60 protein-coding genes (1 of these 60 cut by a window edge) are annotated in these 56,671 nt (G+C 44.9%); 35 read left to right on the plus strand and 25 right to left on the minus strand.

The window, feature by feature from the left end; genetic code table 11:
* Nucleotides 1–40 precede the first annotated feature (40 nt).
* Nucleotides 41–970 carry a hypothetical protein gene (locus tag RH89_RS00940; RefSeq protein WP_139063205.1) on the minus strand — a complete coding sequence of 310 codons (930 nt, stop codon included), beginning with the start codon at nt 968–970 and terminating at the stop codon, nt 41–43.
* 411 nt (nt 971–1,381) lie between these two features.
* On the opposite strand from RH89_RS00940, the gene RH89_RS00945 reads away from it, so the two are divergent.
* Both RH89_RS00945 and RH89_RS00950 read left to right on the plus strand, forming a co-directional pair.
* Complete coding sequence (locus RH89_RS00945) at nt 1,382–1,996, plus strand: LysE family translocator (RefSeq protein ID WP_004397976.1); 615 nt, start codon at nt 1,382–1,384, stop codon at nt 1,994–1,996.
* A 406-nt stretch (nt 1,997–2,402) separates the two neighbouring features.
* Complete coding sequence (locus RH89_RS00950) at nt 2,403–2,942, plus strand: GNAT family N-acetyltransferase (protein WP_022561699.1); 540 nt, start codon at nt 2,403–2,405, stop codon at nt 2,940–2,942.
* A 24-nt stretch (nt 2,943–2,966) separates the two neighbouring features.
* On the opposite strand, the gene RH89_RS00955 is transcribed toward RH89_RS00950, so the two are convergent.
* Genes RH89_RS00955 through xdhA form a run of 5 tightly spaced genes read right to left on the minus strand, consistent with a single transcriptional unit; the run spans nt 2,967 to nt 9,518 of the window.
* Complete coding sequence (locus RH89_RS00955; RefSeq protein ID WP_038144558.1) at nt 2,967–3,461, minus strand: GNAT family N-acetyltransferase; 495 nt, start codon at nt 3,459–3,461, stop codon at nt 2,967–2,969.
* A gap of 13 nt (nt 3,462–3,474) precedes the next feature.
* Nucleotides 3,475–4,782, minus strand: coding sequence for a guanine deaminase (gene guaD / locus RH89_RS00960; RefSeq protein WP_004397979.1), 1,308 nt, complete (start codon nt 4,780–4,782; stop codon nt 3,475–3,477).
* A gap of 28 nt (nt 4,783–4,810) precedes the next feature.
* On the minus strand, nt 4,811–5,656 hold the full coding sequence (gene xdhC, locus RH89_RS00965; RefSeq protein ID WP_004397980.1) for a xanthine dehydrogenase accessory protein XdhC: 846 nt from the start codon (nt 5,654–5,656) through the stop codon (nt 4,811–4,813).
* 21 nt (nt 5,657–5,677) lie between these two features.
* Nucleotides 5,678–8,077 (minus strand): xanthine dehydrogenase molybdopterin binding subunit, encoded by a 2,400-nt coding sequence (xdhB, locus tag RH89_RS00970; protein WP_004397982.1) that lies wholly within the window; start codon nt 8,075–8,077, stop codon nt 5,678–5,680.
* Nucleotides 8,070–9,518, minus strand: coding sequence for a xanthine dehydrogenase small subunit (gene xdhA, locus RH89_RS00975; RefSeq protein WP_004397984.1), 1,449 nt, complete (start codon nt 9,516–9,518; stop codon nt 8,070–8,072). Before xdhA ends, xdhB begins: the two co-directional genes overlap by 8 nt.
* A gap of 351 nt (nt 9,519–9,869) precedes the next feature.
* Here xdhA and RH89_RS00980 point away from each other — a divergent pair, with 351 nt between their 5' ends.
* Together RH89_RS00980 and RH89_RS28550 are read left to right on the plus strand one after the other, a co-directional pair.
* On the plus strand, nt 9,870–10,412 hold the full coding sequence (locus RH89_RS00980; RefSeq protein ID WP_004397986.1) for an outer membrane beta-barrel protein: 543 nt from the start codon (nt 9,870–9,872) through the stop codon (nt 10,410–10,412).
* Between the two features lie 966 nt (nt 10,413–11,378).
* Nucleotides 11,379–12,572 (plus strand): M12 family metallopeptidase, encoded by a 1,194-nt coding sequence (locus tag RH89_RS28550; protein WP_004397990.1) that lies wholly within the window; start codon nt 11,379–11,381, stop codon nt 12,570–12,572.
* A gap of 93 nt (nt 12,573–12,665) precedes the next feature.
* Here RH89_RS28550 and RH89_RS00990 read toward each other — a convergent pair whose 3' ends face one another.
* Both RH89_RS00990 and RH89_RS00995 read right to left on the minus strand, forming a co-directional pair.
* Entirely contained in the window at nt 12,666–13,049 is a 384-nt protein-coding gene (locus tag RH89_RS00990; protein WP_004397992.1) for a hypothetical protein, read from the minus strand.
* Nucleotides 13,050–13,229: 180 nt separating this feature from the next.
* Nucleotides 13,230–14,309, minus strand: coding sequence for an ester cyclase (locus RH89_RS00995; RefSeq protein ID WP_050811491.1), 1,080 nt, complete (start codon nt 14,307–14,309; stop codon nt 13,230–13,232).
* 87 nt (nt 14,310–14,396) lie between these two features.
* Between RH89_RS00995 and RH89_RS01000 the strand changes: the two genes are divergently transcribed.
* From RH89_RS01000 to RH89_RS01070, 14 genes are all read left to right on the plus strand, one after another.
* A complete protein-coding gene (locus tag RH89_RS01000) occupies nt 14,397–15,305 on the plus strand; it encodes a LysR family transcriptional regulator (protein WP_004397995.1) in 909 nt (302 codons plus the stop codon).
* A gap of 143 nt (nt 15,306–15,448) precedes the next feature.
* A complete protein-coding gene (locus RH89_RS30285) occupies nt 15,449–16,015 on the plus strand; it encodes a hypothetical protein (protein ID WP_004397996.1) in 567 nt (188 codons plus the stop codon).
* Between the two features lie 14 nt (nt 16,016–16,029).
* Nucleotides 16,030–16,308 carry a TfoX/Sxy family DNA transformation protein gene (locus RH89_RS01010; RefSeq protein ID WP_004397998.1) on the plus strand — a complete coding sequence of 93 codons (279 nt, stop codon included), beginning with the start codon at nt 16,030–16,032 and terminating at the stop codon, nt 16,306–16,308.
* A gap of 144 nt (nt 16,309–16,452) precedes the next feature.
* Nucleotides 16,453–17,145 (plus strand): penicillin-insensitive murein endopeptidase, encoded by a 693-nt coding sequence (locus RH89_RS01015; RefSeq protein ID WP_004398009.1) that lies wholly within the window; start codon nt 16,453–16,455, stop codon nt 17,143–17,145.
* A 391-nt stretch (nt 17,146–17,536) separates the two neighbouring features.
* Nucleotides 17,537–17,884 carry a hypothetical protein gene (locus tag RH89_RS01020; protein ID WP_004398010.1) on the plus strand — a complete coding sequence of 116 codons (348 nt, stop codon included), beginning with the start codon at nt 17,537–17,539 and terminating at the stop codon, nt 17,882–17,884.
* Between the two features lie 452 nt (nt 17,885–18,336).
* Nucleotides 18,337–19,467: an efflux RND transporter periplasmic adaptor subunit gene (locus tag RH89_RS01025; RefSeq protein ID WP_004398012.1), complete on the plus strand. Its 1,131-nt coding sequence runs from the start codon at nt 18,337–18,339 to the stop codon at nt 19,465–19,467.
* Nucleotides 19,457–20,719 carry a TolC family protein gene (locus RH89_RS01030; protein WP_004398014.1) on the plus strand — a complete coding sequence of 421 codons (1,263 nt, stop codon included), beginning with the start codon at nt 19,457–19,459 and terminating at the stop codon, nt 20,717–20,719. The genes RH89_RS01025 and RH89_RS01030 overlap by 11 nt, the downstream gene beginning before the upstream one ends.
* Nucleotides 20,716–21,936 (plus strand): ABC transporter permease, encoded by a 1,221-nt coding sequence (locus RH89_RS01035; protein ID WP_004398015.1) that lies wholly within the window; start codon nt 20,716–20,718, stop codon nt 21,934–21,936. Before RH89_RS01030 ends, RH89_RS01035 begins: the two co-directional genes overlap by 4 nt.
* A 2-nt stretch (nt 21,937–21,938) precedes the next feature.
* The gene (locus RH89_RS01040; protein WP_004398017.1) at nt 21,939–23,222 is read left to right on the plus strand and encodes an ABC transporter permease; all 1,284 of its coding nucleotides are present in this window, start codon (nt 21,939–21,941) and stop codon (nt 23,220–23,222) included.
* Nucleotides 23,223–23,244: 22 nt separating this feature from the next.
* The gene (locus tag RH89_RS01045; protein WP_399457497.1) at nt 23,245–23,958 is read left to right on the plus strand and encodes an ABC transporter ATP-binding protein; all 714 of its coding nucleotides are present in this window, start codon (nt 23,245–23,247) and stop codon (nt 23,956–23,958) included.
* 210 nt (nt 23,959–24,168) lie between these two features.
* The gene (locus RH89_RS01050) at nt 24,169–25,101 is read left to right on the plus strand and encodes a hypothetical protein (protein ID WP_004398021.1); all 933 of its coding nucleotides are present in this window, start codon (nt 24,169–24,171) and stop codon (nt 25,099–25,101) included.
* 616 nt (nt 25,102–25,717) lie between these two features.
* The gene (locus RH89_RS01060; protein ID WP_004398024.1) at nt 25,718–25,993 is read left to right on the plus strand and encodes a hypothetical protein; all 276 of its coding nucleotides are present in this window, start codon (nt 25,718–25,720) and stop codon (nt 25,991–25,993) included.
* Nucleotides 25,994–26,180: 187 nt separating this feature from the next.
* Nucleotides 26,181–26,549, plus strand: a complete 369-nt coding sequence (locus tag RH89_RS01065; RefSeq protein ID WP_004398026.1) for a hypothetical protein — start codon at nt 26,181–26,183, stop codon at nt 26,547–26,549.
* A 311-nt stretch (nt 26,550–26,860) separates the two neighbouring features.
* Complete coding sequence (locus RH89_RS01070; protein ID WP_004398028.1) at nt 26,861–27,370, plus strand: hypothetical protein; 510 nt, start codon at nt 26,861–26,863, stop codon at nt 27,368–27,370.
* Nucleotides 27,371–27,444: 74 nt separating this feature from the next.
* Here the strand turns inward: RH89_RS01070 and RH89_RS01075 are convergent, their stop codons facing one another.
* The 3 genes from RH89_RS01075 to RH89_RS01085 form a co-directional block, all read right to left on the minus strand.
* The gene (locus RH89_RS01075) at nt 27,445–27,900 is read right to left on the minus strand and encodes an ABA4-like family protein (protein ID WP_004398035.1); all 456 of its coding nucleotides are present in this window, start codon (nt 27,898–27,900) and stop codon (nt 27,445–27,447) included.
* A complete protein-coding gene (locus RH89_RS01080) occupies nt 27,897–28,373 on the minus strand; it encodes a hypothetical protein (protein WP_004398036.1) in 477 nt (158 codons plus the stop codon). Before RH89_RS01080 ends, RH89_RS01075 begins: the two co-directional genes overlap by 4 nt.
* A 188-nt stretch (nt 28,374–28,561) precedes the next feature.
* The gene (locus tag RH89_RS01085) at nt 28,562–29,944 is read right to left on the minus strand and encodes an aminotransferase-like domain-containing protein (RefSeq protein ID WP_080563942.1); all 1,383 of its coding nucleotides are present in this window, start codon (nt 29,942–29,944) and stop codon (nt 28,562–28,564) included.
* A gap of 93 nt (nt 29,945–30,037) precedes the next feature.
* On the opposite strand from RH89_RS01085, the gene RH89_RS01090 reads away from it, so the two are divergent.
* A complete protein-coding gene (locus RH89_RS01090; protein WP_004398038.1) occupies nt 30,038–30,928 on the plus strand; it encodes an EamA family transporter in 891 nt (296 codons plus the stop codon).
* Nucleotides 30,929–31,027: 99 nt separating this feature from the next.
* Here the strand turns inward: RH89_RS01090 and RH89_RS01095 are convergent, their stop codons facing one another.
* Nucleotides 31,028–31,897: a patatin-like phospholipase family protein gene (locus RH89_RS01095; protein ID WP_004398039.1), complete on the minus strand. Its 870-nt coding sequence runs from the start codon at nt 31,895–31,897 to the stop codon at nt 31,028–31,030.
* Between the two features lie 531 nt (nt 31,898–32,428).
* On the opposite strand from RH89_RS01095, the gene RH89_RS01100 reads away from it, so the two are divergent.
* Together RH89_RS01100 and RH89_RS01105 are read left to right on the plus strand one after the other, a co-directional pair.
* Entirely contained in the window at nt 32,429–32,752 is a 324-nt protein-coding gene (locus RH89_RS01100) for a hypothetical protein (protein WP_004398040.1), read from the plus strand.
* Nucleotides 32,753–32,921: 169 nt separating this feature from the next.
* Nucleotides 32,922–33,824 (plus strand): LysR family transcriptional regulator, encoded by a 903-nt coding sequence (locus tag RH89_RS01105; RefSeq protein WP_004398046.1) that lies wholly within the window; start codon nt 32,922–32,924, stop codon nt 33,822–33,824.
* A gap of 122 nt (nt 33,825–33,946) precedes the next feature.
* On the opposite strand, the gene RH89_RS01110 is transcribed toward RH89_RS01105, so the two are convergent.
* The 4 genes from RH89_RS01110 to RH89_RS01125 form a co-directional block, all read right to left on the minus strand.
* Entirely contained in the window at nt 33,947–34,438 is a 492-nt protein-coding gene (locus RH89_RS01110) for a VOC family protein (protein ID WP_004398048.1), read from the minus strand.
* A gap of 491 nt (nt 34,439–34,929) precedes the next feature.
* Nucleotides 34,930–35,940, minus strand: coding sequence for an endonuclease/exonuclease/phosphatase family protein (locus RH89_RS01115; protein WP_004398050.1), 1,011 nt, complete (start codon nt 35,938–35,940; stop codon nt 34,930–34,932).
* A gap of 283 nt (nt 35,941–36,223) precedes the next feature.
* Nucleotides 36,224–36,919, minus strand: a complete 696-nt coding sequence (locus RH89_RS01120; protein WP_004398052.1) for a VC0807 family protein — start codon at nt 36,917–36,919, stop codon at nt 36,224–36,226.
* A 166-nt stretch (nt 36,920–37,085) separates the two neighbouring features.
* Nucleotides 37,086–37,568 (minus strand): hypothetical protein, encoded by a 483-nt coding sequence (locus RH89_RS01125; RefSeq protein WP_004398053.1) that lies wholly within the window; start codon nt 37,566–37,568, stop codon nt 37,086–37,088.
* Between the two features lie 234 nt (nt 37,569–37,802).
* Between RH89_RS01125 and RH89_RS01130 the strand changes: the two genes are divergently transcribed.
* Both RH89_RS01130 and RH89_RS01135 read left to right on the plus strand, forming a co-directional pair.
* Nucleotides 37,803–38,150, plus strand: a complete 348-nt coding sequence (locus RH89_RS01130; RefSeq protein ID WP_004398054.1) for a hypothetical protein — start codon at nt 37,803–37,805, stop codon at nt 38,148–38,150.
* Between the two features lie 354 nt (nt 38,151–38,504).
* Complete coding sequence (locus RH89_RS01135; RefSeq protein ID WP_004398055.1) at nt 38,505–39,389, plus strand: ecotin; 885 nt, start codon at nt 38,505–38,507, stop codon at nt 39,387–39,389.
* Here RH89_RS01135 and RH89_RS01140 read toward each other — a convergent pair whose 3' ends face one another.
* Nucleotides 39,390–40,124, minus strand: coding sequence for a GntR family transcriptional regulator (locus RH89_RS01140; protein ID WP_004398056.1), 735 nt, complete (start codon nt 40,122–40,124; stop codon nt 39,390–39,392).
* Between the two features lie 104 nt (nt 40,125–40,228).
* Nucleotides 40,229–41,827, minus strand: a complete 1,599-nt coding sequence (gene aceB / locus RH89_RS01145; RefSeq protein WP_004398057.1) for a malate synthase A — start codon at nt 41,825–41,827, stop codon at nt 40,229–40,231.
* A 189-nt stretch (nt 41,828–42,016) separates the two neighbouring features.
* Between aceB and RH89_RS01150 the strand changes: the two genes are divergently transcribed.
* Nucleotides 42,017–42,640, plus strand: coding sequence for a TetR/AcrR family transcriptional regulator (locus RH89_RS01150; protein WP_004398058.1), 624 nt, complete (start codon nt 42,017–42,019; stop codon nt 42,638–42,640).
* Here RH89_RS01150 and uraH read toward each other — a convergent pair.
* Complete coding sequence (gene uraH / locus RH89_RS01155; RefSeq protein ID WP_004398059.1) at nt 42,620–42,973, minus strand: hydroxyisourate hydrolase; 354 nt, start codon at nt 42,971–42,973, stop codon at nt 42,620–42,622. The two genes, RH89_RS01150 and uraH, sit on opposite strands and share 21 nt — an antisense overlap.
* A 249-nt stretch (nt 42,974–43,222) precedes the next feature.
* Here uraH and puuE point away from each other — a divergent pair, with 249 nt between their 5' ends.
* From puuE to RH89_RS01185, 6 genes are all read left to right on the plus strand, one after another.
* The gene (gene puuE, locus RH89_RS01160) at nt 43,223–44,149 is read left to right on the plus strand and encodes an allantoinase PuuE (protein WP_004398060.1); all 927 of its coding nucleotides are present in this window, start codon (nt 43,223–43,225) and stop codon (nt 44,147–44,149) included.
* 8 nt (nt 44,150–44,157) lie between these two features.
* Entirely contained in the window at nt 44,158–44,673 is a 516-nt protein-coding gene (uraD, locus tag RH89_RS01165; protein ID WP_004398061.1) for a 2-oxo-4-hydroxy-4-carboxy-5-ureidoimidazoline decarboxylase, read from the plus strand.
* A gap of 48 nt (nt 44,674–44,721) precedes the next feature.
* Nucleotides 44,722–45,762: an allantoicase gene (gene alc, locus RH89_RS01170; RefSeq protein ID WP_004398063.1), complete on the plus strand. Its 1,041-nt coding sequence runs from the start codon at nt 44,722–44,724 to the stop codon at nt 45,760–45,762.
* Entirely contained in the window at nt 45,759–46,283 is a 525-nt protein-coding gene (locus RH89_RS01175) for an ureidoglycolate lyase (protein ID WP_004398064.1), read from the plus strand. The genes alc and RH89_RS01175 overlap by 4 nt, the downstream gene beginning before the upstream one ends.
* Before the next feature lie 71 nt (nt 46,284–46,354).
* Nucleotides 46,355–47,584, plus strand: coding sequence for a urate hydroxylase PuuD (locus tag RH89_RS01180; protein ID WP_004398066.1), 1,230 nt, complete (start codon nt 46,355–46,357; stop codon nt 47,582–47,584).
* A gap of 127 nt (nt 47,585–47,711) precedes the next feature.
* A complete protein-coding gene (locus tag RH89_RS01185; protein ID WP_004398068.1) occupies nt 47,712–48,167 on the plus strand; it encodes a dCMP deaminase family protein in 456 nt (151 codons plus the stop codon).
* A gap of 64 nt (nt 48,168–48,231) precedes the next feature.
* Here RH89_RS01185 and RH89_RS01190 read toward each other — a convergent pair whose 3' ends face one another.
* Together RH89_RS01190 and RH89_RS01195 are read right to left on the minus strand one after the other, a co-directional pair.
* Entirely contained in the window at nt 48,232–49,539 is a 1,308-nt protein-coding gene (locus RH89_RS01190) for a YjiH family protein (protein WP_004398070.1), read from the minus strand.
* A gap of 298 nt (nt 49,540–49,837) precedes the next feature.
* Entirely contained in the window at nt 49,838–50,428 is a 591-nt protein-coding gene (locus RH89_RS01195) for a TetR/AcrR family transcriptional regulator (RefSeq protein ID WP_004398072.1), read from the minus strand.
* A 126-nt stretch (nt 50,429–50,554) separates the two neighbouring features.
* Between RH89_RS01195 and RH89_RS01200 the strand changes: the two genes are divergently transcribed.
* Entirely contained in the window at nt 50,555–51,598 is a 1,044-nt protein-coding gene (locus tag RH89_RS01200; protein ID WP_004398074.1) for an alkene reductase, read from the plus strand.
* Nucleotides 51,599–51,734: 136 nt separating this feature from the next.
* Nucleotides 51,735–52,313 (plus strand): DUF6151 family protein, encoded by a 579-nt coding sequence (locus tag RH89_RS01205; RefSeq protein ID WP_004398076.1) that lies wholly within the window; start codon nt 51,735–51,737, stop codon nt 52,311–52,313.
* 24 nt (nt 52,314–52,337) lie between these two features.
* Here RH89_RS01205 and RH89_RS01210 read toward each other — a convergent pair whose 3' ends face one another.
* Both RH89_RS01210 and RH89_RS01215 read right to left on the minus strand, forming a co-directional pair.
* The gene (locus tag RH89_RS01210) at nt 52,338–52,760 is read right to left on the minus strand and encodes a Crp/Fnr family transcriptional regulator (protein WP_004398078.1); all 423 of its coding nucleotides are present in this window, start codon (nt 52,758–52,760) and stop codon (nt 52,338–52,340) included.
* A 130-nt stretch (nt 52,761–52,890) separates the two neighbouring features.
* Nucleotides 52,891–53,502, minus strand: coding sequence for a TetR/AcrR family transcriptional regulator (locus RH89_RS01215; RefSeq protein WP_004398080.1), 612 nt, complete (start codon nt 53,500–53,502; stop codon nt 52,891–52,893).
* A gap of 108 nt (nt 53,503–53,610) precedes the next feature.
* Between RH89_RS01215 and RH89_RS01220 the strand changes: the two genes are divergently transcribed.
* Both RH89_RS01220 and RH89_RS01225 read left to right on the plus strand, forming a co-directional pair.
* Nucleotides 53,611–54,708: an MBL fold metallo-hydrolase gene (locus RH89_RS01220; RefSeq protein WP_004398081.1), complete on the plus strand. Its 1,098-nt coding sequence runs from the start codon at nt 53,611–53,613 to the stop codon at nt 54,706–54,708.
* Between the two features lie 80 nt (nt 54,709–54,788).
* Complete coding sequence (locus RH89_RS01225) at nt 54,789–55,037, plus strand: hypothetical protein (RefSeq protein WP_004398082.1); 249 nt, start codon at nt 54,789–54,791, stop codon at nt 55,035–55,037.
* 6 nt (nt 55,038–55,043) lie between these two features.
* Here the strand turns inward: RH89_RS01225 and RH89_RS01230 are convergent, their stop codons facing one another.
* A complete protein-coding gene (locus RH89_RS01230; protein WP_038124871.1) occupies nt 55,044–55,352 on the minus strand; it encodes a DUF1289 domain-containing protein in 309 nt (102 codons plus the stop codon).
* A 255-nt stretch (nt 55,353–55,607) separates the two neighbouring features.
* On the opposite strand from RH89_RS01230, the gene RH89_RS01235 reads away from it, so the two are divergent.
* Nucleotides 55,608–56,561: a GGDEF domain-containing protein gene (locus tag RH89_RS01235; RefSeq protein ID WP_004398084.1), complete on the plus strand. Its 954-nt coding sequence runs from the start codon at nt 55,608–55,610 to the stop codon at nt 56,559–56,561.
* A 79-nt stretch (nt 56,562–56,640) separates the two neighbouring features.
* On the opposite strand, the gene RH89_RS01240 is transcribed toward RH89_RS01235, so the two are convergent.
* A protein-coding gene (locus RH89_RS01240; RefSeq protein WP_004398085.1) for a lipase secretion chaperone crosses the window boundary here: on the minus strand, nt 56,641–56,671 show its final stretch. It continues 830 nt past the right edge of the window; the window shows 31 of its 861 coding nt (coding positions 831–861); the start codon falls outside the window, past its right edge; it ends in the stop codon at nt 56,641–56,643.

Genomic DNA, 56,671 nt, shown 5'->3' on the forward strand with positions numbered 1-56,671 from the left:
AGTGAGGATTAAAGTAATGAGAACGCAAAATTTATTCATTTTATTCTCCATCACCAGCTTTCGGTTGGTCTTCAAGTGACTGAATTAATTCGTCTACCTTGGTTTCCCATTCTTGCTCTGCTCTCAGGAAAGATATTTGAGAACGGAGTATGCGTTGAATTTCCTCTTGATACGGCTTCTCATCCAGGCGTGTCTGGTTGTGCGCTTGCGTCATTTTTTGCGACAGTTCGGACATTGTCGATATCAAAGGTTTCTCTGAGGTGTACATTGCGAGCAAAAGCCTTTCTTCCGGATCGAAGTGCTTCCAACCCTCCGGACCAAGAATCAGAAAACCATGGTTGCGTGAGAATCCTGGCGGGCAATCGCTCCTTGAGTATGTAGTTTGAGCAACCTCTTTGGCATGTTGTTGCTTTGTTTTCTCGGTGATAAATTCTGCAAATACGGAGTTTGCGGAAATTACCCCGGATTTTGGTAGTAAGTTATCTTGCTGGGCTGAGGTTTTCTCTTTGATGTTTTTAATATCAGCTTTAGATAAAGAAATAGGGGGGATCACTTTGGTATGACCGTAAAGAAACTTGAATATTTCTTCTTTGGCGCTCTCAAGCTGATTTCTCTGGTTTCGATAACTGGTGATTAGCTCGATGTCTCTGTCTTTTTCGGCTTTTTTTTCTTCGGCTGCTAACTTTTCTTCAATTTTTTCAATCGCGAGCGTAATGTCGGATAACTTGGATTGTTGTTCCGATGAAGTGCTGATACTCGCTTTATTGCCTGAGGATACTAAGTCGAATTTGTTTGTGTTTTTGTTGAAGGTGACGGTACTGGAAAAAGGGTCGATTTGACTTGCGAGTAATGTACCCGCTTCAAACTTCACATTGCTCCATGCACTTGCTTTACCGGTCAGAGTAAAGCGGTACAAGGTATCACTAAGCATGTATTGGTTACTGTTTAGCCCGTCCTTATTCGAAAGCATTTTAGGCTTCGGTGGCTCACAAGTATTGATGACCCTGAAAAAATAGTTGGTTTTAAACCTAACCCAATCTTCCTTTTTATTGGGTAAATTTCCTTGATGCCATTTCACATTAGATGACATACAACCCGTTAAAATGAACGTACTGAGGAAAATAAAAAAACCGATTTTGTTGATCATTCACGCCTCCTTGCGTTTATACCCAATTAAACCGATTGAATAGTATAAAAGCTGCGTTATATAAAATTGTGATATGCATCCAATAAACTATATGAATGTAAATTCTATGTTAATTTTTATTTTTCTCAATAAGTTGACGGTCCAGCCATTTTGGATGCTAAGAAAACTTGCATGTGGGTGGTGCTAAATGAGAAAGTGTCGGGCTCTTGCGGTTAGAAAGAAAAGGAAGTACCGATGACGTTCAGCGTTTGGCTATCTTTGTTTGCCATTTGTTTACTTGGAGCAATGTCTCCGGGTCCAAGCTTAGTGATGGTTTCTAAGCATACTCTGGCTGGTGGGCGAGTGAATGGGTTAGCAGCGGCGTGGGCGCATGCGATTGGCATTGGTATTTATGCACTAATTACCATTGTTGGTTTAGCCGTGGTATTGCAGCAGTCACCGATCTTATTTAAAACCATTAGTTATGCTGGTGCCGCATACTTGGCTTACTTAGGGTTCAATGCACTAAGATCCAAAGGTGGTGTCGCTGCGCGCCTGGAAGCGGGAGAAAAGGTATCAATTCTTGCTTCAGCCCGAGAGGGTTTTCTGATTTCCATTCTTAGCCCCAAAATAGCTCTGTTCTTCATTGCGTTATTCAGCCAGTTTGTGGCATTGGGTAACGATCTCTTTAATCAGTTTGTGATTGTCGCGACGCCTCTTATTGTCGATGGTGTGTGGTATACGCTGATTACGTTGTTGCTTTCCATGCCCTTGGTTATCGACAAAATTCGTCAGAGAGCCCTGCTGATTGACCGTATTTCAGGCGTTATTCTTATCGCGCTTGCACTGCGTGTTGTGTGGGTCGTTTGACCCACACGCAACAATTTCCTTCCCTGTCAGGTCTTATCTTTTAAGCGTTACCGATTCTTGATTTAGAACCACTAGATCTTTAAATCAGCGTCTTGTCTGAGCGCCAGTTGATTCTCTCGGAGCCAAGCATTTTGGGGTTACTTGGGTATAAATCGAATATATATGACTATAGGTTTATATATGATTTGGGATGATGGACTGGATATATATATTTTTGCTTACTATTTTTGTAGTCATATCGCTCAAAAATAGTGAGAAATGTGGTTAGTTTTGCTTTACTGTATTAAAACTATAACAGTTAAGGGCAGTAAGCCCGTAAAACTGAACAACAAGATGAGGTGAATTGGGCGTCAGTCCAAATGGAAATCACCCGAAAATGGAAGAATTTACACTCAAGGAGGGAAGAGTGGAACTAAGACAAGCCGAGTATCAGGATTACGAACGCATCGCCCAGCTTCACGCGAAAAGCTGGCAGCAAAATTACCGAGGATTGGTAACCGACGCCTATCTCGATCAGTACGCAGAAGATGACAGAATTGTTGTCTGGCAAACCAGACTGACCAACCCTTCATTTAATCAAAATGTGCTTATTCTCGAAAACGAAGGTGAGCTTTGCGGTTTCATCTGTGTTTATGGCAATCATAATTTTGAATATGGCACCATCATAGACAACCTTCACATCGATTCTGCTTATCAAGGGCACGGTTTAGGCACTAAGCTGATGCTGGAAGCCGCCAAATGGGCAGAGAAGTACTTTCCAGATTCTGGTGTTTATTTGGAAGTTCTTGACCAGAACGTTGCGGCTAAACATTTCTACTTGGCATTGGGAGCCACACAGTCTCACCTGAGTGACTGGAAAGCACCGTGTGGGTCGAAAGTTAAAGAAGCCGTATTTACCTGGACATCGCCTTCTATTCTGCTGCGAAAAGCAGAAACGTTTGTCTAGGTCAACAGACCCTAACTTTTAAGTTCAAAAGTCATATCGATAAAACTCGGTGTCACCCTTGCCGTCAGAGGTTTTGGTGAAACCGAGTTTCAGCAGCAGCGAAGCTGAAGCAACATTCGACGTTTCAACTCCGCCTACTATTGATTTTGTTTCGGTGTAATCTGCACACCACCGAAGCAGTCCGTTCAGCATTTCTTTCGCAAATCCTTTCCCCTGAAAAGACTCTCCAAGCAAATATCCCAGATGCAGATTTTCTTTGTCTTCCTGATACAAAAATACAAAGCCCATCAGTTTACTGCTTTCTGTAGGCGTCACAGAAAGAACCTGACCTTCCGAGAGTGCATTAGTTAGCCAGTTCTTTGCGGATTCTGAGTTTTCAATTCCCTGAAAATGAGGAGGAAGGGCATGAGTGACTGCTGGAGTAAGAATGCCAGGGATCTGCTGTAGAAAGTCGGGCTTACTGGCATCCGTAAGTTCAACTTTATTAATCTGAAGCCGATCTGTCTGAAATAGCTGCATGTTTTTCACGGTATTACTCCGAGGGGTAAGTACGATTTCCCATAATATACGTTTCAGAGACTGTCCTGTCGTCGCCAAGACTCATCAAAACGAACAATTTCTCTTCCAGCGTTTTGGCTTGGTTCATTCGGAATTTCATTAGTTGAGTTGCATGAAGATCCAGCACCACAAAATCCGCCTCTTTACCCACGGCAAGGTTTCCGATTTTGTTATCCAGATGCAGAGCTTTTGCTCCGCCTAATGTGGCTAAATACAGGGACTTTAATGGGTGAAGCTTTTCCTGTTGTAGCTGCATGATTTTGTACGCTTCACTCATGGTTTGCAAAATGGAGAAGCTGGTGCCTGCACCTACATCCGTCCCCATGCCAACCCGAATACCAAATTCTTCCATTTTGTTAAGCCTAAACAGCCCGGAACCTAGAAAAAGGTTGGAGGTCGGGCAGAATGCAATCGCTGATTCTGTCTCTGCCAGACGGTGGCATTCACAATCTGACAGATGAATGCCATGCGCAAATACAGAACGTTTATGCAGCAAACCGTAGTGATCGTATACATCCAGATAGCTTTTGCGTTCCGGGAACAACGCCATTACCCAGTCGATTTCTTTCTGGTTTTCAGAAAGGTGCGTATGCATGTAAACGTCTGGGTATTCTTCTAAAAGCTTACCTACGGTGGCCAGTTGATCGTTGGTGCTGGTAGGCGCAAACCTTGGTGTGACGGCGTAATGCAAGCGAGAGCGTTTATGCCATTTTTCTATTAGCGCTTTCGAATCGGTGTAGCCAGATTCAGGCGTATCGGTTAATGATTCTGGCGCATTTCTGTCCATCAGCACTTTGCCCGCTATCATTCTTAAATTCCGTTTCTCGGCTTCTTCGAAAAAAACATCTACCGATGCTTTATGAACAGTGCCAAACACAAGCGCGGTTGTAGTGCCGTTACTCGCCAGTTCATCCAGAAACAAGGTTGCCACCTGTCGAGCGTATTCAGGGTCTTTAAATCGAAGTTCCTCAGGAAAGGTGTAGTTTTCGAGCCAGTCAAGTAATTGCTCGCCGTAAGACGCGATCATTCCAGTTTGCGGATAATGGATGTGCGTATCGATAAAACCTGATGTGATGAGCTTGTTCTCAAATTCAGTAACTTCTATGGTTTCGGGTAGTGTTGATAACAGGTGTTCTGCTTCGCCAATCTGGGTCACTAACCCGTCCTCAACAACCACGATACCGTCTTCAAAATATTGGTAAGAGTGTTCTAACCCTACTTCCTGTGGGTCAGCCACACTGTGTAGCACCGCGCTTCGAAAAGCGTGTGTTTTTGTTGTCATTTTGCTTCCTTTTGTTGCCTTACGTCCGTTAGGCTTGTTTTTGTTGTATTTTATGGGACAAGTTGTTTGATGAAGGTTGAGCCTTACCGCGAATTCTGGCTTCTTCTGCCTGATAGTGAGCAATCAGTTCACCAGCGACCGATACGGCAATCTCTGCAGGAAGTTTTCCCGGAACATCGCTGAGCCCAATGGGGCTGGTCATTGTTTCGAGCTGACTGTCCTTATAGCCTCGCTGTTTCAGCCTCATGTCGAACTTCTTACGTTTGGTTGCCGAACCAATGACCCCGAAGTAGCAACTGTCCTCTCTATCAAGAATAGCTCTTGTCAGGTCAAAATCGAGTTGGTGGTTGTGAGTCATCACCAGAAAGTAGCTGTTTTCATGGGCAAAGTTGACTTCGCCAACAGGGTCGTCACTGACCAGAACCTCGACATTGGCTGGTGTGTCGCTAGGAAACTCGTGTTCACGTTGATCAATCCATGTGATCTCAAAATCCAGAGTGGCGACAACGTGAATGAGTGCCTTGGCGACGTGCCCGGCACCAAAAAGATACAGGTGCCTTTTTTGAGTGCCGATGGGTTCAAAGCAAAGCGTTGCCATGCCACCACAGCATTGACCCAAACGCGCCCCAAGATTGAACGTTTCAACGTTGACGTCGGTTGCTTTGTCTTCGAGCATTTGCCTGGCCATTTGGGTAGCAAGATGCTCAAGGTGACCGCCCCCGATCGTAGCGAATAACCTGTCTTCAGTTATCAGCATTTTGGTGCCGACTCCGCGGGGAACTGATCCGCGTTCATCAAGCACCGTAACCATCACGCAGGCTTGATTCGCTTTCTCAAGTTTTGCCAGTTCCTGAATCCAGTTGTCGTTGTACATAACTTTCCCTCGCGGATCCGATTATTTCTCTAATGCTGTCTCAGGTTTTGTTTCTGGTGTTGGCTGTGGCATTCGTACCTTTTCAATCGCCATCAAGACACGTTCTGGCGTAGCTGGCGTATCCAAATGAGGTCGGGCATCTCCCACGGCAACGGAACTGATTGCATTTTTCAGTGCGCTCCAGACAGACATGGCAAGCATAAATGGCGGCTCGCCCACTGCTTTAGAGTGAAACACCGTGTCTTCCGGGTTTTGTCGGTTTTGCAGTAGGTGCGTTCTGAAATCAATGGGCATATCGGCAACCGCTGGTATCTTGTAGCTTGCAGGGCCACTGGTGGTCAGCCTACCTTGTTCGTTCCATACTAGTTCCTCGGTGGTAAGCCACCCAGCACCCTGAACAAATGCGCCTTCAACCTGACCAATGTCGATGGCTGGGTTCAGAGATGCGCCTACGTCATGCAATAGATCCGCTCGCAGAATTTTGTACTCTCCCGTAAGCGTATCTACGATCACTTCCGAGCAGGATGCCCCGTAAGCAAAGTAGTAAAACGGTCTGCCCTGAGCTTTCTCATGGTCATAGTAGATTTTGGGGGTGCGATAAAATCCAGTGCTGGAAAGAGAAATTTGGTTGAAGTATGCCAGTTGGATGAACTCATCGAACTCAATGAGATTCTCGCCAGCCTGAATCACACCATTTTTAAACTTCACCTTTTCAGGCGCTACTTTGAAGTGTTCCGCCGCAAAATTTACTAGCCGTACTTTGATGTTTCGGGCAGCATTCTGCGCCGCTTTACCATTCAGGTCCGTCCCTGATGATGCTGCCGTCGGAGAAGTATTGGGCACTTTTTCAGTGTTGGTTGCAGTGATTTGAATACGGCTGATATCGACCTGAAATTCTTCGGCAACAATCTGTGCCACTTTAGTATTCAGCCCTTGCCCCATCTCTGTGCCGCCGTGGTTAAGGTGGATACTGCCATCGGTATAAATGTGAATCAGAGCGCCAGCCTGATTGAGGAACGAAGCAGTAAACGAAATACCAAACTTCACCGGGGTAATGGCCAGCCCTTTTTTCAATATTGGGCTTTGCTGGTTAAAGGTGTCGATTTCTTCCCGGCGTTTATGGTATTCACAGCTTTCCACCAACTGCTCGGTGATTTCAGGCATGAAGTCGCTGTCTTCCACTGTCTGAAAGTAGTGGGTAACATTTCTTTCGTCTTTTCCGTAGTAGTTTGCGCATCTCACATCAAGCGCGTCTTTTTTCAGATAGCTCGCTATCTCATCCATGATGTGCTCAATGGTCATCATGCCTTGAGGACCACCAAACCCACGAAATGCTGTGTTCGATGCCGTATTGGTTTTACAGCGATAACCGGTCACCGTCGCATCCCCAAGGTAATAAGCGTTGTCGGAATGAAACATTGCCCGATCAACAATAGAGCTGGAAAGATCCGGCGAATATCCGCAGTTACCTGCGACATCTATCTCTATACCTGCGATGACCCCAGCGTCATCAAACCCAACCTTGTATCGGTTAAAAAATGGGTGGCGTTTGCCCGTCATCATCATGTCGTCGGATCTGGACATTCGCATTTTGGTCGGGCGACCCGTTAACTTGGCGATAACCGACGCCATGCAAGCCTGATAGGAAGACTGAGTTTCTTTTCCGCCGAAACCACCTCCCATTCTTCGTACGTCGATCAGGACTTTATGCATAGGTACACCAAGTACGCTGGCAACGAGCTTTTGAATTTCGGTTGGGTTTTGGGTGGAGGAGTGGACAATCATGCCATCATCTTCGGTGGGCATGACCGTGGCGATTTGAGTTTCAAGATAAAAGTGCTCTTGCCCACCAACGTGTAAGCTGCCTTCTAATACATGTTTGGCATTGGCGAGGGCGGCTTTGGAGTCCCCCCGTTTCTGTTGGTGAGTATCGGTAACAAACAGGCGTTTTTCGAGTGCTTCTTCCACATCTAGTACAGCCGGCAACACCTCATATTCTATCTCTGCAGCTTGTGCTGCTTGCCTTGCGACGTCAATGTTTTCCGCTGCAACGGCAATAACTGGTTGTCCGACGTATTCGACTTTGCCATCTGCGAGCAGAGGATCCCCGGGGAAGATTGCACCTATGTCCAAATTACCGGGTACGTCTTCACTGCTTATCGCAATCGCAACACCTTCGAATTCATAGCAGGGGGAAAGGTCGATACTCATAATGTTTGCGTGGGCATGTGGGCTGAGCAGGGCGTACACGTGAAGCTGATTTGGGAATTCCAGCTTGTCGTCGATATAAATCGCTTCGCCAGTAACCTGTTTTGACGCGCTGTCGTGTTTAACACTTTTACCTACGCCAGTTTTTAGATCCTGTTTGAACAGAGCCACCATCTCTTCGTGGCTCATGGCTGATTTCGGCGCACTAGACATAAGACGTTACCCTGGTTTCGATTTGGTTGTGTGGATGAGTGGACTCAACATAAAAACGTCGCAGCAGGTTCGCGGCTGCTAAGGCGCGATATTCTCTGGTTGCACGGAAATCGCTCAAAGGCTCGAAGTCATCCACGAGCTTCTTCATCGCATCAAGAATGCTATTTTCATTCCAGTCCTGACCAATCAACGCGTTTTCACAGTGCTTTGCACGCTTAGGAATCTCCGCCATTCCGCCAAAAGCAATACACGCTCGGGTCACTTTTCCATTCTGAATCGTCAGGTTGAACGCGCCACAAACGGCAGAAATGTCGTCATCCAGTCGTTTAGAAAGCTTATAAGCCTTAAAGGTATGTTCAGGTTGCAGCAGAGGGATGTGAATCGATTCAATAAATTCACCGGGCTTTTGCGCCGTGACCTTGTACCGAATGAAGTAGTCTTCCAGAAGCAGAGTTCGGGTTTCATTGCCACATCTTAGGGCGATTTTTGCACCTAATGCGATCAGCAATGGAGGAGAATCGCCAATCGGGGAGGCGTTCGCAATGTTGCCACCGAGTGTCCCCTGATTTCGTATCTGAAGCGAAGCAAAGCGGTGAAGCAGTTCACCAAAGTCTGGGAAGTGTTGAGAAAGAGCTTGATACGCGTTGCTGAGTGTCACATTCGCACCAATCACAAGGCTATCATCCACAAGCTTGCACTCTTTCATATTGGCAACAGAAGCTACGTTGATGAGTGTTTGAATGGGTTTGTGAAATTGCGTGACTTCAAGTGCGAGATCGGTACCGCCCGCGACAAGTCTGGCATCTGGATTAGCCACAAGTAGCGACGCCAGTTCATCCTTTGAAGTAGGCAGATAAGATTGAAAACTTCCAAAGGTAAGCTCACCTTTCTGAGCTGATAGCTGGTTAAGCTGCGCAATGGTTTTTTCTTCTAATGCAGAAAACTGATCTCTCAGGTTTTGATTGCTATTGAGTGAAAGCGCCGCATCAACAATCGGCCGGTAACCAGTGCAGCGGCAAAGGTTGCCCGACAACGCTTCCATGACATCGTGTTTTGTCACTGTTGATTTGTTTTTCAGTAAGGCAAACATCGACATAATGAAGCCGGGGGTGCAAAAGCCGCATTGTGAGCCGTGGAACTCCACCATGGCTTGCTGAACCGGATGAAGGCAGCCGCTGGGGTCTTTAAGATCTTCTACGGTGATTAACTGTTTGCCATGAAGTGATGAAACAAACGTCAGACAAGAGTTCACTGATTGATAAACTAATCTCCCATCAACGACTTCCCCAAGTACCACAGTACACGCACCGCAGTCCCCAGAGCCACAACCTTCTTTTGTTCCCGTTTTCCTTAACTGGGTTCTCAGGTATTGCAAAACGGTGGTATTGGGAGACAGATCTTCAATGTGTTGTACAGATTGGTTTAACAAAAACGATATCACGAGTCCTCCTGCGTGATAAAAAACTGACCCATTGGTCAAGTTTTGAATAATCTGACCAAAAGGTCAACATTTTGTTAACAAATGAAGAGTTCGTCTTAAAGATTGGATAAGTGGGTCACTTGGGTATAAATAACTATAAATATTACTGAGTGATTGCCGTTAAAGAATAGCTGGTTGAATATCGTCCACTGTATTAGAGCGTTTTCGTGTTGGTGTAATCCTGATTTCATGGCTCTTACCAAAAACAGATGATAAGCAAGTTTCACCGGCTAGATTATGCGTCTTGACATTAGTTGATTGAATATCCCTAGTTTCAGACGGTTACGGTTCGCCTATCTAGGATTAATAGATATGAAAAACATCACTTTCTTGCTTGCCACACTTTTATCTACTTCCACCCTTGCAGCTAACCACCATTTGGGCATCAAACTTGGTGGAGCAGCCATTAATAATGATGACTCAGGCGATGTTGGGGTTGCAGCCCAATTCGAATATGCCTATCAATTTCATCCCAATTTTTCTGCTGAAATTGGTTATGCAACCGCCTCGGGAGTGACCAACGCCATTGTGACCGGTGCACTTGCCGACAACACAGAAACGTTTGAGTATGATGCGACCTTTGCTGGTTTGAAGGCTAACATTGCTCCGGTGGGCTTTTTCAATTTTTATGCGATGGGCGGTGTCAGCCATTCCGATCTGCAACGCACACTTAAGCCTAAGTCTGGTGGAGCAGAAACGGTTGAACACCACAAAGGAGTAAATCCATATTTTGGAGGTGGAGCAGAGCTCATCATGCTGGATACTTTTAGCCTCAGCTTGGACTATCGTCGCTTTATGTTTGAGAACAGCTATTACGCAGACACCATCTTAGCCGGGCTTAACTTCCGGTTTTAAAATCAGCCCCTCTCGACGAAAGAATAGAGAACTGGCTTTCAGACAGTACGCCGATTTGAGTATCTAGTGATTCCAAATCAAGCAATCGGTAACACAGTATGAAAGCCAGTTAAACTCGCTGTTGAGAGATCTCCTGGGTTATATCTTGAAAACTTGAGTAATCATGTAAGCGTGTGGCTTACTGATGCTTACAGTAGAGGTGTCTGTTTCTGTGTTAGGGTCTGCCGTATTTTTTAGGAGAAGACCATGAAATCTGACAGTAATAAAAAGCCTCTTTTTAACCCGAACTATTACACCGTTATCGAGAGTAATAAAGTAAGGTGGATGTTCTTAATCGCATTTATAATTGCATTGTTCGTGATTAAACTTAATTTTTAGTTATTAACGAGGGTAAAATAGTCGGGCTTACATGGATTAAATGAAACCCTAATACCAAAGTTAATATTTTATTCACAATGTAAGTTTGTCCTGCTTGTTATTTCTGTTATGATATAACATATCTTTAGTTTTTATTTAAATAAACTATTTCACCCTGTCTGTTGTTATGGATTTGTCATTTTTTAAAATTCGTTCTTCTAATGATTGGTTTTAACTTGCTGTAAAATATAGATATTAATTTCTATGTTATCTCAGTGTTTGGTTATGTCATTAAATAATCATTGCTCAATATTAAGATTTGTCATTCAAAGCGATTTTATCTCTGTGACTTCTAGTCAATGATGAGTAAGTAAGAAAGTAAAATTAAATATATCCTCATTTCGTTAATTGAAATTCTCAATGTCTCTATTAATAATATTGACACCACTTCATTTTAATTTGATAGATAGTGTGTTGGGTTTTAAAACTTATATAACTTAGAGAAATATATCTTCTCTAAGTTTTTACCGTACTTAAAACTTAATTATAGGCTTATTTCTATAAGCCTAAATGCTGTGAAGTGGGTTCAAAAAATATATGGAGATAATAATGAAACTAAATGTAGTTATACCCGTATCTGTATTAACCTTGACTCCAATAATCGCTGTTGGTGCCAGTGAATCAGATGTAAATGCAACTGTGCCGATCCTGGATACACAGCAAACCCATATTATTGGGACGAATGATGTTGTGTCTTACGATGTAAAATCACTAGAAGGCGGTGAAGCGGCGGTTTTCCAGGGCGATATTGTGCTGGGTAATGCCAAAGATGTTCAGAACTTGGGTGTTCAACCGATGCGCTTTGCTAACGAAGGTGAAGTGACGGGGTATGCGTCGTGGAGTGGTCACGCTAAGTGGCCAAATGGCGTTGTTCCATACACAATTGCAAGCAACATCCCTGCTCACGATGTCGCCTCAATTAAAGAGGGGATGCGCTGGATAGAGAACGTATCGAACGTCCGCTTTGTTGAAAGAAGCAATCAGACTGGTTACGTACGCATCATTCGGGATCGAGGCTGTTATTCGTCGGTGGGTTACACTGGTCGAGCGCAAAACCTGTCAATTGGTCAGGGTTGTGGTACGCCGGGTATCGTGGCTCACGAATTCCTGCATGCGTTAGGTTTCTGGCATGAACAGTCCCGTGCAGACCGTGACCAGTACGTAAACATCCACTGGAACAATATTGAACAGGGCAAAGAGCACAACTTCCGCAAGAAAGGAGCGGTGACGACGTCTATCGGTCCTTACGATGTTCGCTCCATCATGCATTACTCTTACCGATCTTTCAGTATTAACGGTCAGCCGACCATCACTTCTAAAGATACCTCTGTGCCGAACAATCAGCTAGGTCAGCGCCAGCGTTTGACTGAGCATGATATTGCGGCACTTCAGGAAACTTATGGTGGTGGTGGCACCACTCCACCAAATCCAGGTGGTCCGGAGCCGATTAATGAAACCCTTACCAATGTAGGAGTAGAACGTGGGGCATGGCATCATCACGTTCAGGAGATCGGTAGTGGATATAAGAAGCTGACGATCACCACATCGGGCGGTTCTGGCGACGTAGATTTGTACGTTCGAAAAGGTTCTCAGCCTACACTTTCACAGCATGACTGCCGACCTTGGCGCAATGGTAATGCTGAGAGCTGTGTGATTGATAACCCGGGCGCGGGTAAGTGGCATATTGGTATAAATGGCTACCGTGCGAGTTCTGGTGTCACTGTTACCATCAAAGCTGAGTAATTCCGCTTAGTTCAAAACAACATTCCTTCATGCAAACAAAAGCCAGCCTGTTGAATAGGCTGGCTTTTTATTGTTGTTATAGCCGCGAGTAATTTAAATTTTTGATACGTCGTAGCCAGATTCTCTTAACAAATCACGTTCTTGTTTGATCAATTGAGCGCGATCTTCAATCAGTTCATGTAGCGCCTGAGAAGGTTTCGCCGCGAAGGATTTAAAATCTTCAAACGATTCTGCGGCTTCCACCTCTTTAAACATGGCACTTACTGCATTGCGCGCTTCACATGGGTCGGAGTCAGTTTTAAAGTAATCGACGCTATTCACAGCGTGTTTCATTTCTGCCAGAAGCTCTGCCGGGCTGTTGTCCAAAGCAATCAGCATGTAGTTGTTCAGCACGCGTTTAGCAAACAACAATTCTTTCAGTGGGATATCACGCCCGCTCACAATTAGGGACTGGCTGAGAATCGTATTTGAACTCATGGTTTTTCCTTAAACGAAAACAAAGGTTGGGCTAAGTAAAAGAAGTTAAGATTGCATAACTTTCTGCATAATTTCAATATTTATCTAATTCGTATCAGTGAAGTACAAAAGTGAGCGTGAAATACAGAGTGGCAGGTTGAGAGCGTCCTTGCTCTCAGGGTAGATATTGAATGGTGGTTCTTAACCTTTGTAAGGGTACGCAAAGATGTCGTTATTGTTTCTGCGGTTTGGCTGACCCCAGGCATTAAGCGCGACAACAGGTTTACCATCCGCATCTAACACCAGTTCACCTGCAGCATCTAATTCGTAGAACGACTTAACGTCCTGGGCAATATTCCACTGCTCTACGATTTTTCCTGAATTGTTAAAGCGGAAGATATCGATGTGACCCGTTCCAAACTCATTGTCTGAGCCCACTTCGAGATGTTTAGAATGGACCAGGACCATATCGCCCATAGCGATGGCTTTCGCCGGAGTTCGAACGAAACGCTTATTCTGTCGAGCCGATTCTTCCAGGCTATTTATGTGATCAAATTTACTGACTTGTGCGTCGGCTGTGTAGGCTATGAAATTGTCTGCCAGCAGGTATTCCAATTTAACGCTATCTTCTAAGTTATTGTATGTATTCACAAAGTACAACGCACGTTTGCGGTTGTGCTCTCTGTTTTGATTAGAGTCCATATTTACTTCAGGACCGGTAAAGTCCAGGTTCGGGCTCATGGTTTGATAGTGATCCCAGTGTTCGACCAGTTTGCCATTTTCAGTTCGCCAAATGTCGATGTACACATCCGTCGACACTTCGCCATTTTCACCCGTGGTTGCCCATGAAGAATGAATCGCTACGTAATCGTCCTCGGCTATTGTTCTAAGAACCTTGATTTCAGTTGTGTCTCTAATACCTTGAAGGTATTCGGTTAACTCGTTAAAAAGAGGTTCTGCACCATCTGGATAATCAGGAGAGTGCTGAATGTAAACGTCTCTGTCGATGTAGTTGTAATAAGTATCGTATTTGTGCTCGATCAGTGTTTCCTGGTAGAAGCCTTCCGCTGCAAACATAGATGCCATTGTTTCTGCAGAATAACGATATCGATTCTGATAGGACTGACCAGGGAAGCGAATTGGCTGATGCGCTTGAGACTGTTGAGAATACGACGCGACGCGTTGTTCGCCGGGGAAGTAAATTCTTTCGCCCTGTTGAGCAATGGCAGTACCAGACAGCGCTGCCATAATTAGGCTTGATAGTATGAGTTTCTTAGACATTTTTCTGTTCCTTATTATCATCTTGGGAGAAAACTCATCCTATTGAGTGTCTGAATGCCAAACAATATGACCATATGAATAGGTAATATGCACAAAACCGATTTCTTAGCGATAGATGGAAAACTGCTGACCCAGTTTCTTGCCATCTACGACTTCCAGTCAGTATCGCGGGCTGCTCAGCATCTGAACATCAACCAATCTTCTGCCAGCCATGCTTTGGAAAGGCTCAGAAAAATCCTTGATGATCCCTTATTTGTAAGAAGTGGAAGAGGGCTTATTCCCACAGAAAGGGCTGATACAGTCGCGCTTGATGCACGGGTTGTGCTCGCCAAACTTGAAGCCATGACGATGGACATGACTTACGATCCGTCAATGGACAAAGGTGAGTTCACCATCATGGCGAATGACTATGAAATTGAACACATTATCAAACCGGTATTCCCTATTTTTCAAAAGCAAGCGCCGGAGTTGACGATTCGTATCGTGCACGCTATTTCAGGGTTGGATATTCCAACGGCGTTAAGAGAAGGTGTCGCGGATCTCGCCATTAACCCGGATATCGATATTGATGCCACAGACATTCGTCAAAAACGCTTAATCTCGGATCACGATGTGGTGTATTACGACCCCGATTTTCGAAGCGCTCCTCAGTCTTTAGATGAATACTGCCAAGCCCGACACGGGATCATCGTATTAGGAGACATCAAGAAAACAGAGGCAGACAGCCAAATCATCGCTAAAGGCAAGCAAAGAAAGATCGCCGTAAAAACTGGGTCGTTTAATGTATTAGCGAGCTTGATTCGTGGTACCGATATCATTACCACCATGCCTTCTAATCTTGCCGATTCCATTTTCAAAGGGTTGGCACACTGCCCCGCACCAGTGGATCTGACACCGTATTCGATTGTACAGCTGTGGCACCAGCAAAATAGCCATTCTGCACGTCATAAGTGGGTACGTGAAACCATCCAATCGCCCTTTAGTACTGCAAAGTAGGAAGAAACCAAATCGAAATACATTCTTTACACTTCAACTTCGTTAGGTGGGTCTAATGACCGTAATTGCATATTATGGCAGCCTTGAAGCGTCAAATTCAGGGGTAAGAAAACGCCCGACTTAAAATAACGAAGGAATGTAAAATGAAAAATGCTATTTTTGGACTTTCTGTCCTTATGCTTGCTGGCTGTGCCAGTCAACCGCAGTCAACTGATACAGCAACAACGGATCTGAATTCTTCTCAGTGTGTCGGCAGTGTTGATTTACCTGAAAGACTCGCTCCATATTTCGAAGTTGTAGAAGATGAAGCCTTGCTAAGCAGCGCGTTGGGTGCCCCTGAAGAAGGGAAACTGTGTCAGGGTAAGGTGTACCAAAGCAAAGCTGGAACTCAGGTGACTTTGTATCGCGCCTGGAATAGTACCAACCCATACAGCCAGTTTGGTCAGTGGTGGGCATACGACTTGCCTGCGGGAAAGGTCGCCAAATACCGAGAAGACTATGAGATCTGTTACCAGTGGTCTCCTTTGGACAAATTAGTCACGTGTGAGTTAAAGGCAGGCACCAAAGTGGTTATTGGAACAGGGCAGAGTGCAAAATGCTCAGAATACCTCACCTACGAAGTATCTGAATCGCAGCAAGTGTATATTGAAAACAGTCAGGACGCGGTTGCCAATTGTGCCGTGAAAGATGGAATTCTGGTTTGGGAATAGTTAGGAAATAGAGTATGAGTAAAGGCGAGAAGCGTTTGAGGGATTTGAAAGGATTTGGTCCTAAAAGTGAGGAAATTCTGGCAACGGTAGGTATCCACTCCGTTGATGATTTCATGCTCGCCGATTCTTATGAACTTTATGCAAAGCTGAAAGCAAAAGTTAAAGGTACGGGGCTGAATTCCATCTACGCCATAATCGGAGCCAAGGAAAATATCGACTGGCGAGAAGTCGCTAAACAGCGCAAAACCGAAGTCTTAATGCGTTTAGACGAGATGGGGCTCGCGCCAAAGTAAAAAAATGCTTAAAAATAGCGCCACTTGTGGCGCTATTTCTCTCTGCATCGAAAATTCCGCAAGTATACTGAAACTTCACTTCAGCCTGACACCCAGCCACAGATAGCATTGTCCAATACCTTAGTGGTTTAAAAAGGGATTCAAATGCGCCGATCGACCGGACTATCCAAACTGTTTTTATCTCTCTCGATTCTTTCTCTTCCCGTAATCGGTGCTCAAAAAAGTGTTTGTTTTGGAACCACCTCAAATGGGTCTTTAGAGGGAGGGGTAAAACTTCCACTCTATGGAGAAAACTTCGAAACTTACAGTTATACCGCAAGCGTAGCAGGGCGAACCTACGTACATTCTGAAGTGAAAGCCATTAATCTTTCTGCTTACAAGAATCTGGAGCAATCGCACCCAGACAAGGTATTCAAATACGCTGAAACAGGCTTTGAAGAAGGTGGAAAATTCAGCCCACACAAAACACACCGCAATGGCTTGTCGGTTGACTTTATGACACCCATGATCAACGAAGATGGGGAGTCCGTACACTTGCCGACGCACCCCTTTAATAAGCTAGGTTACGACATTGAGTTAGACAAAAAAGGTCGATACGACGGATTGGAAATCGACTACACCGCTTTAGCGGCACATTTGGTTGAACTCCATAAAGAATCGAAAAAACGCGGGCATGACCTATGGCGAGTTATTTTCGATCCCAAACTGCAAGCTGGGTTGTTCAAAACCACCTATGGCACTTACATTAAGGACAACATCCGGCTTTCTAAAAGACGTTCTTGGGTTCGACACGATGAACACTATCACGTTGATTTTATTGTCCCGTGCAAAAAGTAATGTGCTGTTCCCTTGTGGTTAGTACAAAGATATAGCCAAAGATAATTAAATGGGGTGTTGTGCTATTAACGTTTGTGACGGTTTGTGACTTATTACTGTAAACACTTCACTATCTGTGTTTTTTGCTTTATATCTTCTTCTTTAATATTTATATCAAATAAATTTGGTGTTTATTATTATCTGATAATTTTTACCATTACCTGATCTTATACATTACTTGATCTTTGTTCATGTTCTTATTTTTAAGACAAAAGGTAATGTTTAAATTCAGAGTCTTTTGTGTTTTATGTCTTAGATGATGAATATTCCCGTAAAATAACCGCAGTTGTCAAAAGTGGAACAGTATCGGGATTAGACGATTTTCTCATCTTTAAACTCAGGAATTTTAACTATGCTAAAAACGGTTGTTGCTTTTACTCTTTCTATTTTCTCGATATCCAGTTATGCAGCGTCGTGGACAAATGGTGATCAAACCGTTAAAGATATTGTTTGGGCACCTGACCAGCATGGATTTTACGTTGAAAACGCACAATTTCACGACCCTGACCGCTGCCGATGGTCTTCAAAAGAGAGCATGTACTTGTTTTCCTCCAACTTTGAAGTAACACAACCTCACACCGTCGAGCGCCTTTTCGCAATGATTTTAGACTCACAGTCCACAGGAAAATCACTTTCAGTGTTAGTGGATGGTTGCGTGGGACAACACCCTAAAATTATTGGATTGAAGCTTAACAAGTAGATACTGTTTAAATTTCATTCCAGAAAATAGGGGGGGGGCATACCTATGCTCTCCCAATTGAATTTTTCACAGTGTGTAGATATATACAAATATAACACTTTTTAACTGAGATAAATTAAGTGTCGATTTCGGATTTTTAAGTCTAAATTTCTCAAGTTAAAATTGTTGAATTTATTTAGTTTGCATTTTAGAACATAGCCTTAAATTTAAAGAGATTCGTCTTTAAAAACACTTTATTGGTGGTTTTTAACTCTATTTTATTGAAATCTCCTTTGTAGAAAACAAAGGGTAATAATTAAATGTTGAATTATAAATCGAATTTTTATGATTTTTATTCATATGATTCGCTATCTCCTCATTCCTTGAGGATTTATTTTTCGTTTGGGAACTTAATCATTCGATTTTAGGTCGGATGAGCATCTTAATTTGTTAATTTTCGGAAGTCATAAACAGTGAAGTATTGGATCGTATCCATCAGTGTGATTGCCCTTTTAGGGTACGGGGCACACGCCTATCTAAATTCAAATCAAGATACACAAACTCTGCCTATTCTCACCGTAGAAACGGGGACCATTGAGAAAAATGCCGTGGCGGTAGGGAGCATCGTTCCCGCGCATTCTGTCTCAATCAAGTCTCAGATCAACGGCATTGTGGGGGAGTTGTATGTTCAGGTGGGAGACAAGGTCTCTGAGGGGCAACCACTGCTCAAAGTCAGACCTAACCCGACGCCTCAGGCACTGACCGATGCCTCAACAACGCTGATGCAGGCAGAAGCAGAAATGGAATCCGCCAGGCAAAAGCACGCCAACTTAAAGAGTTTGGTTGAGCAGAAGGTGATCCCTTCAAACTACGACGAATATGTGAACGCAAAATCGAATTTGAAGTCCGTCGAAGCGAAAGTACTTCAGGCCAGACAGAATCTGGCATTGATCCGCAGCGGAGAAGCGTCGGTAGGCAGTTCGCAACTAACCTCCATTATTTATTCACCCATTGATGGCACGGTTCTGAACAAAAAAGTGGAAGTGGGCGCGCCTATTATCTCTACCGAAGCCAGTCAGGCGGCAACGGAGATGATGTCCATTGCAGACTTACAGCAGATGGTATTCAAAGGGAGTGTAAGCGAACATGATGCCGCAATATTGCTTCCGGGTATGCCTGTCACACTGACCGTTGCTCCGTTTCCAGATACTGCCATTAAGGGGGTGCTCTCAAAGGTGGCAATACAGTCGGAGAAGCTGAATGCTCACTCAGAAAGTAAATCCAATGGTTTTGATAACGGGTTTGAAGTGGAAGTCGGTGAGCTGACCATCCCCGACACCATAAAGCTTCGGTCTGGCTTTTCTTCTACAGCCACAATCACGCTAAAAAAAGCAGAGAACGTGCTGGTGGTACCGGAGCGAGCATTGCAGTTCGAAGGCGAGACGCCTCATGTGCTGATAGCGGATGCATCTGAGCTGGGGTATCGAACTCAGGTTGTGGAACTGGGTATGTCCGATGGCATTGTGGTTGAAGTGCTAAGCGGAGTCAGTGAAGCCGATGAGATCATCGACGCAAGCATAATGGGAGCCCCGCATGGTGAGTAGAAAACTGTGGCTATTGAGCTGCATTGCGGTATTTGGCCAGGCGCATGCCCTTTCGATTGGAGAAGCTTGGCAGGCGGCGAAAGCCAACAACCCTGAACTTGAACAAGCTGCTCTTAATATTGAAAAGCAGGAAAATGCCCTCGACTTAAACCGCAGTGAAAGATTGCCTTCATTGAGTGCGTCGGCAAATGCGAACTGGAGTAAAAACGGGTCAACCAGCAATTCCTTAGGCGCGACGCTCGACTGGACTATCTGGGACAGCAGTCTTTGGACCCAGTTAGACAGCGCTGAAGCAAGCGTTGTGGTCTCGAAGCTTGAGTTGTCGAAAACCCGAAATGAACTCGCTAAAAAACTGATTCTGGCTTATCTCGATGTCGCCAGTGCGCAGGGCGATTTGCAACTCGCCGAAAACAAACGGCAGGAAACACGTAAACAGCGAACCATTGCAGAGCAGCGATTCAAAGCCGGAAAAGTCAAATCCATCGATGTAGAGCAAATGCTGGCTAATGAAGTGGCAGATCAGAGCCATATTCTGAATAGTCAGTCAAAGCTTGCTCAGGCACAACTGGAGCTGCATGCCCTGATACTTCGCGACGTTGACACGGTGGACCAGATCCGGAATGACCCGTTGACTGAGCCTAAAAAACAGGTGGAATCTGAGTCTGACTGGATCAAGCTTGCAAAAGACAACAGCCCGGAGCTGCTAGTTGCGGCTCAGACGATTCAGGTACGGGAGTTTGAGAAAGAGACGGCGAAAAGTGGCTACTACCCCAAACTGACCGGTAACCTCGGTTACAATCAGCACGGAACAGACTTATCCGACAATGACGTCACTGCTGGTTTGAGCTTAAGTATTCCGATTGATCTCAATGGCACCATTCAGAACAAAGTGGACACCGCATCGCTCAACATCCGTGAAGCTCAGTTAGCCATGCAAATGGTGGAAATCAACATTCGCAAAATGGTGCAGCGCGCGTATTCTCAGGTCGATATTAACTGGCAACAGGTAATGGCTACTCAGGCGCTGATTGATTCCCGTGAAAAGGTGCTGAAAACACAGCAGACCTTGTACAGCGCAGGAATGATTGACGCGTCACAACTTATTGACGCGCACAACGACCTTTACACTGCCAGACACCAGTTAAAGAATAATCTGTATGAGTACTGGCGACAGAGGGTCGAGCTGCTTGCCGTTGCGGGGCAACTGGACGACGGTACCATGACCCTGATCTCTCAAGCGCTAGAATCATGAGTGCGTTGTTGACTCAGACCTGGCAGACTCTGAGCGCCCACAAAATCAAAAGCCTGTTAGCCATTCTTGCCATCGCCTGGGGCGTTATCGCGGTAGTGGTGCTGATTGCGTTGGGGGAAGGGTTTTACCGACAGCAAAGCCAGATGTTTTCACAGCTGGCGGATGAGACTCAGACTGTTTTTCCCGGCAGAACCAGTAAGTCGTGGAATGGATTGCCTTCTGGTCGCGACATGCACTTTCAGGAAAGCGCCCTTAAGCAACTGTCAAAAGCGGCTTATGTGGAGCGGTTGGCAGTGGTGTACGACCAGTGGGAAGCGAGCGTCTCCAATATGCAGGGGCACCAGCTAACTCACATGCTGGCTGGCGTGGATGAGGCTTATTTTCCCTTGTCCTACCTGAAGCTTCAGCCGGGCTCTCGTAATTTCTCTCCTTTGGATCAGGCGCACCACCGCCGGGTCGCCATTATTGGAGAGACCGTTGCCATGATGGGCGGTGTTGGACTGGGCGAATTTGTCAAAGTGTCGGGCATTCCGTTTAAAGTTGTGGGGATTTTAAGCCGCGAAGACGCTACCCAGTCTTTTGGTGCTCAACGCATGGTGATGATCCCGCGCTCAACGTATCTGGATATTTGGTCCGGAAGTCCCTGCCGTGTGTTGGTTAAGCCTATCCCCCAAATCAGTGCAGGTCAGCTTCGTCAGCAACTGCTGAATTTCTTCTCTCATAGCATGAAGTTTGATCCGTCGGACCATGACGCACTTCACATGCCGGATTACAGCGACAACGTTGCCACAATCAAAGGCATTCTGCGCGCCATTCAGGCTTTTCTGGGCATCAGTGGTGCGATGACTCTGGCTGTCGGGGCATTGGGCGTCGCCAACATCATGTTCTTATCCGTGACAGAGCGCACCAGAGAAATTGGCGTGCGATTAGCCATTGGAGCCACTCAGAGCGCCATTCTGATCCAATTTCTGTTTGAAGGTCTGATACTGGTGCTCACTGGTGCGCTGGTCGGTCTGCTGTTTTCGTTTGGGGCAGTCAACTTATTAGAAGTGAATCATAGCCTGTTACCTGAGTGGATTGGCATTCCTGTCATCACACCAGACTCAGTGGCGCTGTCGTCTGGCGTGGTTATAGGGATGGCTTTGCTGGCTGCGTATTTCCCAGCAAGAAAAGCGTCGAGTCTGACGCCTGTTATTGCGCTGAGTTCGAGGGGGTAGACATGCAGTTACCGATGAGACAAATCTTTCAGGAAATGGCGGCTCAAAAGTTGCGGCTCGGACTGACCATACTCGCGGTGGCGTGGGCGACACTCTGTATTGGTGTCATGCTGTCGGTAGGAGAAGGTATCCGGCAAGGCGTGATCAGCACAGCAGAGCGTGGAAACGGTCAGCTGATTTATGTGACCGGAGGAATAGCCACCGTTAGCAATAGCCAGTTCTTTCAGGGGAAGGCATTGAAGCTGGGAGAAGATGATGCGGATGTCATTGCGGCACTGCCCAGTGTTGAGCGAGCTCTGCCCACAAGCAATTGGCAGGACAAACTGAAAACGGATACGCAAATGAGCTGGACCGAGCCTTTCGCGGTAAGGCCGGAGTACGCCAGCCTTGCGGGGCTTGAGGTGCTGCCGGGTAGTCGTTGGCTTAACCCCAGAGATGAAAACGAACAGCGCAATGTGATTGTATTGGGTTACCTGACGGCGGTTGAGTTGTTTAATGAGTATGAGGAAATGAACTGGTTTGCCTCGGTGGAACTCAACACCGATCCTGTGGGCAAGACCGTTAAGGTTGGGACACGCACTTTCACGGTGGTCGGGGTACTGGCGAAAAACAGCGCCAACGTTGAGCGGGGCGATTCGATCAATTACGCCGCCTTTGTTCCCTTGAACACCTGGAAGCGCTTTCACCCCAATGAGCCTGTTCAGGCTATCAATGTGCAACCGAAAAAATCAGCAGACAGGGTTCAGCTTGCCAGTGTGATTCGGCAGGTACTGGTTCGCAAGCATGGCGCGTCTTTACTGGATGAGCAAGTGGTTCAGGTGGACGACATGTATCTGAACCAGAAGACCATGCGCCAGTTTTTAATCGGTTTGCAAAGCTTTCTGGGGTTGGTGGGGCTGATAACCCTGCTCGTGGCGGGAATAGGTATCGCCAACATCATGTACGCCATGGTCAAAGGGTCGACCCGTGACATTGGCGTTCGAATGGCGGTGGGCGCAACCCCGTTGGCAATCCGAATGCACTACCTGACTCAGTCCATCATGACCATGTTGATGGGCGGCGTGCTTGGGCTGCTACTGACCTTCGGTGTGGTGACGCTATTTCATGTGCTGGATCTGGAAGGCAATGCGTTATACGAAAGCTTGGGCAAACCCGTACCGGAACTGTCGATTGTTGTCGTGACCGTTGTCGTGACCGCTTTGATGGTGATTGGTGTACTGGCAGCTTGGTTACCAGCTAACCGCGCTGCCAGCGTATCGCCGTTGGAGGCATTACACAGTGAATAATAACGAGAATTTTGAGAACAAGATGTCTGATTCCCCCTTGGTAACACTGAACCGTATCTGTAAATATTATGCCAGCGGAGAAGAGACCGAAGTCAGAGCGCTGGATGGCGTGGATCTTCGCATAGAAAAAGGCGAGTACCTGTCTATTCTGGGTCCCTCTGGCTCAGGAAAATCCACTCTGATGAACGTGCTAGGGTGTTTAGACACGCCGACAAGCGGAGAATATCAGCTGGGCGCAGATGACGTGTCTTCCCTATCGCCCAATGCGCTGGCAGCCATTCGCAACCAGAAAATTGGTTTTGTCTTTCAGAGCTTTAATTTGCTTGAATACGCGACGGCGTTAGATAACGTCGCGCTGCCTTTAGTGTACTCGGGGATCAGCGCCAAAGAGCGAAAGAAAAAAGCAACACACCTACTGGAGCAAGTCGGACTAGGTGAGCGTTTACATCATAAGCCGAACCAGCTTTCGGGCGGACAGAAACAGCGGGTCGCCATTGCACGGGCACTGGTCAACGACCCTCAGATCTTACTTGCAGATGAACCGACGGGGGCTCTGGATTCCAACTCCGGAGCGGAAATCGAGAAGCTGTTTAAACAACTGCATTCGCAAGGGCGCACCATTGTGGTGGTGACCCACGATCAGGCACTGGCTCATAGAACAGAAAGGATCATTACAATAAAAGACGGACAGGTGATTTCAGATCGTGCTCCCGAAAGCAGTAAAGAGCTTGCTTAAAGGGGTAAAAGGAGAGAGCGCTGAATGACATCGACAACTGCTTGATCCTGCTCTGTTATTTCCCACCCAAAATCACAGAGTTGTTTCAGGCGTTAATATCAAGCTTTAGTCCGAGATCGCATAAGTATAATTTTCTTATTTTTGTGAGTTATTCTAGTGAGTTAGTTGTGATAGTTTCTTCTGTTCAGTTTTATAGATAGGTTAGGGACAATGCTTAAAACGAACATTCTGCTTTTTGTATCGCTGGTCATGTTGCCATTTTTCTCATGGGCGACAAAGGATCTGGTTCAGATTCCAGGTACGTCCGTGAGTATGCCGAAACCTGACGGATTTGAACTTTCAGATACCTTTGCAGGTTATCTGAATGCCAAAAACAGTTCTAGCGTAGTCGTTATGGAACTGCCTTTAGAAGCGTTTGATCAGTTATCTGCTCTTTTTGGTAACCTGGAAACCGTGCAGCAGAGCTTTGCCAAGCAAGGGGTTAAGGTGAATGACGTCACTTTGCTGGAAATGGACGGATACAAAGCGCCTGTCGTGATTGGTGAACAGGCGGTATCTGGTGTAAGTGTTGATAAGTACATTGCACTTTTCAAAGGGCAGAAAACGGTGATGGTGACTTACAACCTAATGGATACCAAAACGTTCAATCACGAAGAAGTGATGGCTTCAATCAAGAGTATTGAAATTGGCAAGGCTGCTTCATTGTCCGATAAATTGGCTTTGCTATCTTTTACGTTCCAGCCAGAAAAGCCTTTCAATGTTGCTGATGTGATGGGTAATTCCACCGTATCTCTCACTACATTTGAAGGTATTGATAAATCAGGTGAAAAGCCTGTGCTGATGATTGGAAGCTCCATGTCCAAAACCCGTTTCCCAGAGCCCGCCAAACACGCCACTGCGCTGATTAAGTCACTCGTTGGGTTTGAAAATCTAACAATCACATCCGAAAGCAAAGTTAAGTTTGCAGAGAGTGAAGGCTACAAGATAGTCGCGAAAGCAGAAGGTAAAACGGCGATTCAATTTGTCGGTTACACCAAAACGGGCACTTACATACGTTTGGTTTCTGTCGGCAACTCTGAGGAAATGTCCAAAGTAGAAGAACAAGTTAATGCTATTGCAAAGTCAGTAGCGCCGAAATCATAATTGGGAACAAACACCGAACCAGAGTTGGCTTGGTGCAATTAGCCAAAAATATTTAGAACACAGGTTTTTGAATGTTCGTATTCAAAGCGTGTGTTCTTTTGTTGTTACTACACAATTTAAGTTATGTCTTCAAAAAACAAATCTAACACTCTCTATTTATTTGTTATCTCTAATGTAATGGCAATTTTAGGAACAGTGATTTACCTGTTCATGATTTGGTTAGGTCTGAATGACAAGACCAGTACGTTATCCAGCTATGAAGTCTCTATATATGGGGTTCTTCTAATGGAAGCCACTCCCTCCATCATTATATCTACGCTAATACTACTTATTTTAAGAAATAAGGCTTCGGAGACTCCTGCCAAGATACGAAAATTAATAGGTTACGACATGACTCTTCGAGTGGTGACCTTTCTGATTTCTTACGCGTACTTCAATCTTAAAGGCGCTTATGACCCAAGCCCGTTCTTCAATATTTTCCTTTCCTGGATTTATTATGCGTTTTGGGCTCAATACTTTACGAGCTCGAAGAAAGTCTTTGCAATCTATGGAGCGAACTCACCCAAAACTCTGCCACATTAGTGTTTAAGGCGTTTATCAGAGCGAGAAGCAAATTATGTTTTACCACCAGTGGGAGTCTGAAAACCTTGTCTATTCAAAGTTTAAAGACGACGAAGTGCTTTTAGCAAAGTCTCTGTTTGATAAGAATGCCTGTTGCCAGAATGTAGACCCTACATTCCAAGTTTGGCCTGAATCGGAATACTTGGCACTTATTCAGAAAAGTGCCGCGACAAAAACAGCAAAGGACGTTGAAGCTTTCTACCTTCTACCTTCTACCTTCTACCTTCTACCTTCTACCTATGAAAAATATCCACCAAAAGTGGAGAGGTGATTGGCTATATCCAGTTTTGATCCAGAGCTTAACGAATTGATTGTGTTATGTATGATGTCCTCTACCGAATGGTCATTTGATCACATACTCTGGCTTTTACATGTTTTTTTAGATATGCGCTTAGTTTTGTATTCTAGTGTTAATCAAGCTGTTCTTTAAACTTGAAACGACTAAGGAGAATATAAACATGAGTGGAGTAATCACTTTTTGGGAAGGTAATGGTGCGACGCAAGATCAGGTTGGTAATGCACTAGAAGCAGATAAGCACTACAGCATCGATTGCAAAGACGGAGATCAGGGCTTTGACAACGACGAAGCGAGATCGGTCAAGCTAGTCAATATCAAGAGTCCAGTGACAATAACGGTTTACGACTCACCAGACAAAAGTAAGGATGATGATTGGACAAGGATTGAGGTGACAGAAGCGTTTGAGGGTGAGGTTGTTGTTTCTACGTTCGAAACAAATTCAAGCCCTCACCCAGCAGTAGAAGTCTCTTACTATTCAGATAACGGCTTAGACGGTAAGGTCTCTTACATAGAAGTAGAACCAGCTTAAGTTAGGTGTGATTTGGCATCTTTTTGAAAGCTTCGACATAAAAAAAGCCAGTCGCAATATAGAGTGCGGCTGGCTATACAATTGTGAACAAATTCATTCACTAACAACGTCAGTTGGCTAGGTGACCCTCGGCTTAAAAGGGTCAAGTACTACAATACAATTCGCGTGCCAGTTTTAAACCCTTGAAAATAGGGGTTGGCAAACGTTTGATATTTGTTTTGTTGCATATTTGCAATTTTAAATCGCAGTTTTTCGCAAATTGCATTAAGCAAGTGTGGTTTTATCAGGCGTTGTTTTGGTTAGGGAGGACAATGAGAATCAAAAAAGCAATCACAATAGTGCTGGGATTTGCACTTACAACCAGTCTTTTTAGTGCGAAAGCACTTTCTGGAAAAACAATCACCACAGACGCCGTCCAAGCGAGTCATGTTCAGCAGATCTTGTCTGGTGAAGTGGTATCCGGTAATTCTGTAGACATTATTTACGCAGACGTATCAAAAGTGGCTATACCTGAAGGGAATCAGCTTCAATACAGCCCTTGGGATGAATTGTACAAATGCACCAAAGATGGCAGCTTAAAAAGCGAGTCGATCATCATTCCAGTTGAAAACAGCGCACACGTCTTACAAGCCTGCGATGCGCTGGGTTTTGAGCTCGACCTTGAACTGGCAGTTGTTAATGCCGACGTACTGAACGAAGAAGTATCGGATATAGATAAATCCACCCGTCAGGTGATTCTGGTGCCTACTCCGTCTGCTAATGACACCTACTTATATTGGAATGGAAGCAAGTTTAAACTGTATGTTCCAATGCCATTCTAAGATTCTAAAGCCCCAAGCTGTATAGCCTGAGGCTTTTAGTGTTTTAATGGTGAACAAAACCCAATTTAACGAAGCTATCTGGCATACAAAACCGAATCATTGGGTTTATCAAAAAGCTGAAAAACGAAATACAACACCAGACCTACCGGACCATACATAAAGGTAAGAGGCAGGCAAGGCAGCAATCGCCATCGAGCTTTACCTGAACGCTTCAAATCATCAATCATCCAGCGCCCTATAAACAGATCAAAAATCAAAAAGTGAAGCCAGCCAGCGGCGAGATTCCCCTGCGATTCAAACAACAACCCCACACCAACCAGGCTTGAATAGTTACCCTCGGGGGCACTTCCCCAATATTTGACCAGAAGAAACAGGTAGATGAGAGAAAGTAAAAAGGGGATCACTCGACCACCACACAGCAGTAAACCATCGCTGATGCGTTGTGAGGACAGTGTTGCCCCCAATATCAAACTCAACCATCCCAGCAAAGCGATCATGCTGCCCAGTTCAAATGCTAATTGAGCCATCATTGAACTTCTCCGTTTGCATTTCTAGGGATGACCACAGCCTGATTACCATACTTCAACACTTCTCCACCGTGTTGATTGGCATAGGTTTGGGCTTCCTCTTCCGTTGAAAACCAGAGATTCAGTGTAGAGAGCACTTTCTCATCAAAGTCGGGGGTGAAAGCCGCCCCATCTTGTTGAGCAAGCAACACAGGCTTGTACGATTCCCAGCTGTTGTAACCCGCTTCAATTGACAGCATTCGCAGAAAGTGCTTTCGCTTTAACGTCTGGCGTTGGTTGTACAAAGAGGAAACAGGCTGTCCAAAACAAACACCTGACTTTTCGACTCTGCGGATAATGGGCATGGCATCAGAAACACTGCCAGATTTAGCAACACGGTGTAATTTTCGAGCCTCACGCAACAAGGACTCAACAGCGGGATTGGTTTTTGAAGAGGTCAGTGAATTCGATTCACTAGGGGATTTTTGATTACGCATACAAACTCCATCGAGTGGTTGGTCTGTCTCGTTAGGGACCAAAGATAAGAGTCAGTAACTAAATTGTCTTATTACACAGGTGAGTGAACTTTCACGAGTTGGGCGTCCTGCAAACCCGCGAAAAGAATAGCAACACATGGCATGAGTTGTAAATGGGTTTGTGTGAAAGAATTCTGTTGGTGAATGACTCAACAAGCCCGCCTCACCGCATCAATCAATACGTCCAGCTCTTTCTGGACCTCTTTGGTGAGTTCAAAACCAAAGTTGATCCTTAAGCAGTTGTCGTAAAGAGACAGAGTACTGAATAAGTGACCCAATCGGATATCGATTTTGCTGGCTTCGAGTAGTGAGGTGAACTGGGTAACGTTGAGGGTAGGGACTTGTAGCCACAACACCATTCCCCCTTGAGGGTGGCTGATGTTCACGTTTTCTGGCAGGCGATCCGATAAATAGCTTAGGTACGTTTGTCTGAGTTGAAGCAGTTTGCTGCGACGACGTTTTAGCTGCTTGGCGTAATGACCAGACTCAATAAAATCTGCCATAGCAAGCTGCATAGGAAGCGAGATCCCAAAGCAGGAAGCGGCATGCTTCTGGCAATATTGGTCGGTGTATCGCCCTGGCATACACCAACCTAGGCGGTAGCTCGGCGACAAGCTTTTCGAGACAGAACCACACCATAGGATATACCCACCTTGATCATAGTATTTGGCAGGCAATGGTGTATGTTCTGAATAGGAAAGTTCAAGGTAAACGTCATCTTCGATTATCGGAACTTGATAAAAATTAGCCAGCTCTGCCAGCTTTTGTTTTTGGGCTGCCGACATGGTGATCCCCTGCGGGTTCATGTGTGAGGTACAAAATACGCCTGCTTTAACCACTCCTTTCTTCAAATGGTTTTCCAACTGCGCAAGGTCGATTCCGTCATCCAGAGAGGGGATCTCAACAATCTTTCTGCCCATTTGCCCAAGCAAATCCAGAATACCGCTGAAGCAGGGTGAGCTGATTGCAATCGCATCACCTACCCGTGAACAGGATTCCAGCGCGGCTTTAATGGCCGGCATACAACCAGAGGTAATCACCAGCTCACTTGGGGTAAAGTTCAGCCCTAGTTTGGAAAAGTGATCGCTCAAGGCATTGCGCAATAAAGGCTCACCTTGGGTGTCTGGATATTGGTTTAAGCGGTTGCCGATTCGTTTGCTGGCGCGTCGAAAGCTGCGTTCCAGTTCATTAAGTGACACATCATCAATGGCGGTGCTCGATACGCCAAGTGGTCCATTGTGCTGGGAATGAATCGCGAAGTTTTGATTAACCGAAGACACCTTACTGACAAAACTCGCCCACTCTGGAGTGTTATGTTTGCTTCGTTGCGGAGACACGTAATACCCCGCTTGAGGGCGTGCGTGGATCCAGCCTTGCGATTCCAGTTCCTGATAACAGCTTACGGCTGTCGACATACTTACTGCTTGTTGCTTTGAGAACTGCCTGAGCGATGGCATCCGACTCCCTTCGGCAAGTTTTCTAGCCTCAATCTCCCGAATAAACCGACTGGCTAAGGTTCTGTACATACTCATAAGGAACTGTACCGATTTTTGTTAAAAAAATTGTATCTGTACCGATAACTGTACCCGAGTAATACTCTTTTTCAAGGAAAAAGGAGGACAGTTATGAAGAAAAACGACCTATTACTAGCAACCTTAGTGATGGCTATTTGGGGATTTAATTTCTCAATGATAAAGATGGGTATTACTGATGTTCACCCACTGTTAGCAACCGCTGCTCGTTTCACTTTGGCCGTGATTCCCGCGATCTTTTTTATTCGCCGACCAAACGTAGAGTGGCGCTATTTGGCTGGTTACGGCGTGGTCTTTGGCGTAGGTGTATGGGGGATGGCATCTTGGTCTATCACTGCGGGTCTTTCGTCCGGTATGTCTTCGGTGCTTTTGTCCTCCAACGCTTTAATCAGCATGGCAGTGGGCGTGTTTATCCAGAAAGAAATGGCTTCGAAGCGCAAAGTCATTGGAGCTGTTATTGCGTTGGCAGCACTGTTGGTATTGATCTCTGCCACCAACGGCAACCTGACAGCAGAAGGGGTATTCCTAATCATGGTTGCCGCGACGAGCTGGACGATAATGGGATTGATTGTTAAGGCGTCGAAAACCACTCAGGCCTTCGCTTTTAATGTTTGGGGGATGCTATTTGCGCCTATCCCGCTGGTGTTACTTGCGGTGAGCATTTACGGTCCAAATATTGTAGTGCATGCCATGGAAGTGTGGGACATGAAAACCACTATCGCAGTGGCATTTCAGGCTTACCCAACCACATTATTCGGTTATTGGGTATGGAGTAATCTGCTGATTCGTTACCCACTCAGCACCACTGCGCCGTTAACCTTACTGGTGCCCGTATTCGCGCTGATTTCTGGCTACTTTATGTATGACGAGATGCTAAGCACAGCACAAATGATCGCCTGTGTACTCTTCCTCATCGGTATTGGCTTCATTGTGAAGCCTGCGACGAGCAAAAGTGTGTTAACGCCTAAGCCTTTAGCGAATTGAAAAATCAACCGCGTTGCAGGGTTGAATAGAGTGGTGTTTTAGTCGATAAAAGAAGATCTTAAAAAGGGAAGGGGACAAGAAAAGTCCCCCTCTCAATGGTTAGTTGGAAAGTAACGCCTTTATCTGTGGCATCACTTCTTTTGTGGCAATGTAGCCCGCTTCAATCGCCTTCGCCCTGTCGTTAAACGACACATCACTGCTCGGTTCATAATTTGGTGTGATGAGCACGTCTGCGCTGGCCATTTCTTGTTGCGACAGCCTACAGCTCTGCATTCTGAACGTCGCAAGCAACACTTTACTTATAGTCAATTCCGGTGCGGGTTGATTGTGGCAAAAAATATCGACCGCGATGACCTTTTTAGCACCGAGATCTTTTGCGGTATAAACCGGTACAACACTGAATACGCTGCCATCAATTAAGATATCACCTTGGTTTTCAACGGGAACAAAAGTACCTGGCACGGTGGAAGAGGTTTGTACTGCATGCCCAGGGTCGCCAGAACGGATAACAACAGTCTTACGTGTCGTCATATTGGTGGCAGTCACTGCTACAGGGATGGGCATGTCCGCCAGATCGCTATAGCCGACATGCGCGTTGATCCAGTCGGATAAGCGTTTACCATTTACGAACCCTTTGGACGAAAGCACAATGTCCGTAACGTCAGATATTTCGAGTTTCTCGATGGCAACTTCCATCTCGCTAAATCGCATACCAGAGGCATAAAGCGTTGCTGCAATCGAGCCCGCAGACGCACCACTGACCACTTCTGGTTTTATGCCTTCTTCTTCCAACGCTTTCAACACGCCTAAGTGCATAAAGCCCCGTACTCCACCGCCACCAAACGCCACCCCAAGTTTGTGTTCCCCGGTTGCAACGGGTTCAGAAACGTTCAGATCGTTGTAGACGTTTGGTGATGAACAGGCCATCAACAGCAGTGATAAAGAGGCAGGAATGAGTGTTTTCAACATGGGAGGCTCGGTTTAGTCGGAAAGTTCAAAGCGTTACAGAATCCGGTTTGGCGATGTTTTTTTCAAGTGACAGGTTCTAAAGCTTGACCAGCATCTCCTGATTCAGTGCAATTTCATTGAGTTTGTTGTTGCGACTGTACCGAAACAGGCAGCTTAATTTGTTAGAACGTAAGCAAATTCATGTCGTAGATTTAAGGTAAAAGGATGTTAATCAATGTTCAGAAAGGAAGCGTTTGATCTTGGTTATTCCTTTTTAGCAATATTATTCACTACATATGGCAGGTTTTGAAAAGTAAAATTGAGTTTAAGGAAATTCATAGCATACTTTTACCTCTTTATGAGGTAGAGGTAGGTCGGCTCCAATCTCAAATCCTCTTGCTTGACTTGCTCATCTATTACCGATATCTCACGGTAAGATTTTCAAGTGTTACTATCACTAATCTACATTTGAAATAGCCACAGTGGCCAATGATGTTTAAGACATTGTTGACCAAAAACTTTTTTAAAGATGTTAAATAGGAAATTTGTTTTATGCGTAAATCAGATAAGAAGATCGAAAATCAAATTAGAGATGTGTTAACCGAAGTTTGTGAAGATACGTTAAAAGGCTACGACGGTTTTCTTTGGGTGACTCATACGGTCAAATTCTCTTCTTTTCCACAGAGCTTAAAAATCGCCTGCGTATTCGACACTATTCAAGATAGAGCGAACTTTTTAATGGGAGAAGGGCAGCTTCATGTTTCAACAGCTATCCAAAAGGCGTTTAACAAGGTTGGGGTTCAGCTAAAAAACGTAGATAAGCTAATCAGTTACGATATACAAAAAAAGCGCGAGTCCGGTTATCAAAGAAAGTGAATGGAGTTTAGAGTGAAAATCTAAGGCTTTATATGACGAGTATTAATATAGAGACTAGCGGTATACCCGAGCTGTCGTTCTTTCTGAACGATAGGGACACAAAAGGTGGCTTTCGATATAATCAGTATTTATTGAAAACGTATTTATTAATAATTATTGGTTTCTAACCATGCTCAATCCTATTTGGCTTAACACTTTTAAAACACTGATTGATGTCGGACATTTCACCAAAACGGCCGAGTTGCTCCACATGACGCAACCTGGGGTAAGCCAGCACATCAATAAACTAGAAGCTGCATGCGGTTACCCCCTAATAAGGAGATTTAACAAGAAGTTCGAGTTAACCATCTATGGGCGTAAAGTTTACGATTATGCCGTCAAACACTTTGAAGAAGAGTTTGATTTATTACAGAATCTGGCACACGACGAACCTTTCCGAGGTCGCTGTACCATTGGCTGTTCGGGCACTTTCGCTTGGTTGATCTATTCAGATTTACTTTCTTTGCAAGCGAGTTATCCAGACTTATCTATTGAGTTAGAAGCAACACCAAACCAACGTATCTTTGAGCAGATACTGCAGGGAAAATTGGATATAGGTCTAGTAACAAAAGAGCCCAATCCCAAATACTTTTCGAGCCGTGTTATTGGTGCGGAGTGTCTTGCTCTTGTGCTACCGCTTTCCGCAGACGAAAGCTTGCCTATCAATGAATTATTAATGGAGTTAGGCGTAGTTCGTCACCCAGATCTGGCTCATTATTTCCAAACTTATGTTAATCAAGCCAATAACGATTTGCTTCGTTTGGTCGATTTGGATGAGGTTTCTACACAAAGCTACATTAACCAAGTGCATCAAATATTAGTCCCTATAGCGAAGGGCATTGGTTTTACAGTGGTTCCTCGGTGGTGTGTCGACTTATTCGCTGCCAAAGAACAGCTAAAAATATTCAATATTACCGCAGAGAGGCAAGAGCCTGTGTATTTGGTTAGCAAACTTAATTCACCACTTGCTAAGCGTTATGAGCAAGTCATTAAAGTTATTGAAAACTCTTTTGATATGGGTGAAGTGAGTTAAGAACCACTATTCAGGAGGTATTTGCGTTATGCCCTTATATATAATGGTTCTGGCTAGATCTTACCTAGGAATGAGCACAAAAAGGTTGGCATAACAGCCAACCTTTTGCTTTACGTGTTTACTTATTCATAGTCTGAAGCGTAAGTGTCTTCGTAAGAGTGTGAGTAGAACTCGAACAGGTTGCCAAACGGGTCTTCCAGATAAACCATTTGTGCCTGCTTTAGGTCGTCTTCTGGGTGGTAACGCATGATGTCCATACGAACTTTTCCGCCATACTCTTCAACACGCTTGATTGCTGTATCAAACTGCTCTTTAGGTAGCTGCAAGCAGAAGTGGAAGATACCTAGGCGAGAGAAGTCTACTTCATGACGTTCTTGACGATTTTTCATCTCAAACAATTCAACCCCGATACCATCTGTTGTTACTAGGTGAGCGATGTTAAAGCCTTTAAAACCTTCACCGAATACCGCAATACACATACGTCCAATCGCAGATTCACGTTCTTCAATCACTTTAGTGTTGTTCATTACAATACGAAGACCTAACGCTTTAGTATAAAACTCAACCGCTTTGTCCATATCACCAACCATGATACCAACGTGATTCATTTTCATAATTTGCTCCTAGTACCGTTAATCTTGCAGCTTTGCTTCGATAGAAGGGAGTATATGGGTATGAATGAATTGGTTAAAATTATCATTATTTATTTAAATGATAATATTATATTATGAATGTGGTTGAAGAATAAGAAGCTAAGATAGGTCTTCACATTGGGGTATTTTGTGCATGTCGAATGATCAGTCTACTCTCCAGATCAAAACTATCTATTGAAATCACCGCTTGGTGGGATGGCAAGCCGATACGTCGATTGAAATTCCTTTTTCTAGGAGCGCATATGTAGTGGAACGGTAGATTTTGCCAACTGACCAGGGTTTGCAATATCCAAGGTAATCTGAGAAAGACTAATTTATAGAAAACGATAACTCATAAGTGTCCATAGGTGTGTTAAAGCTGAGCATGGCGCACTTAGCACTAAAACCAAGCCAGATATAGATATCATCGACTTGGTTTAGATTGTTGATAAACCTTCATCTATGAACGTAAACTAAGGCTTCAGCTCAATAGTGACGATTGCGTGGTCAGTCGACTCTTTATAGTCACGATTTTTAATGACTTCTTCCGTAGAAGGGATCACCATATGTGCATTCCATACTTTATGTTCTTCCACCTTTTCTTCCAATTCATTAGAGACAAAGATGTAGTCTAGAGTACTTCCCTTTCCTTTGTAGTAGTGGGTTGGCGCTTTACTGTTCACCTTTGCTGATGCAAAAGCACTGTGCAAGCGAAATTTGTCATAGAAGTCTGTTACTTGTGCTTTCTGTGCATCAGTTTTCATTCCTTCCACTTTTAAGCCACCTTTAGGACATAAAGCATCGTACTCGACACTTCTAAAGTCACAGTTAATATCACCAAGCACCACAGTTGGTAGACCGGAAAAACGCTGATCCAGCATAACATCCGCTGCCAAGCAGGCTGCTTCAGTTCCGCGCTGCAGCAACGAAGCCACTTTACCCTGTGACTGCCCCAGCATTTCCAGTAGTACCTTATCTTGCATTGAATCTTGGTGCGTGTATCTTCTGGAGTAGAGAGCCCTTTTACTCTTAAGATGGACGACATATACACAGATTAGCCCAAACACTTCTGTTTCAATTACCGCTTTTACTGGCGTCCGGCTAAAAGAAAACCCGCCTGATATCCCCAAAGCTTGAGCTAGCTCAGAATTCGTTCCCACTGGTGTCACCGAACGAATGGGATGTTTAGATGCTAATGCGACTAAAGGTCGATTGTACAGGGTCGGATCATCTTTATCTTGACCAACAAGGGCAACAGACTTGAAGTGCTCATACCCCAGCGTCAAGCAGAGTTGTTTCAGCGACTCGCTGCTGAACACTTCCTGAAAGCCTATAATGTCTGCCTCTATCTCACTAAGCTGAGAAGTGATCCACTGCTGTTTTTTTCGCCATTTTTCTTCTGTGTTGGTGTTCTTATCTTTCTTGCTATACCAATAGTTTCCCGGTTCGAGATAGTTATATAGGTTAAAGGTTGCAAGTTTCATTGATTTCTCCTAGTTGTGGTAGCCAACTACTGTTGAGTAATAAATTAATGTAGTTGAGCATATTTTAACCAGTCAAATTTCAAGTTTCTGCTGTGTGATGGGAATCTAAAATGAAGATTTTGTATTTGGTGGATATTGAAGCTGGTGTATTAACTCACATCGACAATTTTGGACACTCCTACAACTTTCTATACTCAAACAAAAAATCGCCCTCAATAACGTTGAGGGCGATTTTAATTTACCTAATTTAGATAACCGAATTTACCGGTTTAGAATTCCATCATCACTTAGCGTGAAAAATCTGCTCGGTTTCTAGATTGGTCATTGCGCGGATCTGACGCCAAACGTAGTAGAAGATACCAAACATCATCAGCATGCTTGGAATCGCTATCGCCGGGTAGCTGTAAAGCGTTAGCTTGCCTAGTTCTTCGTTAAATTCAGGTGTGCCTGCTGGGCTGGTCACAATCCATGTGGCGAGGAAGTAGTTCATCGCTGAAGAAAATGCGAAGGTGCTGGCGAATAGATAGTTGGAAGACGTTAAGCAACGTTCGAACGCTTCAGTTTTACCGTTCTCTTTTAGACGTTCGTGGATCAATGTGAGGTTAAACACGGTGTCGTTTAAAATCATCTTCTGCATAAACGGGTAGCGCGTAAAGGTAGAGCCCAAAACTGCCAAACCGATAAGACCTGGAATCAGAGCTTCTTTGAATGCGAGCCAACGTGTATCCAGTTCTAACAAGCCGATTCCGCCCGTCAATAAAATACTGATGAAACCCAATGCGGATATGAAGTTGAATTTCTTGTTGCGGATAAGATCCATGCCGCCGTATCCGATAGGGAACATTAGGGCGACGACTAGCGCCATGGCTGTTCCCAGATGTTCTTCCCCGCTGAATTTCATCAAAATGAAAGAAGGGATGATTACATTAAAGAGGATCTCGAATAGGGGGTTCGACTTTTTCGGTGCCGTGTTACTCATAATCTCTTACTGACTCTACTGTGTCGGGTACTAAAACTTCGAAGGGCAGTGTTCTACGCTTGGCGTCAGATGTAAAGGGTTAAATCGCGAGTTCTGTAACGACTTATGAAGTTGGTCGTCAATTTAACAAAGTCATTGGTGAGCTTTTGTCCAAAAAACGCAGTTGCTATATAAACTTGGTTTCTGACAGTAACCACAACGCTGCAATAACTGTCATCCCGATCATAGGTAAAATAAAGCTCAGAAATACAAAATATCTGTTATAGCCACTTAGGCGCTTTTCCAGTGGAGTTTGGTAGAAGAGAGAAAAAACGAAGGCTACCAAACAGCCAACCAAGGTGGTTAAAGAAATCAGACCTAGTCGTTCCATCCCCACCATCAAATTCACGCTCGAAACTACCGCTATAAATAATGCAACAATCAGCCATGCTACGAATGCCAAAAGAATGGATATCAAACAGTTGGTAAACGCTTTTCGATTCAGTATGCAGGAGTAAAAAAGATAACACTGGCTGACAAGCAGAAAGGGTAAAGCGAACGCTGAAAACTGCCAGCCGAACCCTCCCAGAAAACCCTGAGCAATGAAAAGAGTGGGTGACAACCAAACCCCAAAAATTAAGCTTGCCAGCCATTTGGAAGGCGATGTCATCAAGAAACCTCGGATGGTGAAAGGTGCAAATTATAAGTTCTGTCAGTGAGTTATTCTAAAGTTATTGAATTCCACTAGCGAACAATCCGATGCAGTTCTTACTTAAAGGCTTTGAATCATACTTGGTAACAACAAAACCAGCGCATTTTCGCTTCGCCAGTCTGCGGATGAATGTGATTCTGTTATTATCCGTTCTGTCGGTTCTCCAAAGAAGTAACAGAAAGGAAAAACAGAATGGATCTGAAAGGTCTAGAGAAGTATTTAGCGCTGAACTATATCGATTACAAACCTTCAACAGGTGATGGTGGGTTGCTGATCAACCTGGGTTTTTTGGTGGGTCGAGTGCATGTGAAGTACGACTCTGCATCCAACACCTTCGATTTTAATGATAAACCGCGCTGGATTATTCAGATCATGCTTTTACTGATGATGCTGTATTTCTTGATCTCCAACTTTCATGTTTACTCTCCACTGCAACTGAACATGTGCATTGGGGTTACGGTGATGATGGTCGGGATATTCGGCTACAAAGAAAGCCGCATCATGCGACTTAAGAAGGCGGTGAGTAATCAAGAAAGCTAATGCTTCGACATGTTGTAAGGTTCCGACTTGAGCCGCATTGTCAAAGGAATCGTGGCAGTACAATTTGAATCATTAAGCGTGTTTTGTCTTTTTAATTTAAATGATATGTATCGCTATAAGTTAATATTGTTATGCTCTAGATTTTATATACAATTGATATTCTAAGATGGCATTAAGCTCCTTATGGCACATAAATGATATGCATTTAATTCCGTTAAAAGAGTTTTAAGTATTGCTCTCTATGCTATTTGATTTGAGTTGATACTATATTTTTTCCGTTTTACATATTCGGATGACTCAGTTATTTGAGATGTCTTAAGAATTAAGTTTAATAACTAGTAATTAGGAAATAAAATGAAAAAAACAATATTAGCGGTTGCACTCTCTATTAGTGCTTTTTCTACCTTTGCCCAAAGTAATGAAAACATATTTGTTCAGCATAAATGGATTGACTTACAAACCAATTTAACTGACTTGGCACAAGTGCAAGCTGCCTGCCAGGCTCACGGCACCAATTATCACGTGCCGACTTCAGCTCAACTATCTACTTTTAGAACCGAGTATCGCGATCGAACTCAGCGTCGTGCCTTACGCAGTTTTTTGGTTAACGCGCTATCTGGTGAAAAAGAACGCAATCGACTTACCGTTACTACACCTAAATTTTTAGTTGATTTTGGTGGTGAAGCATCTCAAGCAAGTATAGAAGCAACAGGTATTCGAGGTACTGTGAAATATCAACCATTGTTGGGTGATGGTAGCACCGAAAACTCTAATAATTCAGATGATCTATTCACTTCACTACTAGCATCATTCGTAAGCTCTGAACAAAGCAATCAACCAATTCTAAATGTGTGTGTGCAGGTGGGAGAAGTTCAGGAAGTTGTTGATGAGTATGCGGGTCTCAAGCGCCATGAATTTACATTACCATCTTTAGAAAATGAGTCTGAAAAATTAATAGACTTCGTTATAAATAAACAGGTGACCGAGACTTGTAATTCAACAGCTTTAGATGGGACTATTATTAAAAAACCAGCTAATGGAATTGAAAGCACTCATTATGTTCTTCCTAGTTATGGTATTACTCAAACTCTTAAAGCCTGTACTTCTATTTCAGAAAATAAGGAGTTATTAAGAGTAGAAAATAGCAATGTATTTTCTTACGACAGCTCTGAACCTTTGGTTATTTACGCACCTGAAGATCTCGAAGTGAAATACTCCGTAAAAAATATTGTGCGGTAATTAATTTTTCTTTTTAATTACATCTGAAAATACAACATGCAAATCGTTCGACTTAGCTTGCCCATCAAGATTGAGTTTTGAACGAATATGATGAAGGTGCTCTTCCATAAGTTTGAGCGCCTCTTTTTGGTTCTTTTTCTCGATAGCGTCGAGCAGGCAAGCGTGTTCGTCTTGAGAACAGTTTGAATTGTTGTTGCTTTCAAACTGAGCGATCAACAGTGAGGTTTGTGACACCAGACTGCGCTGGAATGCCAGCATTGGGGAGTTGTCTGCCATTTCTGCAAGCTTGATGTGAAATTCACCCGACAAGCGCAACCCGCGACCATAATCCCCATTTTCGAAGGCGCTGTTTTCCTCCGCGACCAGTTCCCTACATGCCTTTATTTGAGATTCAGTGGCGTTCTCTGCCGCCAGTTCTGTAATCGCCATTTCTAACACTTCACGAGCTTTAAAGATCTGCTTGGCTTCTTCTTTGGAAGGGGCGGCGACCATGGCTCCTCGGTTGGGGCGAATGTCCACAACCTGTTCTATGGATAAGCGATGGAGTGCGCGGCGAATAATGGTGCGGCTTACACCAAAAATGTCGGCTAATGCTTCTTCACTCAGCTTGGTGGACGGAGGAAGCCTCTGCTCCAAAATGGCATCGAATATATGACAGTACACCACGTCGTCCTGAGTTTGACCGGGTACTCTGGTTTTGATTGGGTTAGATTCGTTGTCTTTCAAACTTGCCATGATGTCCTATCAGGGTGGTACAACTCGTTGTATTTTTAATTGTATACCTAAGTGATAAGCAAAATCGAATCTGACAGAAAAAGAAATCGACATTGTTTTGAACTCTACAGCAGTGGGTAGCTTGGCAACGTTAAAAAAGACACGAATTGCTTATCGGTGGAAATTTGATAGAACAAGTCCGCCGTCTCCAGAAAACGGCGCTGATGAAATGCATCACTGCCGATCTCGCTTTCAATGGTTTTGATTTCCTGCTGTAACCAGTCTTTGAATATCGATTTGGTAAAGATGGTGCCATCGTCGAGTGTGACGCCGTGATGTATCCATTGCCAGATGCTGGCGCGGGATATTTCCGCGGTGGCGGCGTCCTCCATTAATCCATAGATTGGGACGCAACCTTCTCCCCGAATCCACGCTTCCATGTAATAAAGCGCGATGCGAATGTTCTTGCGCACGCCTTCTTCATTTCTTGGTCCCTCACTTGGCTCTAACAACGTTGCTTCGCTGATGTGGTCGATATCTGGCATAGCCTTAAGTTGATTGGTCTTGCCTTTTAAGCGTTCATTGAATACGTCCATTGCGATGCTCACCAAAGCGGGGTGGGCGACCCAGGTGCCGTCGTGGCCGTTATTGGCTTCGCGAGATTTGTCTTCGATGACTTTGCTGGTCACTGTTTGCATTTCGATAGGATCTTTGGCTGGAATAAACGCCGACATCCCACCCATTGCCAGTGCGCCTCGCTGGTGGCAGGTGCGAATTAACAACTTGCTGTAGGCTTCAAGGAATGGCTTGTCCATACCAACGCTGTGTCTGTCTGGCAAAATACGGTCACCATGATTTTTCAGGGTTTTTATGTAGCTGAAAATGTAGTCCCACCGGCCGCAGTTCATCGCCACGATATGGTTGCGCATGGCATAGAGAATCTCTTCCATCTGAAAAACAGCGGGCAGGGTTTCAATCAATACCGTTGCCTTAATGGTGCCTGTCTTTGCTGCAAAGTAGTGCTCGGTATAACTGAAAACATCATCCCACCACTGCGCTTCTTCCATGCTCTCTAACTTAGGGATGTAGTAATAAACGCCTTCTCCTTTGGCTTTTCGGGATTCAACGTTGTGGAAGAAATAGAGCGCAAAGTCCATCAGGCAGCCGCCAATTGGTTCGCCGTTTAGCTCGATACCCCGTTCAGGAAGATGAATTCCGCGAGGCCGTGCCATTAGCTGCGCTGGGCTGTCATTGAGCTGGTAGCGCTTGTTTTTTACCGTGTCTTCAAACGCAATGCTGCCGTCATTGGCGTCTCTCAGGTTAATTTGCCCTTGAATCATATTGTCCCAGGTTGGAGATGTTGCGTCTTCAAAGCAGCACATAAAGACTTTTGCGCCAGAGTTCAGCGCGTTTATCACCATTTTCCGATCTACCGGTCCTGTGATTTCGACGCGTCTGTCTTGCAGTGAAAGAGGGATCTCGGCAACTTGCCAGCCTTTGTTATCCCGAATTTTCTTGGTGTCGTGCCTGTAGCCGGGCAGTTCCCCGTCGTCATACCGAGCTTGTCTCTGTTCTCTGGCTTTAATGAGTTGTCTGCGTCTTGGTTCAAAAGCGGAAGCCAGACTTTCTAAAAACGCTCTGGCAGAGGGGGAGAAAATGTCCGTGTACCCCGATTGGGAAAGATCGCCCACTACATTGAGTTTCGCTTGTGGATTCCGTTCCATATGCCGCTCCAGTTTTTATGATTGTATACAATATTGTATTTTTTATATTGGAATTTGAAGTGAGAAGCAAAACGTTTTTGTACATATTTTCATCTTTCTTAGTTCTGGTTCGTTTATGCATCTGAATATTGGCGTGGCATATGTTAGTCTAGATTCAATGAGTTACTTTTCTTTTTGCTAAGCTTTTTCATGTCCAGAATTCGTAAAAAAAATCACGACCTCATCATATCCGTCGCCAGCGAATGCTTTGCTCAGAACGGGTATGAAGCCACCAAAATTATTGATATTGCCAAAGCAGCCGAAGTGCCTAAAGCCAACGTGTTTTACTACTTCAGCAACAAAGAAAAGCTTTATGATGCGGTACTTAATACCATTACCAAGCCCTTACTCGACGCGTCTAAACCCCTGGAAGAGCTGACCGACCCAGTCGAGGCTTTAACGCAGTATATCCACACCAAACTCAGTATTTCTCGCGACCATCCGAACGCTTCCAAAGTGTTTGCGAATGAGGTAATGAGCGGTGGAAAAATGCTGCCGAAGGAAGTGTCAGAAAAGTTGCTCCAGCAGTCGCGTGATATGGTTGAAAAGTTTTCCGACTGGGTTGAAAGCGGGTTGATGGACGAGGTTTCTCCTCATCATTTGATGTTTATGCTGTGGGCGTCCACTCAAACGTATGCCGATTTTAGCTGGCAGATTTGTATAGTGATGAATAAAACCGAATTGGAAGAAGCCGACTTTGAACAAGCGGCATCATTTATCGCTCAAATGGTGATCAAAGGCTGCGGGCTCCGATCAGCTCCCGCGATAAGTTGAATATCCATATGGCGATACGAGCAACGGCACGTGGTAGTGGCTGTCTTCGTAACTGAGCCCAAAGCGAATAACCACATCATCCAGAAAGGGAACACCATCTGGTTCGATGCCATTTTCTTTATAGTAATGAGCAACCTGGAACACTAGTTCGTATTTTCCTGCTTTAAACTCTTCTCCCGACAGCATTGGCTCATCCGTTCTGCCATCGTTATTCGTTTTCACTGTTTTGAGCAGCATCTGCTCATTACCTGAAATGCGGTACAGCTCGATGGATATGGCGGCAGCGGGCACTCCATGGGTGGTGTCCAGTACGTGTGTCGTGAGTTTTCCCATCTCCAAAAATCCTTTTTTGTACACAATTTTGTTTTATTTAAAGTGAATCGATGCAATTCGTCAGCGAATAGTTTGTCATTTCGTGAACTCACGCAGCGTTGTAAAGCCGAATAACACGCAATTTTCCGCCTAACCTCTTCAAATATAGCTGCTATTCTCAAATGAGGTGGTTAAGAATTGCACTCTTTACATTTCTATCAATGAATTGTATACAATTATATATAACACGCGGTGGGAGGCGAACGATCAGTGAAAAGCAACGAATACCCGAGAGATCTGATTGGCTATGGCCAAAACCCACCGGACCCGAAATGGCCGGGTGGGGCAAGGCTCGCTTTGTCTTTTGTATTGAATTACGAAGAGGGTGGAGAGCGTTGCATTTTGCACGGTGATGCAGAATCAGAGGCATTTTTGTCGGAAATTCCAGCAGCACAGCCAATCGAAGGGCAACGCCATATCAGCATGGAATCCATTTATGAATATGGAAGCCGTGCTGGGGTTTGGCGGGTCTTAGCGCTATTTGAAAAATACAACATGCCACTGACGGTTTTTGCTGTCGCGATGGCACTGGAACGCTACCCCGAACTTGCCAAAGTATTCGTCGATGCCGGGCATGAAATATGCAGCCATGGCTACCGTTGGGTCGATTATCAGGGTATCGACCCCGATCTGGAAAAGGCAGACATGCTTAAAGCCATATCGGTAATTAAGGCGCTAACGGGTGATCGCCCGCTGGGCTGGTACACCGGCAGAACCAGCCCCAATACACGTAAGCTGGTGGCAGAAGAGGGCGGCTTTTTGTATGACTCAGACGCTTACGATGACGATTTACCCTACTGGCATATGGAAGGGAAAACACCCCAACTGGTGATTCCGTACACCCTTGATGTTAACGATATGCGCTTTGCCACTGTGCAGGGTTTTAACAGTGGGGAGCAGTTCTTCCAGTATTTGAAAGACACGTTCGACACGCTGTACGAGGAAGGCGAAAGGGCACCAAAAATGATGTCTGTCGGGCTTCACTGCCGGTTGATTGGCAAGCCGGGAAGAATTGCGTCATTAAAGCGTTTCTTAGATTACGTGCAGCAACATTCCGACGTATGGGTATGTCGACGAGTAGACATTGCGAAGCATTGGCACCAACACCACCCATTTGAAACGTCGGACAAAAAATAGGAACAACCATGGCACTTTTTAAAGCGTGTAAACCGTCTTCTCTTTCGAAAGGCGAGTTTGTTCAAACGTTTGCCGACATATACGAACACAGCCCTTGGGTGGCGGAAAAGGCGTTTGAAAAAGGCATTTCTGAGCAGGATGACAATATCGAGCACCTGCACCAAAAGATGGCAACTGCCCTGAAAGAGGCAGACAAAAGCGCTCAACTTAAGTTGATTCTTGCGCATCCTGACCTGGCTGGAAAGGCAGCGATGAACGGCGAGCTGACTCAGGCGTCGACCTCTGAACAGGCGGGGGCGGGGATTGACCAGTGCACACCTGAAGAGTTTCAGCGATTTACCGATTTTAACGAACGCTACAAAGCTAAGTTTCAGTTCCCTTTTATCATGGCGGTAAAGGGGTCGAATCGGCACAAAATTTTAGAGTCATTTGAACAAAGGTTGGAGAACACCGCAGTCGCTGAGTTCACTCAGGCGATAGAAGAAATTAATAAGATAGCGCTCTTCAGATTACAAGACTTATAGGGTGCTACCTGAAGGCACAGTGAAGTGCCAAAGTGATATGGGACGAACATGGATATGTCTTTAAACATCGATCATTTAGTGAATCTGGCCGATCAGAAATTAGGTGCCGAAGCCATTTTTGCCACCGACGATTTTTTCGCGGATAAAAGCCGGCTGATTCGCCGAGAAGATCCGGTTTGGAAAGAAGGCGTTTACGACAACAACGGTAAGTGGATGGACGGCTGGGAAAGCCGCCGCAAGCGCGAAGAAGGGCACGATTACTGCGTAGTCCGTTTAGCAATGGCCGGAGAAATTTCAGCCGTGGATATCGATACGCGTTTCTTTACCGGAAACTTCCCTCCATCCGCATCGATAGAGGCGTGTTATTGCCCAAATTCTGATCCTGACGAACATACCTATTGGACTGAGATTTTGCCTTCGGTCAGCTTGTCGGGGAATAAGCAACACCTGTTTGAAATCGCATCTGGCAGTAATTACACCCACGTGAAACTCAACATTTATCCCGATGGTGGCATCGCTCGGTTAAGAGTTTATGGTTTACCTGCTGTCGACTGGAATCAGATAGACACACTTCAGCCGATTGATCTGGCATCTGTATCCTACGGTGGAAGAGCTTTGAGTTGCAGCGACGAACACTATGGCAAAAAGAGCAATCTTCTGGGGCCAGGGCGTGGTGAAAACATGGGTGACGGTTGGGAAACCGCCCGACGGCGCACACCTGGCAATGATTGGGTGATCATTGCTCTGGGTCATGTAGGCAATGTAGAGAAAGTGTTGGTGGATACGGCGCACTTTAAGGGAAATTACCCCGACACCTGTTCGATACAAGCCGCCTTTGTAAAAGGAGGCACCGACGAGCAGATAGAAACTCAGAGCCTTTTCTGGCGAGAGCTGTTACCTCCGCAAAAACTTACGGCAGACGCAATTCATGAGTTCGAATCTCAGATTAATCCGATGGGACCGGTTACGCATGTGCGATTGAACATCTTCCCTGATGGTGGCATCAGCCGCTTGCGAATTGTGGGAACGAAAGCTGTGGTGCCCAAAGTGAGTTCTTCCAAATCTAGTCTCATGGAAAGCAGCCAATGAGCTCCGAACCGCTGATTGTTGAGCCTCTGACCAAAGACGCGTTTTCGCCATTTGGTGACGTTATTGAAAGCGAAGGCAGTGAGTTCTTCCTTATCAATAATGGTTCTACCAAGCGATTTCATCATCTGGCGCAAGCCGATACCAGCGCTTACGGTGGCAACACCATCATCAGTATTTTTGAGGCAACGCCGCTGAGTTATCCGTTAGACATTGAGATGCTTGAGCGCCATCCGCTCGGTTCTCAGGCTTTTATGCCTTTGTTTGGAAATCCTTTTTTGATCGTGGTCGCCGCTGGTTCTGATAAACCGGATGCAAACACGTTACGGGCTTTCCTGAGTAACGGAAAGCAGGGGGTGAACTATCATAAAGGTATATGGCATCACCCTGTGCTTGCCCTGAGTTCGAACGATCAGTTTCTGATTGTAGACAGAAGTGGGGAAGGAAGTAATTGCGACGAATATTACTTTCAGGCTTCAGAAATACGGAGCTTGTCGCTCGCATCTGGTGTGTTTCCCGCCTGATTGATTGGGGACACTCAAACACAGGGAATGTGTCATTCATGTACGCAAAGTACAGCAAAAAGGAGTTATAGATGGATCCACATGTAACGGAGTGGCTGAATTTGGTCATTCGCTGGATTCACATGATAGTCGGAATCGCATGGATTGGTGCTTCTTTCTATTTTGTGTGGCTAGAGAATAACCTAAATCGCATCAACCCAAAAACAGGGCTCGCAGGGGATTTGTGGGCGATACATGGTGGTGGTATCTATCATCTGGAAAAATACAAACTCGCTCCTCCTGAAATGCCTGAAAAACTCCATTGGTTTAAATGGGAGGCGTACTTCACCTGGATAACAGGGATGCTGTTGCTCGGGATTGTGTATTACCTTAATGCGGAAATCTATCTGATTGCGCCGGGTTCGGGTTTAAGTTCTGCTGAAGCAATAGGCATCGGTATTGGCTCGCTGGTTGTGGGGTGGTTTGTTTACGATTTGTTGTGCGATTCTGCCCTTGGTAAAACCCCTCTGTTACTCGGAATCATCATATTTGCACTCTTGGTTGCGACAGCTTACGGGCTGACTTTAGTATTCAGTGGACGCGGTGCTTACATTCATGTTGGGGCGATCATCGGCACCATCATGGTAGGGAATGTGTTCAGAATCATTATGCCTGCCCAAAGGAATCTGGTCAGTGCCATCGAAAAAGGTGAGGAACCTGATCCGACTCTGCCTAAAAAGGGGCTGCTGCGATCGCGTCATAACAACTACCTCACTTTGCCTGTGCTGTTCATCATGATCAGCAATCACTTCCCGAGTACCTATGGTTCCAACTGGAACTGGCTAATTCTGGCTGGGTTGGCAGCATTCAGTATTTTAGTTCGACACTACTTTAATACTCGTCACGGTAGCCAGAAGTTTGCCTGGACACTCCCAGCTGCGGCAGTTGGGATGATGACACTGGCCTTTATCACTTCACCGACGAGTAAACCTGTAGTCTCTCAGGTAACGGAGACTGCAAGCACAAGTCAGGTCGAGACAAAACCCGAAGCGAGCAGGACATCTGTTTTTACGAAGGTGCATTCCGTGATCAAAGAGCGTTGCACTGTCTGCCACTCAGCCAATCCAACTCATGTGGCATTTCAGACGGCACCAGCAGGAGTTGTATTGGATACAGCGGAAGAAATTAAAAACAATGTGGATCGAATTGTGGCGCAAACGGTGACCACTCAGGTGATGCCCATTGGCAACCTGACCCAGATGACGGAAGAAGAGCGCACGTTGATTGGGGATTGGGCAGCGAAAGGCGCACAGATTCAGTAGCCAGTGGTTGGACCTGGAGAGAAACTCTGGCGAAATCGTTGATATAACAGGGCTAGACGGTTTCTTAGTTATACTAAGATGCTATATTACCTGAATATATTTTTATTTAATTAAGTGGGGGAGTGGAATGATTTCTAAATGGGCGCAGCGTTTTTTCCAAATGGCTGAACTGGTTGGTTCCTGGAGTAAGGATCCATCAACGCAAGTTGGCGCTGTGATAACAAAGCATAATCGCATTGTTTCGGTTGGCTTTAATGGTTACCCGCATGGTATTTCAGACAGCGCAGAAACCGACGAACGCGATATGAAGTATCTGAAAACACTCCACGCTGAAGAAAACGCGATTTTGTTCGCGAAGCGCGACCTTGATAACTGTGAAATTTGGGTAACGCATTTCCCCTGTCCAAACTGTGCCGCCAAAATCATCCAAACGGGAATCAAAGCAGTGCATTGCCCTGCTCAAACAGAAGATTTTCTTTCTCGCTGGGGCGATAAAATTCAGGTCAGCCAAAGCATGTTTGAAGAAGCAGGTGTAGAAGTAGACTGGTTACCACTTGAAGATTTGGATTTACTCAAAAACTAACGAATCTAAACATAGAAAAGGGCTTGATTTATCAAGCCCTTTTTTCATTTTGTTCTCTTTTCTTCTAACCAAACAGTAGTAAAGCGGTGGGTATAGCTAGCATTAGGCTCAAGAAGGTTCTTATAAACCAAATCGAGACAAGCTGAAGAATCGTCAAAGGTATCTTTGTGGCTAATATGCACGGAATGGATGCCGAGAAGAACAGAATCGACGACACGCAAACCACACCAGCAGAGAACCGAGCAATGATATCAGCTTCTTTCATCAACAAGGCAGGCAGGAACATTTCAGCCAGACCGGACGCACTTGCTCTTGCGAGTTGCATTCCATCCTCGATGCCCCAGATTAAGGTAACAGGGTAAAAAAGGTAACCAATCCAATCAAATACTGGCGTGTATTTGGCTGCCAGCAAACCGATGACTCCTACTGACATGATTGATGGCAGGATGCTTATCGTCATCACTAAGCCATCTTTAAAATTGTCCAGAATGTTTCTTCCGATTGGCGGTGCTTTTTCCGCTACAGACAATCCGTTTTCAATCGCAACCTTTAAACGGTTGGTGGTGATAGCATTGGGTTCTCTATGCTCTGCGTCATTATTAATACGGGACAAAGGCGGCAGCCTTACTGTAATTGCAGTGACAACAAAGGTGATCAATAACGTTATCCAGAAATATTGATTCCAGACAGACATTAACCCAAGTGTTTTGGCAACTATGATCATAAAAGTGGCGGATACGGTAGAAAATCCAGTTGCAATAATGGCTGACTCGCGAGCGCTGTAGTGACCAGCAATGTAGACGCGATTAGTGATGAGCAGACCAATCGAGTAACTGCCCACGAACGACGCTACGGCATCAATAGCGCTTCTTCCCGGTGTTTTCCAAATGGGTTGCATGAGTTTTTGCAATAAGATCCCGATAGCTTCCAATAGTCCATAACTGACTAAAAATGCTAGGAATATAGAACCTATAGGGACGATCAATCCTACTGAAATAACCAGCTTGTTGAACAAAAATGGCAGCATATCTGGTTCTTGTAAAATCGCAGGTCCAGATTTAGTTACTGCCATGATGGCTGCAATAACCCCAAGACACTTAAGAAACAAGAATACTTTTTCCGTTGTACTCTTTTTCCAACTCCCTGTTACTAACGGGTAAGCCGCACCAGCAATGATCATTGCGACGGCATACCATGCTGCTCCAACTCCCATATTGGTCTTTAAAAAAGTGGTCATATGATCGAGCGGGATGCTCTGTTTATCGTTAAAAGTGACGGGGACAAAAAAGATGAAGATACCGATGGCACTTAACCCTATTAGTCTGAACCAGGGGTGGTAGTTGGTCGGACTAGATTCGCTAACTCTGTTCATAGCACTCTCCTTGTGTATTCAATATAAATGTATATACAAAATAGAGATTGAGGTTTTATCAACGGATTAAATGTGATCTTTGTGTGAAATTTGTTCAATTAATGTGATCTATTGCCTGTTATATGACCGATTTGATATATTCTAGATATATACAATTAATTGGCGGGATGCATATCTCCAAAGTTGATATACGTGCAAGTGGTGGGGGAAATTACCTTAGAACCATAAAGAAACCCAACTGGCTTAGTTGGGTTATTGAGTGTGGTTTAACAGCTGACAAGTGGTTAGAGCATTGTGGTTAAGCCATTGCTTTTTGCTGTATATGTTCAAACAACTGACTTGCAAGACGGGTTAGGGTACCTGCAGGTGGCTTGGTATGAGAAAAGGTTCGAATTCCATAGATCCCCATTACCAGAAACTCGGCCAATTCGGAGCAGTCAACATCGGTAGAAAGCTCGCCGTTTTCCTGTGCCAGAATCAGTTTGCCAGCGATGTTGTTTCGCCACTTTTCCATCAAGCCAGAAATCACAGCTTCCACTTCTTCGTCTTGCTGAGAGAGTTCGCTCAGAGCTTTTTGCAGCAGACAGTCTTTAACTTCTTCGCGCTCACATTCATCCACCACATGAGTGAGGTAAGACTGGAATGCTTCCAGAACAGATTCATGCCCTTCAAACTGAGCTTCAAATACTTTTGCGCTTTCAATGCCATATTGTTCCAAAGCCGCAAGCAATAATCCGCGTTTGTTGGTAAAAGCACAATAAATCGACCCAGGGTGAAGCCCTGTCGCCGCCTTTAAATCTTGCATGCTGGTTTTGCTATAGCCTTTGGAAATGAAGACTTCCATGGCAGACCGAAGAACTTCTTCACGGTCGAACTCTGCGCTTCGCATCAAATTACTCTACAAAAATATTAGTAATCGCATTCTAGAACATTTTGAACGTTCATTCAAAAAATTACTTGAATGATCATTCAAGAAAGGCTAATTTGAATGGACATTCAAAAAAGGAATAACAAGATGACTGCGAACTTATTCGAATCATTTCAGTTGAATAGCGAAATTACGCTGCAAAACCGCATACTGATGGCTCCACTGACAAGATGCATGGCTGATGACGATCTTGTACCGACCGACGAAATGGCTGCGTACTACGGAAGACGTGCAAGATCTGGTCTGATCATTGCTGAAGCAACCATCATTCGCCCAGATGGTCAGGGTTACCCAAATACGCCTGGTATCTTCAGCCCAGAACAAATTCAGGGCTGGCGCAAAGTCACTGATGCCGTTCATGCCAATGGCGGAAAGATTTTCCTTCAGCTTTGGCATACGGGTCGTGTTTCCCACCCACATTTTTGGAATGGTGAGCATGCATTAGCCCCTTCCGCAGTTCGCGTCGATGGATCTGTTCCTAGAATGCGTGAGCTCTCTTATGTCACGCCAAAACCAGTAACGAAAGATGAGGTAGCTCAACTTGTCGAAGACTACGCACAAGCTGCGGCAAACTCGATTGACGCTGGATTTGATGGCGTTGAAATTCACGGTGCGAACGGGTATTTGATTGATCAGTTCCTGCATTACTCAAGTAATACTCGCGACGATGAATTCGGTGGCAATGCAGCGAACATGGTTCGATTCCCGTTAGAGGTTGTTGATGCAATTACCGCGCGTATTGGAGCAGAGCGCACTGCGCTTCGCGTTTCTCCAGCAGCATACTTCAATATGGATGCGGACAACCGAGATCGCGAAGTATTCGATCTGTTCCTCTCTGAACTGGACAAACGTCATCTAGCTTACCTGCATGTGGGTATCTTCGATGACAGCGCCGAGTACGATTACCTCGACGGCACGCCAACATCTTACCTGCGTAAGCATTACAAGCAGACTTTGGTTGGCAATGGTGGTTACTCAGCAGAATCTGGCAGTCATGCGATTGCCGAAGACAAGTTTGATCTGCTAGCAATCGGTCGTCCATTTATCGCTAATCCCGACTTTGTAGAAAGAGTCGAGAAAGGTGAAGCATTGAAAGAATACTCTGAAGAAATGCTGACTACGCTTTACTAGAACTAAACATACCCAAACTGCCTTGGGTATAAACTCCTTCCTTGTTTTTTGCCATTCGTAATTTCGCGAATGGCTTTTTTATGTTTTCATGAAACAGAACCGAATACTCAGAGTGAACCTCGTAAAGGGGGAGTGTATGGAAATACTAAAACTGTCGTGCCAATGCGGTGAAGTTACGGGTCACATCAAAAACGTTTCACCGAAACTGGGCAATCGCCTGATTTGCTACTGTGGTGACTGTCGCACGTTCGCTCACGAATTAAATCAGGATCAGGAGCTTACGCCTTGCGGAGGTTCCAGGATATTTCAGATTCCCCTGAATCATTTTGTTATTGATACTGGGCTGGATAAAATCGCGTGTCTGAGGTTATCTGAAAAAGGCGTTTATCGCTGGTACACAACCTGCTGTAACACAATGATCGGCAACACTTTAAAACCAGAGACGATTCCTTTCATTGGTGTGCTAGAAAGCTTTTTTGCCGACGGTGAAAACACGGATCAAAAGATTGGTGCTGCGCTGGGTGGTGTGAATGTCAAAAGTGCGTTATCTGATCCGAGTCAGGAACTGGTTGGCAAGAAAGGGGAAGGTCGAATTCAGATCCGATGCCTCACCAAGTTGTTTAGCTGGAAGCTAACCGGGAAAGATAAACCCAACGTACTTTTTTGCGATGGTCCTAAGTCTAAAGCCATTGTAAAACCCAAGATTCTGCGCTGACTCGCTAAGTTTTTTCTTAATCAGTTAAGTCACACTTTTCGATTTCGTATTCTCGAACGCTTTCAACCACGGAGTGTGGAAGGTTCGCCAGTCTTCATCTTTTTTGAATTGCTCTCGAAATTCATCATATGTCCAAATCCAGAATTCCACCGGTGTAAGGGTTTCAATTGTGAAAGGGCATGGCTGGTTGCGCAAAGATTCCGTCACTGGCCACAGGAAATCGTCATCTGAAAAATAAGCAATATTATGTTCTTGGTGCTCATTTAATGTGTAGAGCCGAATTGTTCCTGTTTTAAGCCAGATTATCGATTGCCAGTGGTTACCTGTTTCCACAATGGTTTGTTTATCCGATAACCTTTGATGCTGTGCTATGGCGTAAATTTTGGACTGGATAGTTGAAGGTAAGCAGCACAGATGAGGGCAGTGCAATAAGTATGTGTCACCCATTCTCGCTCCTTGCTCGACGGATCCTATAAGGTTAAGTGTGACACATACTGCACGAATTTCCTGTGATATTGAGTGATTTATTTTTTACATTCGTTTGACGGTCAGGCAATCGAAGTCAGTTTCTGAGGTCTTAGCTTTGATAGCGGCACAGGAACATTTCTGCGGTTTCTTCTGCAATGGTTTTACATTCTTCTTCAGACAGTTCTGTTCTCATTCCCATCAGCTGCGGCCAGAAACCACTGCCCTTGATCAGGCTATGTAGCTGCCCGTTGGCAAACTCCGGGTCGAGCGCTTTTAGCTTTCCATCATCCATTGCAGCTTTGATCCAGCGGTGGATAGCTGTTTCCTGAGCTGAAATCTTTTCGATTTCTTTTTGGAGTTCCTCTGAGTTATAGAACAAATGCCCAAATGCCACGCGTGATAAGTCCAGATATTCGCGAGCACCAATAAAGTCGAGCTCCATTTTCAGCATCTCTGCCAGTTGTGCTTTAAGCGATGTGTCTGGGCAATACTCAAGCTGAATATCTACCATAGCGCGTTTCCAGAGATCGGAAACCAAATGCATTACCAGGGTTTCTTTGGTCGCAAAGTGGTTATACACCGTGCGCTTTGAAACCCCCGCCAGTTGTGCGAGCTTATCCATGCTGGTGGCCTGAACGCCAAACTCCTTAAAAGCGCTGGTCGCTGCTTCTAATATGGCTTCTCGTTTCAGTTCACTTCGAGTCTTTTTTTTCTCAACCATTCTTTTGTCGTACGAAAGTGTTAATTTCAATTATTTTACACTGACCAGTTTACTTTTTGAAATGTTAAAAGTAAACTGCACCGTATAGTTTACTTTTGGTATTCCAATATGAAACGTAACATTGCAATCGGTATAGGGGTCATCGTTATGGCAGCAGCAGGATACAAATTTACATCGTCTAACAATGTAGAAGGTAAGTTCGTTAACACCGACACCAGCTACGAGACTGGCGCAGCGAATATCTGGGAAATCACTAAAGCTTATGTAAAAGCTAATCGAGTGACGCCAACACCAAGCACGCAAATTCCTGTGCTGCCAGTGACTGCCAATCAGCTTGCAGAAAAACACGACGCAATGTTTCGTCTGGGACATTCCACCATCTTAATGAGGTTGGATGGTAAGCTGATATTGACTGATCCGGTATTGAGCGAACGTGCTTCACCCGTTCAGTGGGCGGGTCCTAAGCGTTTTCATGAAAGCCCGATCAGTGGTGAGGACTTACCCGAAATTGACGTGGTCGTAATCAGTCACGACCATTACGATCACCTGGATAAAGACGCCATCAAATTGCTGGATGGCAAAGTGAAACAGTTCTTAACGCCGCTAAAAGTTGGTCAGCGCATGATTGAATGGGGAGTTAACCCTGACAAAGTGGTCGAAATGGATTGGTGGGATGAAATCAGTGTCGCTGGCATTAAGTTTGTAGCAACGCCGGCGCAGCACTTTTCTGGTCGTGGTGTATTCGACCGAGACCAAACGCTGTGGGCGAGCTGGGTCATTCAAAGTGAGCAACGCAATTTGTTCTTTAGTGGCGACAGTGGCTATTTCAAAGGGTTTAAAGAGATCGGTGAAAAATTCGGACCTTTTGATGTCACTATGGTTGAAACCGGCGCATACAACGAGCTGTGGAGTGATATCCACATGATGCCTGAAGGGAGTATGCAGGCACACCTGGATCTAACCGGTTCACACATGATGCCAATACACAACGGAACATTTGACCTGTCACTACACGATTGGTACGAACCCTTCGAGCGAGTGTTAAGTCTAGCCAAAGAGAATGATGTAACACTACTAACGCCTAAGTTTGGACAGGAAATTACGCTGGATAACATCCCACAAACTTCGCTTTGGTGGCGAGAAGTGGAAGGCGAGAAAACATGGGAAGAAGGGAAAATTGCCCAAAATACATTAAGTTTTAATTAATATTACTGGTTAGTCGTTAACCTATTGATTCGATGAATGATAATCTCCTTGTTGCGTATTCGTGTGGCAAGGAGGTTTTCATGTTAGATCCAATGGCGATATCCGGCTACTTAGGTTGGTTTTTAGCCATTCTTTTCAGTTACCCACTAGTTCTGGTGGGCGTCCAGCTTGCGATTTTCAGCGAACAGAAGCGAAAGCGCGTGACCTTCTGGTTCAATATTGGTGTAGCCGCCGTACTGCTTATCCTGTTTTATTTTCACATGCAAACCGAGGTTATTTACGGTAAGTCACTGTTAGATGCCTGGTACGCGCAAAACCCTAAGGAATAGCTCGTTTTATTCCAATGGTAATTCAGAAAGGCATTTGCGGCACAGGCAAGTGCCTGTTTTGTTTAACGCACTGGTATCTCGTTTTTCGAGCTCAAAGCACCAGCAATGATTGCCACCAGCGCTTATCTCACAGTAAGTTGGGCTGCCACACTTCGCGCAGGCGTGGGTTTGTTTCTCACCGGAAAGCTTATTCATGACTTCCGAGCGTTCCTCTTCCGTCTTATCTTTCCAGCCGATGATTTCATTGATTGTACGGTAGCAACCGCTGCACATACCTGCGTTATTTTTACATGCCGCAACACATGGTGACTTAATTGACATTACTCTGCTTAAAATTTCTGGGGGCTTTAGCCCTTTTTGTTTGAGCCGAGTATATCACTCTTCCGTTGCAACCTTGGGGCAACTTCAAGAATTCTCTCATTAATCAATCGAATTCATATGCATTATGTCTACTATTTGAGTAGCGCTAATATTCTTACGTACACAGAAATGCTTTGCTTAGACTTCGCTCGGTATAAACGGGCGTCATGGGTATTCCCATGGACCAAATCAAAAGATGCATAATCAACGATGAAAAATACAATAAATAATTTGATATCGGACACCGATCATGAGGTTTTGAGCAGCGAGTTAAAAAAGCTGCTGCTCACTCAGGATCGTTTTTACTTTTTCCTTGCCCACACTCCGGATTTTATTTACTTCAAAAACTCAAAACATGAATTTACTTATGCCAGTCAAGCTTTTGCCAACCTGACTCAACATCGCGACTGGAAAGAACTCAGGGGGAAAACAGACTTTGATATCTTTCCGAAAGAACATGCCAGCGTATATTTCAAAATGGAAGAAGACGTGATCAAGAAAGGGCAATCACTCACTGAAATCGAAGAGCCTTATTATGATCTGAATGGCAACGTACGTTGGGTCAGTTCCAGTAAAAGACCAATTTATGACGAGTCGGGAGACATTGTGGGTCTGTTTGGCATTAGCCGCGATATTACGCGAATCAAAGAACTGGAAAATGAGTTGAAAAAACAGGCGTATTTCGATGTGCTTACGCATTTGCCAAACAGAAATTATCTGTTTCAGCATGCCGACAATATATTAGAGAGGGCTGAGCAGGAAGCGCGTGATGTGTATGTTTACTTTATTGACCTTGATGGATTCAAGCAGGTGAATGATCGCATGGGGCATAAAACCGGCGACTGCGTTCTCCAGGTTGCCGCCCAGCGTTTAAGAAAACATTTTGGTGATGTTGGGCATGTGAGCCGGATTGGTGGTGACGAGTTTATCGGAATGGCACTGAGTAACGACGATTTTGAACGTAAGGTAGGCATCGCAAACAATGTGATTGAGTCACTCAACGAACCTATTTTAGTGGATGGGAAATCCATTCATGTCGGGTGTAGCATTGGCATTTCAACCTATCCCCAGCACGGGACGGACATCAGCCACCTGATTCTGATGGCAGACAAGGCCATGTATCGGGCAAAAAATGCCGGAAAAAATACGTTTCGTAGTATTTAAAGCCGTCATCTTTATTTGGTACGAGATGTGTTGATTAATGTCCGGTGAGAATCTGCGTACTGGAGGTGATGTTTGACTGTTAGTTGGCGTCGTGAATGCGTTCCAGCGCT

Source organism: Vibrio nigripulchritudo ATCC 27043, from assembly GCF_000222685.1.
GTDB lineage: Bacteria > Pseudomonadota > Gammaproteobacteria > Enterobacterales > Vibrionaceae > Vibrio > Vibrio nigripulchritudo.

Bases quoted from the DNA above. Each gene is read 5' to 3' on its own strand.
- RH89_RS00940 (WP_139063205.1), bottom strand. From the start codon at position 970: ATGCTTTCGAATAAGGACGGGCTAAACAGTAACCAATACATGCTTAGT.
- RH89_RS00945 (WP_004397976.1), top strand. From the start codon at position 1,382: ATGACGTTCAGCGTTTGGCTATCTTTGTTTGCCATTTGTTTACTTGGA.
- RH89_RS00955 (WP_038144558.1), bottom strand. From the start codon at position 3,461: ATGCAGCTATTTCAGACAGATCGGCTTCAGATTAATAAAGTTGAACTT.
- guaD (WP_004397979.1), bottom strand. From the start codon at position 4,782: ATGACAACAAAAACACACGCTTTTCGAAGCGCGGTGCTACACAGTGTG.
- xdhC (WP_004397980.1), bottom strand. From the start codon at position 5,656: ATGTACAACGACAACTGGATTCAGGAACTGGCAAAACTTGAGAAAGCG.
- xdhB (WP_004397982.1), bottom strand. From the start codon at position 8,077: ATGTCTAGTGCGCCGAAATCAGCCATGAGCCACGAAGAGATGGTGGCT.
- RH89_RS00980 (WP_004397986.1), top strand. From the start codon at position 9,870: ATGAAAAACATCACTTTCTTGCTTGCCACACTTTTATCTACTTCCACC.
- RH89_RS28550 (WP_004397990.1), top strand. From the start codon at position 11,379: ATGAAACTAAATGTAGTTATACCCGTATCTGTATTAACCTTGACTCCA.
- RH89_RS00990 (WP_004397992.1), bottom strand. From the start codon at position 13,049: ATGAGTTCAAATACGATTCTCAGCCAGTCCCTAATTGTGAGCGGGCGT.
- RH89_RS00995 (WP_050811491.1), bottom strand. From the start codon at position 14,309: ATGTCTAAGAAACTCATACTATCAAGCCTAATTATGGCAGCGCTGTCT.
- RH89_RS01000 (WP_004397995.1), top strand. From the start codon at position 14,397: ATGCACAAAACCGATTTCTTAGCGATAGATGGAAAACTGCTGACCCAG.
- RH89_RS30285 (WP_004397996.1), top strand. From the start codon at position 15,449: ATGAAAAATGCTATTTTTGGACTTTCTGTCCTTATGCTTGCTGGCTGT.
- RH89_RS01010 (WP_004397998.1), top strand. From the start codon at position 16,030: ATGAGTAAAGGCGAGAAGCGTTTGAGGGATTTGAAAGGATTTGGTCCT.
- RH89_RS01015 (WP_004398009.1), top strand. From the start codon at position 16,453: ATGCGCCGATCGACCGGACTATCCAAACTGTTTTTATCTCTCTCGATT.
- RH89_RS01020 (WP_004398010.1), top strand. From the start codon at position 17,537: ATGCTAAAAACGGTTGTTGCTTTTACTCTTTCTATTTTCTCGATATCC.
- RH89_RS01030 (WP_004398014.1), top strand. From the start codon at position 19,457: ATGGTGAGTAGAAAACTGTGGCTATTGAGCTGCATTGCGGTATTTGGC.
- RH89_RS01035 (WP_004398015.1), top strand. From the start codon at position 20,716: ATGAGTGCGTTGTTGACTCAGACCTGGCAGACTCTGAGCGCCCACAAA.
- RH89_RS01040 (WP_004398017.1), top strand. From the start codon at position 21,939: ATGCAGTTACCGATGAGACAAATCTTTCAGGAAATGGCGGCTCAAAAG.
- RH89_RS01045 (WP_399457497.1), top strand. From the start codon at position 23,245: ATGTCTGATTCCCCCTTGGTAACACTGAACCGTATCTGTAAATATTAT.
- RH89_RS01050 (WP_004398021.1), top strand. From the start codon at position 24,169: ATGCTTAAAACGAACATTCTGCTTTTTGTATCGCTGGTCATGTTGCCA.
- RH89_RS01060 (WP_004398024.1), top strand. From the start codon at position 25,718: ATGTTTTACCACCAGTGGGAGTCTGAAAACCTTGTCTATTCAAAGTTT.
- RH89_RS01065 (WP_004398026.1), top strand. From the start codon at position 26,181: ATGAGTGGAGTAATCACTTTTTGGGAAGGTAATGGTGCGACGCAAGAT.
- RH89_RS01070 (WP_004398028.1), top strand. From the start codon at position 26,861: ATGAGAATCAAAAAAGCAATCACAATAGTGCTGGGATTTGCACTTACA.
- RH89_RS01075 (WP_004398035.1), bottom strand. From the start codon at position 27,900: ATGATGGCTCAATTAGCATTTGAACTGGGCAGCATGATCGCTTTGCTG.
- RH89_RS01080 (WP_004398036.1), bottom strand. From the start codon at position 28,373: ATGCGTAATCAAAAATCCCCTAGTGAATCGAATTCACTGACCTCTTCA.
- RH89_RS01085 (WP_080563942.1), bottom strand. From the start codon at position 29,944: ATGAGTATGTACAGAACCTTAGCCAGTCGGTTTATTCGGGAGATTGAG.
- RH89_RS01090 (WP_004398038.1), top strand. From the start codon at position 30,038: ATGAAGAAAAACGACCTATTACTAGCAACCTTAGTGATGGCTATTTGG.
- RH89_RS01095 (WP_004398039.1), bottom strand. From the start codon at position 31,897: ATGTTGAAAACACTCATTCCTGCCTCTTTATCACTGCTGTTGATGGCC.
- RH89_RS01100 (WP_004398040.1), top strand. From the start codon at position 32,429: ATGCGTAAATCAGATAAGAAGATCGAAAATCAAATTAGAGATGTGTTA.
- RH89_RS01105 (WP_004398046.1), top strand. From the start codon at position 32,922: ATGCTCAATCCTATTTGGCTTAACACTTTTAAAACACTGATTGATGTC.
- RH89_RS01110 (WP_004398048.1), bottom strand. From the start codon at position 34,438: ATGAAAATGAATCACGTTGGTATCATGGTTGGTGATATGGACAAAGCG.
- RH89_RS01115 (WP_004398050.1), bottom strand. From the start codon at position 35,940: ATGAAACTTGCAACCTTTAACCTATATAACTATCTCGAACCGGGAAAC.
- RH89_RS01120 (WP_004398052.1), bottom strand. From the start codon at position 36,919: ATGAGTAACACGGCACCGAAAAAGTCGAACCCCCTATTCGAGATCCTC.
- RH89_RS01125 (WP_004398053.1), bottom strand. From the start codon at position 37,568: ATGACATCGCCTTCCAAATGGCTGGCAAGCTTAATTTTTGGGGTTTGG.
- RH89_RS01130 (WP_004398054.1), top strand. From the start codon at position 37,803: ATGGATCTGAAAGGTCTAGAGAAGTATTTAGCGCTGAACTATATCGAT.
- RH89_RS01135 (WP_004398055.1), top strand. From the start codon at position 38,505: ATGAAAAAAACAATATTAGCGGTTGCACTCTCTATTAGTGCTTTTTCT.
- RH89_RS01140 (WP_004398056.1), bottom strand. From the start codon at position 40,124: ATGGCAAGTTTGAAAGACAACGAATCTAACCCAATCAAAACCAGAGTA.
- aceB (WP_004398057.1), bottom strand. From the start codon at position 41,827: ATGGAACGGAATCCACAAGCGAAACTCAATGTAGTGGGCGATCTTTCC.
- RH89_RS01150 (WP_004398058.1), top strand. From the start codon at position 42,017: ATGTCCAGAATTCGTAAAAAAAATCACGACCTCATCATATCCGTCGCC.
- uraH (WP_004398059.1), bottom strand. From the start codon at position 42,973: ATGGGAAAACTCACGACACACGTACTGGACACCACCCATGGAGTGCCC.
- uraD (WP_004398061.1), top strand. From the start codon at position 44,158: ATGGCACTTTTTAAAGCGTGTAAACCGTCTTCTCTTTCGAAAGGCGAG.
- alc (WP_004398063.1), top strand. From the start codon at position 44,722: ATGGATATGTCTTTAAACATCGATCATTTAGTGAATCTGGCCGATCAG.
- RH89_RS01175 (WP_004398064.1), top strand. From the start codon at position 45,759: ATGAGCTCCGAACCGCTGATTGTTGAGCCTCTGACCAAAGACGCGTTT.
- RH89_RS01180 (WP_004398066.1), top strand. From the start codon at position 46,355: ATGGATCCACATGTAACGGAGTGGCTGAATTTGGTCATTCGCTGGATT.
- RH89_RS01185 (WP_004398068.1), top strand. From the start codon at position 47,712: ATGATTTCTAAATGGGCGCAGCGTTTTTTCCAAATGGCTGAACTGGTT.
- RH89_RS01190 (WP_004398070.1), bottom strand. From the start codon at position 49,539: ATGAACAGAGTTAGCGAATCTAGTCCGACCAACTACCACCCCTGGTTC.
- RH89_RS01195 (WP_004398072.1), bottom strand. From the start codon at position 50,428: ATGCGAAGCGCAGAGTTCGACCGTGAAGAAGTTCTTCGGTCTGCCATG.
- RH89_RS01200 (WP_004398074.1), top strand. From the start codon at position 50,555: ATGACTGCGAACTTATTCGAATCATTTCAGTTGAATAGCGAAATTACG.
- RH89_RS01205 (WP_004398076.1), top strand. From the start codon at position 51,735: ATGGAAATACTAAAACTGTCGTGCCAATGCGGTGAAGTTACGGGTCAC.
- RH89_RS01210 (WP_004398078.1), bottom strand. From the start codon at position 52,760: ATGGGTGACACATACTTATTGCACTGCCCTCATCTGTGCTGCTTACCT.
- RH89_RS01215 (WP_004398080.1), bottom strand. From the start codon at position 53,502: ATGGTTGAGAAAAAAAAGACTCGAAGTGAACTGAAACGAGAAGCCATA.
- RH89_RS01220 (WP_004398081.1), top strand. From the start codon at position 53,611: ATGAAACGTAACATTGCAATCGGTATAGGGGTCATCGTTATGGCAGCA.
- RH89_RS01225 (WP_004398082.1), top strand. From the start codon at position 54,789: ATGTTAGATCCAATGGCGATATCCGGCTACTTAGGTTGGTTTTTAGCC.
- RH89_RS01235 (WP_004398084.1), top strand. From the start codon at position 55,608: ATGAAAAATACAATAAATAATTTGATATCGGACACCGATCATGAGGTT.